The 55272-nt window shown below is 66.7% G+C and carries 58 protein-coding genes, 1 tRNA gene and 1 other RNA gene (2 of these 60 running past the window's edge); 23 read left to right on the top strand and 37 right to left on the bottom strand.

The features are described from left to right. Positions 1 to 786 carry the 3' end of a DEAD/DEAH box helicase gene (locus tag RIT73_RS11570; RefSeq protein WP_309132230.1) on the top strand. Its footprint begins 1491 nt before the window's first position, so 786 of the gene's 2277 nt are visible here — the last part of the coding sequence; its start codon lies beyond the left edge, outside the window; the stop codon is at positions 784 to 786. Positions 787 to 852: 66 nt separating this feature from the next. Here the strand turns inward: RIT73_RS11570 and RIT73_RS11565 are convergent, their stop codons facing one another. The 10 genes from RIT73_RS11565 to RIT73_RS11520 form a co-directional block, all read right to left on the bottom strand. Continuing rightward, the gene (locus RIT73_RS11565; protein ID WP_309132229.1) at positions 853 to 1170 is read right to left on the bottom strand and encodes an Rv3654c family TadE-like protein; all 318 of its coding nucleotides are present in this window, start codon (positions 1168 to 1170) and stop codon (positions 853 to 855) included. After that, positions 1167 to 1568, bottom strand: coding sequence for a pilus assembly protein (locus tag RIT73_RS11560; RefSeq protein WP_309132228.1), 402 nt, complete (start codon positions 1566 to 1568; stop codon positions 1167 to 1169). The genes RIT73_RS11565 and RIT73_RS11560 overlap by 4 nt, the downstream gene beginning before the upstream one ends. 1 nt (position 1569) lies before the next feature. Next, entirely contained in the window at positions 1570 to 1851 is a 282-nt protein-coding gene (locus tag RIT73_RS11555; protein ID WP_309132227.1) for a DUF4244 domain-containing protein, read from the bottom strand. Between the two features lie 169 nt (positions 1852 to 2020). Further along, positions 2021 to 2623, bottom strand: coding sequence for a GNAT family protein (locus RIT73_RS11550; protein ID WP_309132226.1), 603 nt, complete (start codon positions 2621 to 2623; stop codon positions 2021 to 2023). Between the two features lie 52 nt (positions 2624 to 2675). After that, a complete protein-coding gene (locus RIT73_RS11545) occupies positions 2676 to 3269 on the bottom strand; it encodes a type II secretion system F family protein (protein WP_309132225.1) in 594 nt (197 codons plus the stop codon). A gap of 58 nt (positions 3270 to 3327) precedes the next feature. Beyond that, on the bottom strand, positions 3328 to 4032 hold the full coding sequence (locus tag RIT73_RS11540) for a type II secretion system F family protein (protein WP_309132224.1): 705 nt from the start codon (positions 4030 to 4032) through the stop codon (positions 3328 to 3330). Next, positions 4029 to 5195: a TadA family conjugal transfer-associated ATPase gene (locus RIT73_RS11535; RefSeq protein WP_309132223.1), complete on the bottom strand. Its 1167-nt coding sequence runs from the start codon at positions 5193 to 5195 to the stop codon at positions 4029 to 4031. The genes RIT73_RS11540 and RIT73_RS11535 overlap by 4 nt, the downstream gene beginning before the upstream one ends. Beyond that, positions 5192 to 6193, bottom strand: a complete 1002-nt coding sequence (ssd, locus tag RIT73_RS11530) for a septum site-determining protein Ssd (protein WP_309132222.1) — start codon at positions 6191 to 6193, stop codon at positions 5192 to 5194. Before ssd ends, RIT73_RS11535 begins: the two co-directional genes overlap by 4 nt. A 136-nt stretch (positions 6194 to 6329) precedes the next feature. Beyond that, complete coding sequence (locus tag RIT73_RS11525; protein WP_309132221.1) at positions 6330 to 7175, bottom strand: Fic family protein; 846 nt, start codon at positions 7173 to 7175, stop codon at positions 6330 to 6332. Beyond that, positions 7172 to 9451, bottom strand: coding sequence for a hypothetical protein (locus RIT73_RS11520; RefSeq protein ID WP_309132220.1), 2280 nt, complete (start codon positions 9449 to 9451; stop codon positions 7172 to 7174). The genes RIT73_RS11525 and RIT73_RS11520 overlap by 4 nt, the downstream gene beginning before the upstream one ends. Before the next feature lie 312 nt (positions 9452 to 9763). Here RIT73_RS11520 and acs point away from each other — a divergent pair, with 312 nt between their 5' ends. From acs to RIT73_RS11505, 3 genes are all read left to right on the top strand, one after another. Further along, the gene (gene acs / locus RIT73_RS11515; protein ID WP_309132219.1) at positions 9764 to 11701 is read left to right on the top strand and encodes an acetate--CoA ligase; all 1938 of its coding nucleotides are present in this window, start codon (positions 9764 to 9766) and stop codon (positions 11699 to 11701) included. Positions 11702 to 11866: 165 nt separating this feature from the next. Next, the gene (locus tag RIT73_RS11510) at positions 11867 to 12274 is read left to right on the top strand and encodes a phage holin family protein (protein WP_309132218.1); all 408 of its coding nucleotides are present in this window, start codon (positions 11867 to 11869) and stop codon (positions 12272 to 12274) included. A gap of 196 nt (positions 12275 to 12470) precedes the next feature. Next, positions 12471 to 13286 carry an alpha/beta hydrolase gene (locus RIT73_RS11505; protein WP_309132217.1) on the top strand — a complete coding sequence of 272 codons (816 nt, stop codon included), beginning with the start codon at positions 12471 to 12473 and terminating at the stop codon, positions 13284 to 13286. A 238-nt stretch (positions 13287 to 13524) separates the two neighbouring features. On the opposite strand, the gene RIT73_RS11500 is transcribed toward RIT73_RS11505, so the two are convergent. The 3 genes from RIT73_RS11500 to nth all read right to left on the bottom strand — a co-directional run bounded on the left by RIT73_RS11500 (position 13525) and on the right by nth (position 16515). Continuing rightward, positions 13525 to 14934, bottom strand: a complete 1410-nt coding sequence (locus tag RIT73_RS11500) for a DUF222 domain-containing protein (protein WP_309132216.1) — start codon at positions 14932 to 14934, stop codon at positions 13525 to 13527. Between the two features lie 130 nt (positions 14935 to 15064). Beyond that, positions 15065 to 15787 carry a CoA pyrophosphatase gene (locus tag RIT73_RS11495; protein ID WP_309132215.1) on the bottom strand — a complete coding sequence of 241 codons (723 nt, stop codon included), beginning with the start codon at positions 15785 to 15787 and terminating at the stop codon, positions 15065 to 15067. Next, positions 15784 to 16515 carry an endonuclease III gene (gene nth, locus RIT73_RS11490; RefSeq protein ID WP_375295003.1) on the bottom strand — a complete coding sequence of 244 codons (732 nt, stop codon included), beginning with the start codon at positions 16513 to 16515 and terminating at the stop codon, positions 15784 to 15786. The genes RIT73_RS11495 and nth overlap by 4 nt, the downstream gene beginning before the upstream one ends. A 198-nt stretch (positions 16516 to 16713) precedes the next feature. On the opposite strand from nth, the gene RIT73_RS11485 reads away from it, so the two are divergent. Beyond that, positions 16714 to 17391 carry a Crp/Fnr family transcriptional regulator gene (locus RIT73_RS11485; RefSeq protein ID WP_309132214.1) on the top strand — a complete coding sequence of 226 codons (678 nt, stop codon included), beginning with the start codon at positions 16714 to 16716 and terminating at the stop codon, positions 17389 to 17391. 105 nt (positions 17392 to 17496) lie between these two features. Here RIT73_RS11485 and RIT73_RS11480 read toward each other — a convergent pair whose 3' ends face one another. From RIT73_RS11480 to RIT73_RS11420, 13 genes are all read right to left on the bottom strand, one after another. Then, positions 17497 to 18264, bottom strand: a complete 768-nt coding sequence (locus tag RIT73_RS11480; protein ID WP_309132213.1) for an MBL fold metallo-hydrolase — start codon at positions 18262 to 18264, stop codon at positions 17497 to 17499. Then, positions 18261 to 19238: a hypothetical protein gene (locus tag RIT73_RS11475; protein WP_309132212.1), complete on the bottom strand. Its 978-nt coding sequence runs from the start codon at positions 19236 to 19238 to the stop codon at positions 18261 to 18263. The genes RIT73_RS11480 and RIT73_RS11475 overlap by 4 nt, the downstream gene beginning before the upstream one ends. After that, complete coding sequence (locus RIT73_RS11470; protein ID WP_309132211.1) at positions 19228 to 19701, bottom strand: RidA family protein; 474 nt, start codon at positions 19699 to 19701, stop codon at positions 19228 to 19230. The genes RIT73_RS11475 and RIT73_RS11470 overlap by 11 nt, the downstream gene beginning before the upstream one ends. 85 nt (positions 19702 to 19786) lie before the next feature. Then, positions 19787 to 19942: a hypothetical protein gene (locus RIT73_RS11465; RefSeq protein ID WP_181778731.1), complete on the bottom strand. Its 156-nt coding sequence runs from the start codon at positions 19940 to 19942 to the stop codon at positions 19787 to 19789. A gap of 202 nt (positions 19943 to 20144) precedes the next feature. Then, entirely contained in the window at positions 20145 to 22460 is a 2316-nt protein-coding gene (locus tag RIT73_RS11460; protein WP_309132210.1) for a transglycosylase domain-containing protein, read from the bottom strand. A gap of 103 nt (positions 22461 to 22563) precedes the next feature. Then, the gene (locus RIT73_RS11455; protein WP_309132209.1) at positions 22564 to 23526 is read right to left on the bottom strand and encodes a metallophosphoesterase; all 963 of its coding nucleotides are present in this window, start codon (positions 23524 to 23526) and stop codon (positions 22564 to 22566) included. A 32-nt stretch (positions 23527 to 23558) separates the two neighbouring features. Continuing rightward, entirely contained in the window at positions 23559 to 24467 is a 909-nt protein-coding gene (locus RIT73_RS11450; protein ID WP_309132208.1) for a metal ABC transporter permease, read from the bottom strand. Continuing rightward, positions 24467 to 25306: an ABC transporter ATP-binding protein gene (locus tag RIT73_RS11445; RefSeq protein ID WP_309132207.1), complete on the bottom strand. Its 840-nt coding sequence runs from the start codon at positions 25304 to 25306 to the stop codon at positions 24467 to 24469. Before RIT73_RS11445 ends, RIT73_RS11450 begins: the two co-directional genes overlap by 1 nt. 2 nt (positions 25307 to 25308) lie before the next feature. Beyond that, positions 25309 to 26394, bottom strand: coding sequence for a metal ABC transporter solute-binding protein, Zn/Mn family (locus RIT73_RS11440; RefSeq protein WP_309132206.1), 1086 nt, complete (start codon positions 26392 to 26394; stop codon positions 25309 to 25311). 119 nt (positions 26395 to 26513) lie between these two features. Then, a complete protein-coding gene (locus RIT73_RS11435) occupies positions 26514 to 27566 on the bottom strand; it encodes an aspartate-semialdehyde dehydrogenase (protein ID WP_309132205.1) in 1053 nt (350 codons plus the stop codon). After that, entirely contained in the window at positions 27563 to 28888 is a 1326-nt protein-coding gene (locus RIT73_RS11430; protein ID WP_309132204.1) for an aspartate kinase, read from the bottom strand. The genes RIT73_RS11435 and RIT73_RS11430 overlap by 4 nt, the downstream gene beginning before the upstream one ends. A gap of 166 nt (positions 28889 to 29054) precedes the next feature. Continuing rightward, complete coding sequence (recR, locus tag RIT73_RS11425; protein WP_309132203.1) at positions 29055 to 29660, bottom strand: recombination mediator RecR; 606 nt, start codon at positions 29658 to 29660, stop codon at positions 29055 to 29057. Further along, positions 29657 to 32851 (bottom strand): DNA polymerase III subunit gamma and tau, encoded by a 3195-nt coding sequence (locus RIT73_RS11420; RefSeq protein ID WP_309132202.1) that lies wholly within the window; start codon positions 32849 to 32851, stop codon positions 29657 to 29659. Before RIT73_RS11420 ends, recR begins: the two co-directional genes overlap by 4 nt. 158 nt (positions 32852 to 33009) lie before the next feature. Here RIT73_RS11420 and RIT73_RS11415 point away from each other — a divergent pair, with 158 nt between their 5' ends. The 7 genes from RIT73_RS11415 (at position 33010) to RIT73_RS11385 (ending at position 38177) form a co-directional block, all read left to right on the top strand. Further along, positions 33010 to 33747: a DUF1707 domain-containing protein gene (locus tag RIT73_RS11415; RefSeq protein WP_309132201.1), complete on the top strand. Its 738-nt coding sequence runs from the start codon at positions 33010 to 33012 to the stop codon at positions 33745 to 33747. Beyond that, on the top strand, positions 33747 to 34013 hold the full coding sequence (locus tag RIT73_RS11410) for a hypothetical protein (RefSeq protein WP_309132200.1): 267 nt from the start codon (positions 33747 to 33749) through the stop codon (positions 34011 to 34013). Before RIT73_RS11415 ends, RIT73_RS11410 begins: the two co-directional genes overlap by 1 nt. Positions 34014 to 34239: 226 nt before the next feature. Beyond that, positions 34240 to 34854, top strand: coding sequence for a DUF4178 domain-containing protein (locus tag RIT73_RS11405; protein ID WP_309132199.1), 615 nt, complete (start codon positions 34240 to 34242; stop codon positions 34852 to 34854). Positions 34855 to 34889: 35 nt separating this feature from the next. Continuing rightward, positions 34890 to 35459, top strand: a complete 570-nt coding sequence (locus RIT73_RS11400; RefSeq protein ID WP_309132198.1) for a DUF2617 family protein — start codon at positions 34890 to 34892, stop codon at positions 35457 to 35459. After that, positions 35456 to 36031, top strand: coding sequence for a hypothetical protein (locus RIT73_RS11395; RefSeq protein ID WP_309132197.1), 576 nt, complete (start codon positions 35456 to 35458; stop codon positions 36029 to 36031). Before RIT73_RS11400 ends, RIT73_RS11395 begins: the two co-directional genes overlap by 4 nt. Before the next feature lie 53 nt (positions 36032 to 36084). Next, the gene (locus RIT73_RS11390; protein WP_309132196.1) at positions 36085 to 36510 is read left to right on the top strand and encodes a DUF350 domain-containing protein; all 426 of its coding nucleotides are present in this window, start codon (positions 36085 to 36087) and stop codon (positions 36508 to 36510) included. 35 nt (positions 36511 to 36545) lie between these two features. After that, positions 36546 to 38177 (top strand): polyamine aminopropyltransferase, encoded by a 1632-nt coding sequence (locus tag RIT73_RS11385; RefSeq protein ID WP_309132195.1) that lies wholly within the window; start codon positions 36546 to 36548, stop codon positions 38175 to 38177. 4 nt (positions 38178 to 38181) lie between these two features. Here the strand turns inward: RIT73_RS11385 and RIT73_RS11380 are convergent, their stop codons facing one another. From RIT73_RS11380 to RIT73_RS11370, 3 genes are all read right to left on the bottom strand, one after another. Continuing rightward, entirely contained in the window at positions 38182 to 38583 is a 402-nt protein-coding gene (locus RIT73_RS11380) for a DUF4190 domain-containing protein (protein ID WP_309132194.1), read from the bottom strand. 131 nt (positions 38584 to 38714) lie between these two features. Next, positions 38715 to 39338: a TIGR03085 family metal-binding protein gene (locus RIT73_RS11375; RefSeq protein ID WP_309132193.1), complete on the bottom strand. Its 624-nt coding sequence runs from the start codon at positions 39336 to 39338 to the stop codon at positions 38715 to 38717. Continuing rightward, positions 39335 to 40324: a Sir2 family NAD-dependent protein deacetylase gene (locus RIT73_RS11370; RefSeq protein ID WP_309132192.1), complete on the bottom strand. Its 990-nt coding sequence runs from the start codon at positions 40322 to 40324 to the stop codon at positions 39335 to 39337. The genes RIT73_RS11375 and RIT73_RS11370 overlap by 4 nt, the downstream gene beginning before the upstream one ends. Before the next feature lie 53 nt (positions 40325 to 40377). On the opposite strand from RIT73_RS11370, the gene RIT73_RS11365 reads away from it, so the two are divergent. From RIT73_RS11365 to RIT73_RS11355, 3 genes are all read left to right on the top strand, one after another. After that, positions 40378 to 40824 (top strand): NAD(P)H-dependent oxidoreductase, encoded by a 447-nt coding sequence (locus tag RIT73_RS11365; RefSeq protein WP_309132191.1) that lies wholly within the window; start codon positions 40378 to 40380, stop codon positions 40822 to 40824. A 173-nt stretch (positions 40825 to 40997) separates the two neighbouring features. After that, positions 40998 to 41417, top strand: coding sequence for a hypothetical protein (locus RIT73_RS11360; protein ID WP_309132190.1), 420 nt, complete (start codon positions 40998 to 41000; stop codon positions 41415 to 41417). A gap of 13 nt (positions 41418 to 41430) precedes the next feature. Next, positions 41431 to 41784, top strand: coding sequence for a transcriptional regulator (locus tag RIT73_RS11355; protein ID WP_309132189.1), 354 nt, complete (start codon positions 41431 to 41433; stop codon positions 41782 to 41784). Between the two features lie 35 nt (positions 41785 to 41819). Here RIT73_RS11355 and RIT73_RS11350 read toward each other — a convergent pair whose 3' ends face one another. Genes RIT73_RS11350 through RIT73_RS11340 form a run of 3 tightly spaced genes read right to left on the bottom strand, consistent with a single transcriptional unit; the run spans position 41820 to position 44139 of the window. Next, complete coding sequence (locus RIT73_RS11350; protein WP_309132188.1) at positions 41820 to 42503, bottom strand: DNA alkylation repair protein; 684 nt, start codon at positions 42501 to 42503, stop codon at positions 41820 to 41822. A 36-nt stretch (positions 42504 to 42539) separates the two neighbouring features. After that, a complete protein-coding gene (locus RIT73_RS11345) occupies positions 42540 to 43682 on the bottom strand; it encodes a DUF6596 domain-containing protein (protein WP_309132233.1) in 1143 nt (380 codons plus the stop codon). 49 nt (positions 43683 to 43731) lie between these two features. Further along, positions 43732 to 44139, bottom strand: coding sequence for a YciI family protein (locus RIT73_RS11340; RefSeq protein WP_309132187.1), 408 nt, complete (start codon positions 44137 to 44139; stop codon positions 43732 to 43734). A 310-nt stretch (positions 44140 to 44449) separates the two neighbouring features. On the opposite strand from RIT73_RS11340, the gene RIT73_RS11335 reads away from it, so the two are divergent. From RIT73_RS11335 to RIT73_RS11325, 3 genes are all read left to right on the top strand, one after another. Then, positions 44450 to 45061, top strand: coding sequence for a hypothetical protein (locus RIT73_RS11335; RefSeq protein WP_309132186.1), 612 nt, complete (start codon positions 44450 to 44452; stop codon positions 45059 to 45061). A 163-nt stretch (positions 45062 to 45224) separates the two neighbouring features. Continuing rightward, positions 45225 to 45671: a hypothetical protein gene (locus RIT73_RS11330; RefSeq protein ID WP_309132185.1), complete on the top strand. Its 447-nt coding sequence runs from the start codon at positions 45225 to 45227 to the stop codon at positions 45669 to 45671. Between the two features lie 169 nt (positions 45672 to 45840). Then, positions 45841 to 46374 (top strand): type 1 glutamine amidotransferase domain-containing protein, encoded by a 534-nt coding sequence (locus RIT73_RS11325; protein ID WP_309132184.1) that lies wholly within the window; start codon positions 45841 to 45843, stop codon positions 46372 to 46374. A gap of 482 nt (positions 46375 to 46856) precedes the next feature. Here RIT73_RS11325 and RIT73_RS11320 read toward each other — a convergent pair. After that, positions 46857 to 46944: transfer RNA gene (locus tag RIT73_RS11320), tRNA-Ser, on the bottom strand. Positions 46945 to 47036: 92 nt separating this feature from the next. Then, positions 47037 to 47969, bottom strand: coding sequence for a helix-turn-helix transcriptional regulator (locus RIT73_RS11315; protein WP_309132183.1), 933 nt, complete (start codon positions 47967 to 47969; stop codon positions 47037 to 47039). 122 nt (positions 47970 to 48091) lie between these two features. Between RIT73_RS11315 and RIT73_RS11310 the strand changes: the two genes are divergently transcribed. The 3 genes from RIT73_RS11310 to RIT73_RS11300 all read left to right on the top strand — a co-directional run bounded on the left by RIT73_RS11310 (position 48092) and on the right by RIT73_RS11300 (position 51358). After that, positions 48092 to 49543, top strand: a complete 1452-nt coding sequence (locus tag RIT73_RS11310; RefSeq protein WP_309132182.1) for an MFS transporter — start codon at positions 48092 to 48094, stop codon at positions 49541 to 49543. A 124-nt stretch (positions 49544 to 49667) separates the two neighbouring features. Then, positions 49668 to 50093: a YciI family protein gene (locus RIT73_RS11305; RefSeq protein WP_309132181.1), complete on the top strand. Its 426-nt coding sequence runs from the start codon at positions 49668 to 49670 to the stop codon at positions 50091 to 50093. Further along, positions 50060 to 51358, top strand: a complete 1299-nt coding sequence (locus tag RIT73_RS11300) for a sigma-70 family RNA polymerase sigma factor (protein WP_309132180.1) — start codon at positions 50060 to 50062, stop codon at positions 51356 to 51358. The genes RIT73_RS11305 and RIT73_RS11300 overlap by 34 nt, the downstream gene beginning before the upstream one ends. A gap of 5 nt (positions 51359 to 51363) precedes the next feature. Here the strand turns inward: RIT73_RS11300 and RIT73_RS11295 are convergent, their stop codons facing one another. The 3 genes from RIT73_RS11295 to RIT73_RS11285 are packed head-to-tail and all read right to left on the bottom strand — an operon-like array spanning position 51364 to position 54481. Further along, entirely contained in the window at positions 51364 to 52566 is a 1203-nt protein-coding gene (locus RIT73_RS11295; protein WP_309132179.1) for an ABC transporter permease, read from the bottom strand. Continuing rightward, entirely contained in the window at positions 52563 to 53363 is an 801-nt protein-coding gene (locus RIT73_RS11290) for an ABC transporter ATP-binding protein (protein ID WP_309132178.1), read from the bottom strand. Before RIT73_RS11290 ends, RIT73_RS11295 begins: the two co-directional genes overlap by 4 nt. Positions 53364 to 53365: 2 nt before the next feature. Continuing rightward, entirely contained in the window at positions 53366 to 54481 is a 1116-nt protein-coding gene (locus RIT73_RS11285) for a hypothetical protein (RefSeq protein ID WP_309132177.1), read from the bottom strand. A gap of 155 nt (positions 54482 to 54636) precedes the next feature. Between RIT73_RS11285 and ffs the strand changes: the two genes are divergently transcribed. Together ffs and RIT73_RS11275 are read left to right on the top strand one after the other, a co-directional pair. Continuing rightward, positions 54637 to 54732, top strand: an RNA gene (gene ffs / locus RIT73_RS11280) — signal recognition particle sRNA small type. A 178-nt stretch (positions 54733 to 54910) separates the two neighbouring features. Further along, positions 54911 to 55272, top strand: partial view of an Ig-like domain-containing protein gene (locus RIT73_RS11275; protein WP_309132176.1) — the 5' end (the start) only. The gene runs 1099 nt beyond the window's last position; 362 of the gene's 1461 nt are visible here — the first part of the coding sequence; the start codon lies at positions 54911 to 54913; the stop codon falls past the right edge of the window.

Below are 55272 nucleotides of genomic sequence, written 5' to 3'. Positions count from 1 at the left end.
GGTGGGCAGTTCCGACTGGTGGAGGCGAGCACTGGGACATTGCTGGGCACGGTCGACGAATCGGGGGCGCACACGGGAGCCCACCCCGGAGCCGTCTACACGCACCAGGGGACGGACTTCACCGTGCTCGAGCTCGATCTCGACGATCATGTCGTGCTCGTCGAACGGGCCGAGGTCGACTACACGACTCAGGCCAGATCGCTGACCGAGATCGAGATCGTGTCCACCGACCAGCAGCGGGTTCTGCCCTCCGGGGTCGCAGTATGCAGCGGCACCGTCGACGTCAAGGACCACGTCGTCGGCTATCGGATGCGGTCGAAGCGCGGCGGCGCGATCATCGCCGAACACGAACTCGATCTGCCGGAGATGACGCTGCAGACCACAGCCGTATGGTGGACGATCCCGCAGTCACTGCTCGATGAAGCGGAGATCCTCCGAGCGGATCTGCCCGGAGCCGTCCATGCGGCCGAGCATGCGTCGATCGGGTTGCTCCCCCTGTTCGCCGGCTGCGACCGCTGGGACATCGGCGGCGTCTCGACGGCGATGCACGCCGACACCGGGATGGCGACAGTGTTCGTCTACGACGGGCTCGCCGGTGGGGCGGGATTCGCCGAGCGCGGCAGTGAGGTCATCGAGGACTGGTTGGGAGCCACCCGGGACGCCATCGCCGCCTGCGAATGCATCGACGGATGCCCGTCCTGCGTGCAGTCGCCCAAATGCGGAAACGGCAATGAGCCGCTGGAGAAGGCGGCAGCCCTGAGGCTGCTGCGCGCAGTGCTCGACTAGCAGCGCCCGACTGGCAGCGCCCCAGCAGGGTCGGCCGCGACGCCCTGACCGGGTGCCGGGCAGCAACTACCTGCCCGCGACGGCCTTCTCCCTCACTTTCGGCAGCGGGCCGGGAATATCGACCTCCACCTCGACGAAGGCGCTCTGCTCCGACGTCGAGGCCCGGCAGTCCCGCACTGTCGCGCCGTTGCGCCCGGCCACATCCTTCGCGACTTCGCAGGGATCGCCGGTCGCGAGTCCGCGCACCGCATCGGCGGCGGCAAGCGCACCGAGGTCTGCCGCGTTCTGCGCTGTGCTGTGGGCGACGAAGGCCTGGGTCAGTCCGCCGATCGCCGTGACCAGGACGATGAGCAATGAGCACAGCCCGACGACGATGGAGGTCATGGCATCGACACTGGTGTTCGGTCGCCCTCGGTGCGGGCGATCGCCGCAGCATCGACTTCGTCCATGAAGACGATCAGCGAGGGCAGACGGATGCTCACCCGCACCGTCGAGTATCCGCCTTCCCTGCTGATCACCACGTCGGAGGCTTCGCCTGCGTGCTTCTTCGCCTCGGCGATCACCGCGGCGGGAGGTTCGCCACGGGCGATCTCACGGGCGGCCGAGCGAGCCGCGTCGAACGCCCGCAGCTGGGTGAAGCCGATCGCGGCTGCCCCTGTGAGCACGACGAGGAGGAACACGACCGCGGGCATGACGACGGCGAATTCGGCGGTCGCCGTCCCCTCGTCGTGGCCCCGGCGCCGTCCCGCTCGTCGTGGCTCACAAGGGCATCCGATGCGCATGTCAGCTTCCGAGGCCGAGCGCGGTCTGGATGACGCCGGTGACGAGTTCCCTGATCGGCTCGGATTTGAGAACGACGACGAGCAGTGCGGCGAACCCGCACGCTGCCAAGGTGGTGATCGCATACTCGGCAGTGGTCGCACCGGCGTCAGGACCCCAGGGTTCGTCGTCACGGACCATCGGCGGCCACGGGGCGGAGTACTGGTCGTCGTCGAAGGCCGTCGGTTCGTCGCCGGAACCCATGGGGTCCTCGTCGAGGTTCGGGTCGAATGTGAATGCGGTCATTGCCTGCTCCTTGTGAGACGGTCGCCCGCAGTCTGCGGACTGATTCTCAGAGTGGAGGCAGGATCGCATCGCCGTCGAGCCTCGGCTTCGGCCCTGTGGAAACAGGTCGACAGTTCACAGGGTGATCGAGCATGAGTGGAAGGTGTGTCCCCCGACGAAGAAGGACGAGTCAGCGGTTGCCGGCCCAATCGTCCCTGAGGATCGCCATCATCACCTCGTCGTGGCGACGACCGTTGAAGAACACGGCCTCCCGACGGCGCCCTTCCTCGACGAATCCGGCCTTCTTATAGGAGGCGATTCCGCGTGCGTTGAAAGCCCACGTCTGCAGTTCGATCCGGTTGAGTCCCAGTTGCAGGAAGCCGTAGCGGATCGCGAGCCGCACGGCGTCCGAGCCGTATCCGCGCCCGTGGAACTCCGGGCCGACGATGATCGCCAATGTCGCGGACTGGTTGATGGGATTGCGACCGAAGAGAGTCACATGTCCGACGAACTCCTCGGTCTCGGTCAGCTCGATGCTGAAACCGACCGAGCTGGTGTCCCTGTTCGCGCTCCACTGCTGGAACTGCTCCGACACCCCGCCCTCCGGCCAGGGCAGGACAGTGGTGTTCTGCAGGACGACGATCGATGGATCGAACCACCACTGTTCGAGGTAGGGCAGGTCGTCTTCGCGCAGTGCACGGAGGCGGACGTAGCGGCCGACGAAGAGATTCTCGGCATAGTCGACGGCTTGTTCGACGTCGGAGAGCTGGTTGAAGGGAGGGATCGGTGCCATGACCCGACCCTACCAATGCGTGCCGGCGAGACTCCTGAGACAAAGGTCCACGTCAGAAGAACACGGAAGTCAGATCGCTCAGCAGCGAGATCACGACCGGTACGACCGAGAGCAGGAGGAAGGCCGGGAGGATGCACAGTCCCAGGGGAACGACGAGCTTGACGCCCAGAGCGGCCGCCGCTTCCTGTCGTCGCCGGCGGGAGGAATCACGGAGCTCCTTGGACACTGCTTCGATCAGCGGTGCCGGGCCGACGCCGGTGCGTTCGGAGAACTCGAACACCTCGAGCACCGGAAGCAGGCGGTCATCATCGGACAGCTCCTGTCCGCCGATCGACAGGACGCGTGCCATCCTCTCGAACCCCGACCGGTCGCCCGTCGCCCCCGCGGTGAGGGTGAGTGCGACCGGGATGGGAAGTCCGGAGGTGAGGCAGATGGCGACCAGATCGAGATCGAAGGCTAACTGTTCGTCGGACACCGCGGACTCGGACGTCATCTCGATGCCCCGGCCGTTCGTTCCCGACCGGGACAACACGCCCGACCCCTTCGCCTCGGCGTCCGCGAGGAGTTTCGACAGACGCCCAGCAGAGGTGCCCGACCACAGCAGGACTGCCGCGGCCACGAATGCTCCGACGAGTATCGCAACCATCAGTGCGCCCCTCCTCCTGCATCCATCGCAGCACCTGCATTCATCGCTGCACCTGCATTCATCGCTGCGCCTGCAGCATCATCCGCTTCATCCACAGCCGTCCGAGGATGTAGAGGACGATCCCGGCGGCGACGCTCAGGCGACCTGGCAGGCCCGTGACGAGGTCGATCGGCTCCACCCCGATGAGCAGACCCAGCCCCATTCCGAGCAGCGGCAGCCAGCTGAGCACGCGAACGGTCGCCCGCGGCCCGGCCATCGCGATCCGCCGTTCACGGTCGGCGTCGAGGGCATCCCTCTGCGCGGCCGCATACCGGAGGATCATGTCGGCAGCCGGGGCTCCCGACCGTTCGGAGACCGTCCACACGGCTGCCATCCCGGCGAACACCTCGGCGGCGACTCTCGACAGTCCGTCGTGGCGGGTCGCGATCGCGCGGCCGGGGTCCTCACCCAGAGCGATCGCCCGGGAGATCGGCCGGAGCTGCATGTTCTGGCGGCTCAGCGTCGCCATCACCGCCTGCGGGGTCATCCCGACCTTGAGCAGGTGGGCGCAGTTCTCGACGGCGGAGATCGCCCACAGCCTCTCCCGTTCGGGGTCGGCCCGGCCGGCGGGGGATTTCGCTCGGCCGCGCCCGGAACCCGACCGGTCGCTCTCGTCTCCGTCACCTCGGTGCGGGAGCAGCTCCCGCAGCCGCGCCCGCGGATCGACCGGGGAGCTGAGCACAACGGCGAGCGCCACGAGCACCGCGATGGCGAGGACCATCATGCCGTCTTCTGGTCCAGCACGGCTTCCAATCGTGCGAGCGCGCGCCGATTGAATGTTCCCTCGGTCTGCGCCGAGGCTCTGCCCCACACCGGTTCCATCACCACCGTCTCGGGAGTCTCCCTGGTCGGAATCGCCAGCTCGGTCATGCCGCGGACGGCGCCCGTCCTGCGCAGGTGGATGACCAGGTCGATGGCGGTCGCCATCTGTGAGTGCACCGCCTGCGGCTTCATGTCGGCGAGGGCGCCGAGGGCGGCCAGACGACTCGGCACCGCCTCGGCGGTGTTCGCGTGGATGGTCGCGCAGCCGCCCTCGTGGCCGGTGTTGAGCGCGGTGAGCATGTCACGGACTTCGGCTCCCCGGCACTCACCGACGACGAGGCGGTCGGGTCGCATGCGCAGTGCGTTGCGGACGAGGTCGGTCAGTGTCACCTCGCCGCCGCCTTCGACATTGGACTGTCGGGCTGCCAGCTGCACCACGTGCGGGTGACCGACGATGAGCTCGCGGGAGTCCTCGACGATGACGATCCGCTGGTCCTCAGCGACCAGTCCCAGCAGTGCGCCGAGGAGGACGGTCTTGCCGGTTCCGGTGCCGCCGGAGATGAGGATGTTCGCCCGGGACCGGACCGCCTCGGTGAGGAGTTCCGCCACGTCCGCGGGAATGAAGTCCCCGCTCAGATCGTCGAACGTGAAGCCCGAGCGGCGGGGCACGCGGAAGGAGATGATCGTGTTCTCACCGGAGATGGGTGGGACGACCGCGTTCATGCGCACGCCATCGGGCAGGCGCACGTCGACGAACGGGCTGGAGTCATCAAGCCGGCGACCGCCGAGGGCGGCCAGGCGCACGGCCAAGGATCGGACATCGTCCTCCGACCCCAGGGACAGATCGAGCGGCACGGGACCGTCGCCGGTGTCGGCGAAGATCTCGCGCGGTCCGTTGACGAACACGTCGGTGGTCCCGGGCACTTCGAGCACGGACTGCAGGGGCCCCGCCCCGGACAGCTGCGCGGACAGTCGGGTGACGAGTTCGAGCAGCGCACTGGAGCCGAGCACCCGGCCGGTCCGCTGCACCGCCTCGGCGACGGCGGCCGTGGTGATGGGGCCGGGGTCGTCGAGCAGGGTCTTGCGGACCTCCGCGACCAGCGAGGCGTCGAGCCATTCGCTCATGGGGCCCACTCCCCCAGGAGCCGATCGACGAGCCGACCCAGCCTGGCACCGCCGGGGATGCCCTCCCCTCGATCGACGGCTGCGGAGAGGCCGCGGTCGTCGCGGATGCTGCCGGCCAGCCCGAGGCCGATGGAGTCGGCCAGCAGCTGGGCGTCGAGACCGCCGGGTCCGGTCTCCCTGACGACGAGACGGACGTCGGGATGGGATTGGGACAATCGCTTCGCGACCTGCGAGGCGGCCACGGCCGAACGGACTCGCGCGGGGGCGACAAGGAGGACGTGATGGCAGCGCCTGGTCCACTGCGGGGGCGCGTGGCGGGGCAGGTCGACGATGACGAGGTCGAACGCCTGTCCGGCAGCGGCGAGGAAGTCGTCGAACACGTCCGGGTCGAGGTCGAGCGTGTCTCCGCGGCCCCAGGACAGGATGGCCAGTCCCTCGTGTCGAGGCAGGGCATCGCTGAGCGTCGAAGGCCGCAACTGCCCGCGGGAGGAGCTGAGGTCCGACCATCTGGGGCCGGGCACCTGTTCCGCTCCGAGCACGAGGTCGAGCCCGCCTCCGAGGGGGTCGGCGTCGACGAGGACCGTGTTGGGTCCGGCCCGCCGGGCGAGCGCGCAGGAGAGGACCGACGCGCCGGCACCGCCGCAGCCGGCGATGACTCCCACCGTCGTCCCGGGCGCCACGGGCGGCTCGACAGCCGCGATCATCCGCTGGCTCAGCCATTCGGCCGCCGAGGGCAGCACTGCCAGCTGTTCGACGCCGAGGTGGGCCGCACGCTTCCACGCCGAGTTCGGTTCGTCTCCGTCGAGGACGACGAGGATCCGATCGGCCCGATCCGCTGCCGGCGCTTCCCTGACGTCCTCGCCGAGGAGAATGAGGGAGGAGTTCTGCCAGCCGCCGGAGTCCGGGGGCAGGACTTTCAGGGCGATGCCGATGCTCTCGGCGACTCGTGCGCATTCCTCGATGATCGCACCGAGGTCGGTGATGAGGGAGACCTGCATGCCCCCAGGGTGCATCCGGCCGGAGCCTTCCGCCAGGGGACGGGGGCGCCTGTGGACAGGCGGAGACGACAGCGGCTCCTGTGCACTCAAGTCACAGGAGCCGCCCTTCGTCTGAACGTTTCGGTGTTCACGCTGATCAGTCGGTGCGCGGGAGCCGTCCCGCCTGAACCGCCTGACAGATCATGCGGCCCTCACCGGCTCCTTTTTCCACAGCCTGCGCGCACGAGACGATGAAGCCGGGCACGTCGCGCCCGGTCGCGTAGGCGTTGCCGGCCTGACCGTAGCCGGTCGCATCGTCGAGGAACGCGGCCTCCGGGACCGCGACCCCGGTGGGGTCGACGCCGGAGGTCACCATGTGGATCCGGAAGAGCGCCCGCGCGATGAGTCCGTTGCCGATGGCGAAGGGGCGCAGCGCCAGGATCTCCCCGTGCAGCAGGGCGGCGACGACGAGTCCGGGCAGGGATTCCTCCGCCAGGATCTCCTCGAGGGCACGCAGACGCTCGAGCACCTCGGCGGGAGGCGGCGGTGCGGGAAGTCCTGCCAGGTCACCGGGCAGCTCCTCGCCGAGGCGGGGCCGACCGAGACGATCGTCGTCGACGAGCCCCGCGCCCGCCGCGACAGACATCGTGGAGAGCACGCGCAGAAGGTTCCCCCGCAGCGGGTGAGCCTGCGCACTCAGCTCCGCGGCGTGGGCGGCAACCCGCACCGCCGCGGCGAGCTGCGTTCCCGACAGGTCGTCGGGAACCGCTCGGCCGGCGATGACCTCACGCACGAAATTCGTCGGATACCTGGCGCCTTCGAGGGCGGCCGAGGACCGTGCCGACCGCACGGTCGCCTCGGCGGCGGCTTCCGGAATGCGCTTGCGCAGAGCATTGTGCCAGCGCAGATCGGTGCAGGCACTGCGGGCCCGATCCATCGACTCCTCGACCTCGCCGAGGCGGGCGAGGGCGAGAACCGCAGCGCTCAGGTCGTTCGCGCTCACCCGCGCTGGATTCCCTCGGTGTTGCGCAGCAGGCCTTCGCGACCGTCGGAGTCGCGGACCTTGAACCACGAGCCGTGATCCTCGAGACCGAGGAACCAGTCACCTGGGTAGATGGTGAACACGGGCATGCCGGTGGTTGCGTCGACGGCTTCGCGCGGTTCGGGAACGGCGAACCAGAAAGCCTGAATGATCTGCTGCCCGCCGTTGCCTCCCCGACGCGAACTCTCGCTGCGGGACTCAGGGTCGTCGGTGCGGGACTCAGGGCCGCCGGTCCGGGACTCAGGGTCGCCGGTCCGGGCGGCGGCATTCCGACTGCCGTCTCCGCTGGTGTTCGACCGGTTATCGTCCGACCGAGGGTCGCGCGGGACGGCGGGCTGGACGACGGTCTCCTGCTCGCTCGTCTGCGAGTTCCCCGGCTCCACCGAGTTCGAGTCGCTGTCGCTTCCGTAGGAACCCATCGGAACATACTGTGTGGGCTCGTCGGACTCGGGTGGCGTCGTCCGCTCCGAACGACTGTCCGCCGCCTGGCTCTGGGTCGACGATCCCTCGCCCGATCCTTCCTTCGACTCGCGGTCCTGACCGGAATCGCGGGAGTCATCGGATCCGCGGTTCTGTCCGGAATCGCGATTCACATCCGAGTCACTGTTGGGGGCCGAGAATCGGCTCTCGCCGGCGGCAGCGCCCACGGCCGGGGTGTCGACGAGAGTCTCATCCATGACCGACGCGCCGGCCGTCGGAGCAGCAGCGGAAGCTGTCGCTCCGGCTGCGGTGGCGTCGGGGTTCCCGGTGGCGTCGGGGTTGACGGAGCCGGCTTCCCCACCCGGTGCGGCATGGCGACCGCGCCGGCGTTCGGAGGCAGTGGTCGAGTCGGTCTCAGCAGCGACCGGTTCGTCTCCGCTTCGTGCGCCGAAGCCGAGGGTCTGCGTCGGTTCGCTCTGCGAATGCTGCGGGGCATCGGCGTCATGGGCGCCGAGGTAGGTCTGGCCGCCACCTGTGCTGTGCACCTGCGGAGTCGACGCAGATCCGTCCGGAGAGTGCGTCCCCTCGCTGTCATGCGGAGCGAACGAATCGTGCATCCGTTGGTCCGGCTGACCGTACTGCTGCTGCGAACCGCCTGGCTGCCCGGCCGATCCGACCTGGTGACTGTCACGCCCACCGGAGTGGCCGCCGGCCTGGTTGCCGGTTCCACCGGGGTGGCCACCGGGCTGGCTGTCAGGGCCACCGAATTGGCCGGCAGGTCCGCCCTGCTGACTGCCGAAGGCTGCGCCTGGCGCCGGTGGACCGAACCCGCCCCCGGCGGCCGCACCTGGGAGCGGAGCCCGAGGCGCCGGGGACGCAGCGTGCTTGGACACCGGGCGGGCTTTCGGATGCGCCGGAATCTCGTCACGGTTGGCGAACTCGGTCGCGAAGAACGGGAGCATGGTGAGGACGCCGGCGAAGAACGCGATGAGGGCGGCGAAGAATGCAAGGTAAGCGCCGACGTGCCAGTACGGAGCCGAAGTCACGAGCTGGAGGAAGGCGAATGCGAATGCCGCTCCGGAGAGAACGGAGATCGTCTGATCCAGGCTCAAGGATCCCACTCGCAGAGAACCGGTGCCGAACTTATTGACGAGGACCGCCGCCACGATCAGCCAGATGACCAGCACGTTGAAGAGGAATGTGCCCATCATGTCGACATTCCATGACCACAGCGACACGGATATGAGTCCGAACGACTTGAACGGCACGAAGAGCACGATCAGGGACAGCAGACCGGCGAACAGGAGCAGCAGGTCACGCAGCGTCAGCGGCCCGAGCAGTCCGGGACCGCTGCGCCGACGACGAGGCGGCTGAGCATGCGCAAAGCCCTGCGGCCCCGAACCGTGGGAGCCAGGGCCAGATCCGTAGGAGCCAGGGCCAGAACCATAAGCACCAGGTGCCGAACCGTACGCACCAGGACCCGAACCGTAGGCAACGGGCGCCGAACCATATGCGCCGGAGTTGTGGGGCGCTGACCCGTATGGACTCGCTCCCTGTGACCCGGGCCCATACGGGCCAGGTCCGCCGGGTGCATACGGTCCCGGTCCACCGGGTGCATACGGTCCCGGTCCACCGGGTGCCGAGCCGAACTGACCGGGACCGCTCTGCCACTGCTGCGGGCCGCTCACAGGGCCGGAGCCATAGGCCGATCCCTGGCCGGGGGCCGCCGGCTGATCGTTGTTCGGTCCGGGGTTCGGTGCGTGTGGATCATGCCACGGGTGTGCACCTGATCCCGTCGGATGCTGCGGCGAACTCATCGCTAACTCCAGTCCATTTCGGCTACAAGGTCTTCGAACTCTTCAGTCTGTGGTTTCATCCTGACAGATTCCCATCCCCATCCTTGCAGAACTGACCATCCATCCCCGCCATTTGGGGCATCGGCTTCCGCGAGCAGTCGACGGTCCGACGTCCCGCCGGCACAGCGGCAGATGTGGCATATACCACTCAACTGCTCGGACGGCTACCCCCAATTGGCCTCGCAGGTTCACCGGTTGGCGGTTACCCGTCCCTGTCTCCGGGTATACAGTGCAACTAGAATTTTCGATCCACCAATGAAGCCGGAGGGAACCATGACCGACGCCACAGCCGGAACAGCCGACACCTTTGCCCCACCAGAGGAGTTCGCCGCCGCTGCCAACGTCAAGGCGGACGAGTACGAGCGCGCGGATGCCGACTACCTCAGCTTCTGGGCCGAGCAGGCCCGTGAGCTCGTCGATTGGGACCAGGACTTCAATGAAGTCCTTGACTGGAGCAACCCGCCGTTCGCGAAGTGGTTCGTCGGCGGCAAGCTCAACGTGGCATACAACTGCCTCGACCGTCACGTCAGGGCCGGCAATGGTGACCGCATCGCGATCAACTTCGAGGGCGAGCCCGGCGATTCCCGCACGTACACCTATGCGGAGCTTCTCGCCGAGGTGTCGAAGGCCGCCAATACCTTGACCGACCTCGGCGTCAAGTCCGGGGACCGGGTGGCGATCTACCTGCCCATGATCCCCGAGGCGATCATCTCGATGCTCGCCTGCGCCCGCCTCGGCGCCCCGCATTCGGTCGTCTTCGGCGGCTTCTCCGCCGATGCTCTGCGCTCACGCATCATCGACGCCGAGGCGCGTGTGGTCATCACCGCCGACGGCAGCTATCGCCGCGGTAAGCCCACCAGCCTCAAGCCCGCCGTCGACGAAGCGCTTTCGCACGGTGACACGCCTATCGAAACCGTCCTCGTGGTCCGTCGCACCGGTCAGGACGTCGAGTGGACCGAGGGCCGGGATCAGTGGTGGCACGACGCTGTCGAGACCGCCAGCCCGGAGCACGAATGCGAGTTCTTCGATTCCGAGCACCCCCTCTACATCCTCTACACCTCGGGGACGACGGGGAAGCCCAAGGGCATCCTGCACACGACGGGCGGCTACCTCACCCAGGTGCTCTATTCGATGAAGGCCGTCTTCGACATCAAGCCGGAGTCCGACGTGTTCTGGTGCACGGCCGACGTCGGCTGGGTCACCGGCCACTCGTACGTCGCCTACGGCCCTCTGGGCATCGGCGCTACGGAGATCGTCTACGAAGGCACCCCCGACACCCCTCACCAGGGTCGCTGGTGGGAGATCGTCGAGAAGTACAAGGCCACCATCCTCTACGCCGCGCCGACCGCAATCCGCACGTTCATGAAGTGGGGCGAAGACGTTCCCGCCAAGTACGATCTGTCCAGCCTGCGCCTGCTCGGCAGCGTCGGCGAGCCGATCAACCCCGAGGCCTGGCGCTGGTACCACCGCGTCATCGGCGGTGAGCGCTGCCCGGTCGTCGACACGTGGTGGCAGACGGAGACCGGTGCGCACATGATCGCCCCGCTGCCCGGCGTTCTCTCCACCAAACCCGGATCGTCCCAACGTCCCATCCCCGGCATCTCCGTCGACGTCGTCGACGACACCGGCGAGAACCCGGCGGGGCCCGAGGGCGGTCTCCTCGTCATCCGGCGGCCGTGGCCGTCGATGCTGCGCGGCATCTGGAAAGACCCGGAGCGCTTCAAGGAGACGTACTGGTCCCGCTTCGAGAACACGTACTTCGCCGGGGACGGTGCGAAGCGTGACGAAGACGGCGACATCTGGTTCCTCGGCCGGGTGGACGATGTGATGAACGTATCCGGTCACCGTCTGTCGACGGCTGAGATCGAATCGGCCCTTGTCGCTCACCCCTATGTCGCCGAGGCGGCTGTGGTCGGTGCTGCCGATGAGACCTCCGGCCAGGCGGTCATCGCATTCGTCATCGTGGGCAACGACGTCGAGAACAGCGCGGACACCGCTGAGGAGCTGCGCCAGCACGTCGGCAAGGAGATCGGACCGATCGCGAAGCCGAAGAAGGTCCACATCGTCTCCGAGCTGCCGAAGACCCGTTCGGGCAAGATCATGCGTCGTCTGCTCAAGGACGTGGCCGAGCACCGCACGGTCGGCGATGCGACGACCCTGGCTGACTCGTCGGTCATGCAGTTGATCGAGGAGTCCGTGGCGAAGTCGTGATGAGTCGGTGAGAAAACCCGTCGGAGACGGCAACTGCGCTTGAGGCCAGGGAGACCGGATCCGACGGGCTTTTCTCGTCATTCAGGCGGGAAACCTTTGGTCAGCAGGCACGTTCAGACTACTCTTAGGAATGATTGTCCACGCACTCTTTCGATAGGAGCACTTATGGCCGAGAGGTCGATCAGCGAACTGATCAAAGACATCGGCGACGATTCCAAGGCGATCGTCGAAGAAGAAGTTGCACTCGCGAAAGCTGAGGCCACTGCCGGTGCGAAGAACCTGGGCATCGGCTCCGCTCTGGCGATCGTTGCTCTGTTCTTCCTGTTCCTGTCATCATTCATGGTCATCTTCGCGGGTGCCGCGGCATTCCACGAGGGTCTCGGCTGGCCCTGGTGGGGAAGCTTCCTCATGGTCTTCGGAATCCTCGCCGTCATTGCGATCATCCTGATCCTGGTGGCCGTTCCCCTGTTCAAGAAGGGCAACCCGGTGCCGGTCACCGCGATCGACCTCGGCAAGTCTCTCGTAGCGGGCGTCAAACGGGCACTGAGCAACCCTTCGGGACCGCGTTACTGACAATGCGAGACATCGTGTGCGGATGAGCGCGTGAGCAAAGTGGCGCTGGATCGGATCCAGCGCCACTTTCGCATTCATACCGGCTCCGCTGGTCATCTTCGACTGCTCCGCAGGCACGGCTCACCGGCGCAGAGCGGTGCACATGGCTCCGGCCGAACATTGACCAGGACTGTGCCCGGTGTTAGCGTTCGACGTCATGACGAGCCCGCGCACGGTGCAGGTCGCCGATGCGGTGACCGTGGACGTCCATGATCACGGCGACGGCGAACCCCTTCTGCTGATCCAGACTGCGCTTCTGACCGAGGCGCTCGTCCCTCTGTCCCACGAGTCCGAGATCGCCCGGAACTTTCGGGTGATCGACTGCCGTCGCAGGGAATACGGACCCAGCGGCACCGTGAGTGAACCCGGCTCGGTGCGTCGCGATGCCCTCGACTGCCTCGCGGTCCTGGACGCGCTCAGCGCCCGCCCCGCGCACATCCTCGGGACCAGCTACAGCGCCGCCGTCGCGCTCGAGCTTGCCGCCATCGACCCATCAGCTGTCCGAACCCTCACCCTCATCGAACCCCCACCTCGACACGGGCCACCGACCGAGGAGTTCCTCGCTGCGAACAGGCGCCTGCACGACGCGTACACCGCAGAGGGTGTGACGCAGGCGCTTGAGCAGTTCAACCGCGCCCTCGGCATCCCGAGCTGGCTCGAGGAACGGTCCACCGCCAATGAGCAGCACATAGCGCAGGTCGAGCGCGATGCCACCACGTTCTTCGCCTCCGACGTACCAGCCCTGCTCGGCTGGGTCTTCGAGCCCGCACGTACCGCCGCGATCACTTGCCCTGTTCTCTACATCGGTGGCGCAGAGAGCCATCCCTGGTTCGCCCACGTCCACAGGTGGGTCACCGAGATCTTCCCTCACTGTGAGGATCACCTCGTCGACGGGGCCGGACACACCGTGGCTTCCACCCACAGCCATGTGGTTGCCGAACTGGTCGCGAATTTCGCGGCAAAGCACCACTGAGCAGCCTTCACCGCACTCATTTCCGCGCAGCTTCGCCGTCATCCGGTGTCGACCAGGATCCGGGATCGGAACTTCTCTTCAAAGTGACCGACATCCTATGGCGCCGGCGGCAAGTGGAGGCTGGTTCCAAGGTTCGAAGAATCAAGCGAATGCGCATGAGCACGGTCGCATTCACTCCGGGTTCGCCTTTACAGGGCGCATCTCACCGCCCCGCGTCATCCCGAGTCGGCGTCTGGCGTCATCCCGAGTCGGCGATGATTCGGGACCGGAACTGGTATTCGAGGGAGCTGAAGTCCGATGGCGGCGGGTGCGGCGGCGTTTCGTCCTGGGGATCGAGGAACCCGGCCAGGGCCTGTCCCCAATCGCGCGCGCCGGCGGGAGTCAGCGGCGACCGGCGAGGAATCCGGACCCTCGTCATGAATGGCCGCGGCCCCACCTTGTACCGGCGGCCGGACGGAGTGAGCACGACCAGGTCATTCTCCGCGGCCTGATGCCGCCAGCCGGGATGCTCCTTCGCGTAGTTGCAGCTGGCGCACAGTCCGCTGGCGTTCTCCATGGTGGTGGGCCCGCCCTCCGCGGCAGCCTGGACGTGATCGGCGTGTTTGATTCGGGCATCACACCATGGCGTCCGGCACACATCGTCACGGAAGACCACCATTCGCCGCAGCAGACCCGAGAACTCTCGCCGCCTCGACTCCATTCCCACCAGCTGCTTCTCGGTCGGAGTGGTGAAGAGCCTGCGGATGAACGCTCTGGCTCTGTTCGCCGCGATCGAATCGCGCGCGGTCCGACTCGGGAGCGGACCGTACCCGGGCAGCCATGCCGGAACCCGACCACTGTCGAGAAGGGAATCGGTGTCGATGACGATGTGGACCTCCATCGGCACCGCTCCGGCTTCTGCCTGACCGGTTGTGCGCTCAACGAGAAGGTCGGCCATCATCTGGGAATGAGTGCGGCCTCCAGCGTCTCCCGCCGCCACCTTCGTGTCCGCGGCGGTTCTCAGTCCTTCGAAGACGGCCACGGCCTGGATCAGCGGCAGGGTCGCATTGACGCGTCCCATGCCGTGGCGGGTCGGGGTCATCGTCACCCGTCGGTGGCTTGCCGCTTCGGCGGCTCTCTTGGCCGTATCGTCGGCGGCGAGTTCAGCGGCCAGAGCTCGGGCCTCGTTGCGCAGGGTGCCGAGTCCGGCCTCGGGCAGGGTGTTTCGCATCCGCAGGTCGACTCTGCGGCGCTGTTCCGGAGTGAGATCACTGGTCTCATCGACGATGATCTGTGCTTTGACGTCACTGATGACCCCTGAGCTCAGTGCGGTCAACGTGCTGGGCAGATCGGCGCTCAGGGTGCGGGCAGTGGTGAGGAACTTCCGGCCGGTGCCCGGGCTGGTCTTCCTCGCCAATCCGATCTCGTCACCCGCCCGCCTGCCCTGCTTGGCGACCGGGACGCTGTTGAGAGCATCACGGGTGCGGCGCTGCTGTTCGAAGGCGACAGCCTCACGAATCTGAACTGCGGTGAGGGTGGCTTTGAGGGCCTCGAAGGCGGTGATCCGGTCCAGGCTCTCACGTTCCGTGGTCGCGGGAGTCAGAGCACGCAGGAGCGCACTGAACCGATCCGCCTCGGCGAGGGTGTCGGATGCGGGCTGTGCCTCCATGGACCCACACTAACTCGAGGCTCTGACACGAGATTTCCGGCCCGGCCCGGACTCGCGAACGCACCAGGTCCGCGTTCGCACCAGGCCCGCACCGGACTCGCGAACGCACCAGGTCCACCCTGCTCACGCCTCAGAAGTCGATGTCGATGGGCGCTCCGCGGTCCCACTCCCCCGCCCAGGCGAGATGCTCGAGTGCGAAGTCGAGGATTCCCGCGGTGAATCCCCAAACCCTGAACACGCCGACGTCGAAGGCGGGCGTCGTGATCCCCAGGTCCGGGCGCGCGAAGGTCCCTCGGTTCGCCGGTGCCACCAGGTCCGCGATCGGGACACGGTGCACGGCATAGGACTCGTCGTGGTCCATCACCTGCACGGTTCCCGACTGCGACCAGTATCCGATCACGGGGGTCACGACGAACCTGCTGACGGGGATGTAGAGCGGGTCCATCTCCCCGAACACCTCGACGCTCGATGGTGGGATGCCGGCCTCCTCCTCGGCCTCGCGCAGCGCGGCAGCAGTCAGCGAGACGTCCTCGGGGTCACGGCTGCCTCCCGGGAATGCCACCTGGCCGGGGTGATGCCGCAAGGTGCTGGCGCGCTGCAGCAGCACGATGTCGAGGTCCTCGATCCCCAGCTCGGCCAGTCGCGGCAGTTCCGCCCGTCCGGCTTCGGTGCGCGGGGCTTCTCCCCGACCGAACAGCATGAGCACTGCGGCGGAGCGGACCTCCACGTCGTCGGGAACCGTCGACCGGCGCATCCACAGCGGTGACCCCTTCGAGGAAGCCAGGCGTTCGAGCTGACGGCGCAGCTCAAAGTCGCAGACAGGGTCCTCGGACTCCTCGCAGCCCGCGCTCACGCCAAGGGAGCCATCTCGTACTTGAACATCGCCCGGGCCTTGTCGGGATCGAGCTCACCGATCCCGAAGGACGGGCACAGCGTCATCAGCGGACAGGCACCGCACGCGGGTCTGCGGGAATGGCAGATGCGGCGGCCGTGGAAGATCACCCGATGGGAGAGCAGGGTCAGCTCCTTCTTCGGGAACAGGCTCGCGATGTCCTCCTCGGCCTTGACCGGGTCGGTCTCCTGGGTCCACCAGAACCGGCGCGCCAATCGGCCCATGTGGGTGTCGACGGTGATCCCGGGTTCGTCGAAGGCGTTGCCGAGCACCACGTTCGCGGTCTTCCGCCCGACTCCGGCCAGCTTGACGAGTTTGTCCATCGAGGCGGGCACCTCGCCGTCGTAGAGGTCGACGAGGTCGTTCGCGAGTTTGACGATGTTGCGAGCCTTCGCCCGGTAGAACCCCGTCGAGTGGATGAGCTCCTCCACCTCGCCGAGGTTGGCCACCGCCAGCGCGTGCGCGTCGGGGAACGCGGCGAACAGTCCGGGGGTCACCGCGTTGACGCGGATGTCGGTCGTCTGCGCGGAGAGGACGGTCGCGATGAGGAGCTGGAACGGGGTCGCGAAGTCCAGTTCGCACTTGGCGTTGGGATACACCTCGGCGAGGATCCGATTGATCTTGCGCGCCCGTCGGGTCCTGCCCAGCGGGGTCTCACCAGCGAATTTCCGCGCACTCTTCTCAGCCACCGTCAACACGACTCACCATCCTAATCCGTGCCCCGCGATTGCGCAGTCCGGTCCCTCGCCGCGGACTCCGGCGGTGATCCGCGGACTGCACGCAGCCTCCTCGTTTTCGACGAATGCCCCCAACTCCCGCCGGTTCGGTGGTGTCACCACCGCTGACCAGGTAGATTTAATGGTGAATCTCACGACTAGGAGGACATAGTGGATATTGAAGTTGTGCGGGGTGCCACGCTTTTCGCCGGACTGGACGATGAATCGACCAGTGCACTGATGAAGTTCATGAACCCGCGGAGTCTCCGCCGGGGCACCGTGCTCTTCCATGAAGGCGACGCCGGGGACGAGCTCTACATCGTCTCCACCGGAAAGCTGAAGATCGGCCGGGAGTCCTCCGACGGCCGTGAGAACCTGCTCTCCGTCGTCGGCCCGGGCGAGATCATCGGCGAACTCAGCCTCTTCGATCCCGGCCCGCGCTCGACCACCGTCACCGCGGTGTCCCAGTCCGAGCTGCTCAGCCTCAAGCACGAAGACCTCACAACATGGCTCAAGGACCGTCCGCAGGCCGGTATGAACCTGCTCAAGGCCCTGGCTCAGCGTCTGCGCCGGACCAACGAGACCGTCGGCGACCTGGTCTTCTCCGACGTTCCCGGCCGAGTCGCCAAGGCCCTGCTCGACCTCGCCGCGCGCTTCTCGAAGCCGGCCCCGGACGGTGTCCTCGTCGCTCACGACCTCACCCAGGAGGAGCTCGCTCAGCTCGTCGGCGCCTCCCGTGAGACCGTGAACAAGGCTCTGGCCGACTTCGCCGCCCGCGGCTTCATCCGCCTCGAGGCCCGCTCGGTCGTCATCCTCGACATGGACCGGATGCGCAACCGCGCCCGCTGATTCTCCCTCGACCGCCTTTCCCCCGCCGAGGTGGTCGGACCTGATCCGACGAACGCCCAGGTATTCGTACCCGGGCGTTCGTCGCGTAGCCGGAGTGGCCGCCGGTCAGGACACATCGTCGGGGGCGAGGGCTCCCAGGTAGCTCAGCTGTGCCCGCACGATCTGCTCGGCGGCGCCGCGGACGCTCGGGTCGACGTCGTGGTAGACGATGTCGCACACCTCGGCGGCTGTCCGTGCGCCCTGCTCCAGGGCGGCCTCCACTTGGGCGATCCTCTCCCGGCGGTAGCGGCGATAGTGCTCGAGCACCTCGGCGGGGTGGGCGATCGTGGGGCCGTGGGCGGGCTCGATCCGGTCGTACTCCCCCACCTCCAGCAGGGCGATGAGACGGTCGAGTGACTCCAGGTAGTGGGCGAGGGAGCCCTCCGGATGGGTGACGATCGTCGTCCCCTCCCCCAGCACGGTGTCGCCGCTGTAGAGCACCGCGTCGTGGAGCAGGCAGATGCTGTCCATCGTGTGCCCGGGCGTCGCCACCACGCGCACGACATCGGCCTCGTCGTCGCCGAATCCGATGCGGTCACCGTCGGCCACGGGAACCGCCAGACGGGAGAACTCCGGCAGGACGGCGTGGACGGGGACGCCGGGGCCCCACTCCTCGACGCTGCCGAGAAGCTCGGAATGATCCGCATGCTGATGGGTGAGGACGATGGCGGCGAGCCTGCGGTCCCCCACCTCGGCGAGGATGGCCTCCCGGTGCTCAGCGAGGTCCGGGCCGGGATCGATGAGCACTGCCGAACGGTTGTCCCTCGAGGTCAGGACGTAGGTGTTCGTGCCGGTCAGGGTCATCGGCGAGGGATTGTTCGCGCGGATTCTCATGACTCGTCGGTCTCCTCTGCGGGTGCCGGGGGCGCGGAGTCGTCGTCGCCCAGGGACACGAAGCCGGGGCTTTCGTCGTCCTCGTCGTCGCCGACGGCCACGGCATGGTCGCGCATCGTGCCCTTGCGATACAGGTCCCTGCCCGGTTGGACGATGAGCCTCCATTCGTCGTCTTCGCGCCCCACATCGGGCCGCAGCGGATGCACATCGCGGATCTGGGCCATGGCGGCGCCGACAGTCGGCACGGTGAGGAGGCTTTCGAGGACGAGGCGGGTGCTCGCCCCGACCCGGTTGGGATCGCCGCCCGTGTCAGCGAGGACCTCCTGCGGGCGCATCCACCCACCCGAGGTCTCGTTCGGCGACAGGAAGTCGACTTCCTGTCCGTAGGGCACCGTGGCGACGAAGTAGATCGTGTCGAAACGGTGCAGCTGCATCGTCGTGTTGATCCACCGCATCCACGGTTTGCACAGGTCGGGGCGGAGCTTGAGGTCCCGTTCGCGCAGGATCTGCGACCACGAGATCTCACTCGAGAACAGCCGCGAGCGGGTGGCCCGCCAATCGGTCTGCGGCTTGTCGACGATGTCGCGGTCGATGTTCTCCGCGAGCAGGATCCCGGTCGCTGCGAAGGCGATTCTGGCGGCGGCGGAGAAATGGTGCAGGGCGCGGGACTTGTTCTCGATCTTCAGAGCCCGGGCGCAGCGGGCCGAGTTCCAGCCCGCCAGCGGCAGCCTGCGCAGGTCACCCGAACGCAGGCTGCTCACCGGAAATGCCCACCGGTTGCGGTCCTCGACTCCGCGGGCGTCGAGCTGCCGGGTCACGAAGGTCTCGAGACCGTCGAGGGAGTCCCGGATCAGCACGATCGCCGAGGACGGCCGAGGCGCCTCGGAGGCGGGGGCCCGCCCCTCGGCCTGCCAGTGGTCGAGCAGCCACTGCAGTTCCGTGGAGACGGGCAGGGTGCGTCCGCTAAGCGGCATCGGCCTCGACTTCTACCACGACCTCGACCTCGACGGGGGTGCCGAGCGGAAGGGTGTTGACACCGACGGCGCTGCGGGCATGCTGACCGCGGTCGCCGAAGATCTCACCGTAGAGTTCGGAGACACCGTTGATGACGGCAGGCTGCTGCGTGAAGTCCGAGGTCGAGTTGACGAATCCGGTGACCTTGACGACGCGCACGATCTTGTCGAGGTCCCCGATCACGCCGGCGATGGCGGCAAGTGCGTTGAGCCCTGCGGTGCGGGCAAGCTGGTAGCCGGTGTCGACGTCGACATCCTCGCCGAGGTGACCGGTGACTTCCAGCTTCCCATCGACGACCGGGAGCTGGCCGGAGGTGTGGACGTAGTTGCCCGTGCGCAGGGCGGGGACATAGACGCCGGCCGGGGTGGGGACCGACGGCAGTGTCAGTCCGAGCTCAGCGATGCGGTCGAGAGTCTTCGACATTCGTTCTCCTTTGATGCGTTGGTGCGATAGAGGTGGTCGTGCAGCGGTGGTGCCGTGACGATGTTTCTGAGGCAGTGGTGCCGGGTCAGGCCTTGGGACGCTTGAGGTAGGCGACGAGACCATTGCCATCGGGACCGGGAACGACCTGCACCAGCTCGTATCCGTCCTCACCCCACTGGTCGAGGATCTGCTTCGTCGCGTGGACGATCAATGGCACGGTGACGTATTCCCACTTGGTCATGTCTCTCCTTCTTGAGTCCGAGAGCCGGACGGGGAGGTTTCGATCCGCCTCGGCTGTTTCGCTCTCAAGACTAGCGGAGAACACCGACGTTCATCACCATCCGGCTCGGAGTCCGAGCGCCTCCCAGAGGGGCACGGACGGAAGCAGGGTGGGGCGATCAGATCGATCGTCCCACCCTGCTCAGCACGAGTGCCTGGCTGGCTCAGTTTCCGCCGAGTCCGGGGTTGCCCCCGCCGCCGTTTCCGCCGCCGCCGTTTCCGCCGCCGCCGTTTCCGCCGCCGCGGTTTCCACCGTCATTGCCTCCGCCGTTTCCGCCGCCACCGTTTCCGCCGCCACCGCCGCCGCGGTTTCCACCGTCATTGCCGCCGCCTCCGCCGCCGCCCTGGTAGTACTTCGAGCTGGGGCGGGGGAAGCCGGTGTTACCCTTGGTCTCCTTGACCGCCCGGCTCATGTAGGCCTGCCAGGTCTTACCGGAGATCGTCGCGCCATAGATGCGGCCCGTGACCTTGCCCTTGCCATTGCGGCGCCAGTCGCGGGTTCCGCTCGGGTCACCGGTCCAGACCGCGGTCGACAGCGTCTTCGTGAACCCGAGCAGCCACGAATGACCAACTTCGAAGTTCGTCGTACCGGTCTTCGCACCTGCCGGAACACCGATGCCCAGGCCCGTGGTCGTACCACCGTTGAACGTCTGCGTCAGAGCGTAGGCGACGCCCCGAGCCACGTCCTTGTCGAGGACCTTCTTGCACTCCCCACCGGGAACCTTGAGCTTCTCTCCGTTGCGGTCGCGGATCTCGAGGATCGGCTTTGGCCCGCAGAACTCACCATCATTGGCGAAGGTGGCGAAGGCCGCAGCCATCGCGATCGGCGTGGTCTCCACAGTACCGAGGATGGACGCCGGTGACAGCGCCTGGATGAAGCCGCTCTTGTCGGCCTTGTCGAGCGGCTCGCCACTTCCGTAGCGGATGCCCAGATCCGTCGCAGTATCCATGATTTTGCACATGTTGAGCTGGTTGCCCATCGCGGCATACGCGGTGTTCACAGATCCCTTGGTGGCGGCCAGCGCGGTCATCGACCCCTTGCCGTCACCATCGCCTGCGTTCCTCGGGTTCCAGTCTCCGCCCATGACCGGGCAGCCGCTGTACTTCCATGAACTGGCCGGGAAGTTACGGGGAGTCGCATTCACCGTCGCATTCAGGCTCCTGCCCGATTTGAGCCAGGTCGCGAGCACGAATGGCTTCCATGTCGAACCGACCTGGAACCCATTGCCGCCGTTGTGCTTGCGGTCGACCGTGTAGTTGATGCTGGTCTTCTTGTTCTTGTCCTTCTTCTCGATCTCGGACACCGTGTAATCACGGTTCTGAGCCATCGCGATGACCTCGCCGGTACCGGGCTCGACCGTGACGATGGCGTGGCCGGCGCCCGAGGGATCGCCCACCGGCACGCGCTTCTTCACCTGCTTGTCGGCGATCTCCTGGATCTTCGGATTAAGACTGGTCTTGATCGTCAGACCGCCGCGCTTGAGGAAGGCGATCCGGTCGTCGACGGTCTTTCCATAGGTCTCGTCGTTGAGGATGACGTTCTCCACATAGTCGCAGAAGAACTGAGCCTGGTGCTTCGCTGCCGAGCATCCGTTCGGGTTCTCGTGGATGTCGAGGTCGAGCCCCGTCTTCACGGCCTTGTCGTGTTCTTCCTGGGTGATGTGCTTGTATTTGAGCATCTGGCCCAGTACGACGTTGCGGCGTTTGAGCACCTGATCGGGGAATCGCTGTGGGTTGAACGCCGACGGGTTCTGCACGATGCCGGCGAGCATCGCCGCCTGCTGGATGTTGAGATCCTTCGCGGAGATGCCCCAGTAGCGGTAGGCGGCAGCTTCGACGCCGTAGACGTTCGGCAGGCCCGAGTAGTTGTTGATGTTCATGTACCGGTTGAGAATCTCTTCCTTGGGGTACTTGTTCTCAACCGCGACGGCCAGTTTCGCCTCGCGCAGCTTGCGGGCGTATCCGGCGGTGCCTTCGGACTCCTTGGCCGCCTCGACGCCTTCCCTGTTGTCCTCGGCATGGGCGTTCTCGGCCAGGACGTTCTTCACGTACTGCTGAGTCAGGGTCGAACCGCCCTGCGTCGTCGAGGACACCATGTTGTGCACGGCGGCACGGGCGATGCCCTCGATGTCGACACCGCCGTGTTCGAAGAAACGATAGTCCTCGACAGCGATCGTCGCATCCTGCATCGCCTCGGAGATGTCCTCGAGCGGCACTTCGACGCGGTTCTGCCAGTAGAATTCGGCGATCTCCGAGCCGTCGGCGGCCAGCATCGTCGACTTCTCGCCGAGATCCTGTTCTTCGAGGGTCGCCGGCAGCGCATTGAAGATATCGACAGCGCTGTTCGCGCTTGCCGTCGCCACCCCGACCCCGGGGATGGCAAGGCCGGCTGCAACGATTCCAGCCACCGCACTCACGGCCACGAACTGGAGGAACGCGGCCTTCTTGGTGGGATTGGGATTTGACTCAGGAGACACCATGGGTCAAGTTTAGCCAATCGGAATGGAGGGCTTTCTCAGACAACGCCGAAAGTGCCCCATTCACAGTCTCCGCGCATGGTTGTTCCCGAGCCGACGCACGGCCTCAGCTGATCCTGGGCACCAGGGTGAGCAGGCTGACTTCGGGGCGACACGCGAAGCGCACCGGCGAATAGGGTGAGAAGCCGAGTCCTGCCGAGATCTCCACGAGTGACCTCCGGTAGGGGAACACTCCCCTGGCCCGGGTCCGGTCCAGATCGCAGTTGGTCACCGGCGCACCCCAGAACGGAACCCGGATCTGGCCCCCGTGAGTGTGCCCTGTCATGATCAGATCAGCCCCCGCCGAGGCGAAAGCCTCCAGAGTGCGCGAGTACGGAGCGTGGGTGACGCCGATCCTCAGATCCGCTTCGGTTCCGAACCGGGGGAACTCACGCGCCTCGTCGGAGCGGATCCGGTCGCGATCGATATGGGCGTCGCCAAGTCCGCACAGGTCGATGCGGGTGCCGCGGATGTCCAGGGTCACCTCGGCGTTGTCGAGGAAGGTCCACCCACCGGCCGGACGTTCACCGGTGCGCGTACCGGCACGTTCACCGGTGCGGGGCCCGGCTTCGAAGCCGCGGATGAGAGCGTCGACATCGAGGTCGGGTTCGGTGCGGTGCCTGACCGACGAGTTCGAGCGCAGATATCCGGCCGGGTTCTTCGCCTTCGGCGAGAAGAAGTCGTTGGACCCGAGGACGAAGACACCGGGAACGGCGAGCAGGCCCTCGAACACGTCGAGGACCTGCTCGACGATGTCCGCCGAGAGATTGTCGCCGGTGTTGACGACCACGTCCGGCTCCAGCCGAGTCAGCGCTCTGACCCACGCGGCGCGATGCTTCTGCCAGGGCGCCAGGTGCAGATCGGAGACGTGCAGGACCCGGATGCGCTCATGGCCGGCGGGGAGGACGGGCAGCGTGTAGCGGCGGATCGCGAACAGGTGCGGCTCGATCGCCGCACCCCAGATTCCGGCGGAGATCCCCGCGGCCGCCGGCAGCGCAACGGCGGCCGCGGCAAGGGCACGTTTCTTCATGCGCTCCACTCTATCCGCCCGCCCGCAGGCGTTCAGACGGACGCGATGCGGCTCTCGTGGAGTTCGGCCTCGCGGACCGCCCGGCGACGATGCAGCGACTTCAGCCGTCTCTGACCGGCGAGCCTGCAGACCAGGTAGATGAGGAATGAGATCGTCGTGACGAAGGGGCTGATCGGCACCACCGGCGAGGCCAGCGCGATGAGGATGCCGCCGACGGAGGCAGTGACGGCGAAGATCACGCTGAGCACCGGCACCCACACCGGCGACGCCGAGATCTGAGTGGCGGCCGCCGCCGGGGTGATGAGCAGGGCCAGGACGAGGAGCACCCCGACGACCTGCACGCTCAGGGCCACGGCCAAACCGAGCACGAGCATGAACACGATGGTCAGAACGCCCACCGGCACGCCCTTCGCGCGCGCCACCTCGGGGTCGAGGCTGGCGAACAGGAGGGGGCGCCAGACGATCGCGAGCACGATGAGCACGAGGATCGAGCACACGACGAGGGTCAGGATCTGGCCTGGGCTGATCGCGACGATCTGCCCCGTGAGCAGGCCGAACTTACTGGCCGAACGCCCGTCGTAGAGGGCGAGGAAGAGGATGGCCAGACCCAGGCCGAAGGGCATGAGCACACCGATGATGGCGTTCTTCTCCGAGGCCCGAGCCCCGCCGATGCCGATGAGCAGGGCAGCCAGGAGCGACCCGATGATCGACCCGTTGACGACGTCGAAGCCGACGAGCAGGGCGAAGGCAGCTCCGGCGAAGGACAGTTCGGAGACCCCGTGCACGGCGAACGGGATGTCCCGGGCCATGACGAAGACGCTGATCAGCCCCCCGACGACACCGAGGAGTCCGGCCGCGATGAGGGAGTTCGCGAGCAGCGCGACGAGTTCGCCGTAGTCCTCGAAGGTGAACAGGGTTCCCCAGATCTCCTGCATCGACATCAGATGGCCCCCCGGTCCGGAATCAGTTCGTCTTCGTGCACATGGTGGTCGACGCATTCCGCCTCGCCGCCGACGACGACGAGGCGTCCACCCACCTCCACGACCTCGACCCGCGAGCCGTAGAGGCGGCTGAGCGATTCGGTGGTCATCACCTCGGCGGGGGTGCCGACGAGGAAATGACCGCCGACGATGTAGAGGACCCGGTCGACGTAGGGCAGGATCGGATTGATCTCGTGGGTGACGAAGACGACTGCGGTGTTGCGGGTGACCCGCTGCTCGTTGAGGAGCGCGGCGACGATCCTCTGATGATGGATGTCAAGCGAGAGCAGAGGCTCGTCGCACAGGAGGACGGACGGATCGTTCGCCAGTGCCTGTGCCACGCGCAGCCGCTGGAGCTCGCCGCCGGAGAGAGTCCCGGCGGGAGCATCGGCATAGCTGCCGGCTCCCACCGCGTCGAGCAGGGCATCGACCTTCTGCCTCCGGCTCCGGGACGGCCTGCCTGTTCCCCACCGGTGCCCGTCGATGCCCATCCGCACGAGGTCGCGGCCCCGCATCGGCGTGTGTTGGTCGATCCCGCGCTGCTGCGGAATGTATCCGATCGCCGGGTTGCCGGCGTGGACGTTCTTCCCGTTGATCTCGGCCGTGCCGCGGTAGAGCGTGTGCTGACCGAGGAGCACCTTGAGCAGCGAGGTCTTGCCGGTGCCGTTGGGGCCGAGGACGGCGAGGAACTCTCCGGGCTCGACATCGAGGTCGAGCCCATGCCAGAGCACCCGCTCCCCGAACCGCAGCTGGGCGTCGCGCAGGCTGAGCACCGGCGTATGTCTGTCCTCTGTCGCCATTCTCAGTGTTCGTGCCCTTCGAGTGCTTCCGAGATCGCGGTGATGTAGGTGCCCATCCAGTCCGCATAGTGCGTGTCGGCGGGCATGGTCTCGGCAAGGTCGACGATGGGGATCTCCGACTTCTCGGCCGCGGCCTTGAGCTCCTCCGCCTGCGGTCCTGCCGCCTGCGTATTGTATCCGAGCAGGACGACGTCACCGTCGGACAACTGCTCCTCAGCCTTCCTCAGCACGAGCGGCGGGACGTCATTGCCGTCTTCGACGGCGGAGAGGAATTCGGTGGAGACGACGTTCTCCAGTCCCATGTCCTCGAACAGCCACAGCGGCACCGGTTCCGTCGCCGCCACCTTCTCCCCGCCATGGGTCGTCTTCGCAGCGTCGATCGACGACTGCAGCTTGCCCAGGGTCTTCTTGTAGTTCGCCGCGTTCGCCGTGAAGTCGTCCTTGTGCGCAGGTTCGGCCTCGCCGAGGTGGACCGCGACCTCGTCGACGAGCTTCGTCATCGTCGGGACCGAGTACCAGAGGTGCTCGTTGAACGAACCGTGGTCGTGGCCTTCGGCTTCGTGGGCGTGGCCTTCGGCTTCGTGGGCGTGGCCTTCCGCTTCGTGGGCGTGGCCTTCCGCTTCGTGCGCGTGGCCTTCGTGGCCCTCCGCTTCGGCCTCGTGGGCGTGGCCATCGGCACCTTCTTCGCCGTGCGCATGCGGCTCATTGGTCAGCTCTTCAGAGCCGGGCAGACCGGAGATCGACACCACGTCGAGGACGTCGGCCTTCGCATCGGAGGCCTCGAGCATGGTTGTCATGAACGAGTCGTAGCCGCCGCCGTTCTGGACGACGAGGTCGGCTTTCGACAGCTTGAGACGGTCCCGGGTCGTCGCCTCGTAGGAATGAGGATCCTGGTTCGGGTCCTCGATGATCGGGGAGACCTCAGCGAAGTCGCCTGCCACCTGGGACACGATGTCAGCGTAGACGTTCGTCGAGGTGACGACGGACAGCTCGGTCGACCCCGACGCCTGTCCCCCGCACCCGCTGAGAGCGAGAACAGAAGCGGCGGCGGAGACTGCGGCGGTGAGTCCGACGCGGGAAGTGAACATGATGGGGCCCTTCAGGCTGAGTTGTGATCGTCAGAAGTGCTTTCGCGCATCGATCACGATACTCAGCCAGAGGGCCCATCACTAATATAAATATTTATATATAGCAACCTGTTTATGCTTCAGGCCGCCCGCGACTCGAGCTTCGCTGCCAGCAGCGCCGCGATCTGCACGGTGTTCAGCGCTGCGCCCTTGCGCAGATTGTCGTTCGAGACGAAGAGGACGAGACCCTTCCCCTCCGGCGCCGACTGATCGGCACGGATCCGACCCACGTAGCTCGGGTCCTGACCAGCGGCCTTCAACGGCGTGGGAACCTCGTCGAGCACGACTCCGGGCGCCTCGGCCAGCACCTCGGCGGCGCGCTGCGGAGTGATCTCCGAGTCGAACTCCGCATGGATGCTCAGCGAGTGGCCGGTGAACACGGGCACGCGCACGCAGGTGCCGGCGACCAGGAGGTCGGGCAGGCCGAGGATCTTCCGACTCTCGTTGCGCAGCTTCTTCTCCTCATCCGTCTCCAGCTCACCGTCGTCGACGATGCTTCCGGCCATCGGGAGCACGTTGAACGCGATCGGTTCCACGTACTTCTGCGGCTCCGGCAACTCGACGGCACTGCCGTCAGTGGCAAGCTTCCGGGCCTCCGGGATTCCGGCTTCGAGCTGTCCGGCGAGCTCTTCGACGCCGCCGAGTCCGGAACCGGACACCGCCTGGTAGGTGCTGACGATGAGGCGTTTGAGCCCCGCCTCGGCGTGGAGGGCCTTGAGGACCGGCATCGCCGCCATCGTCGTGCAGTTCGGGTTGGCGATGATGCCCTTGGGCAGCGAGTCGAGCGCATCGGGGTTGACCTCGCTGACGACCAGCGGGACCTCGGGATCGGAGCGCCAGGCCGACGAGTTGTCGACCACGATGACCCCGGCCGCAGCGAATCGCTCTGCCTGTGCCCGAGAGGTGGCCCCGCCCGCGGAGAACAGGGCGATGTCGAGTCCGGTGGGATCCGCCTCGGCGGCGTCCTCGACCACGATCTCCTGGCCCTTGAACTCCACCGTCTTGCCTGCGGAGCGCGCCGAGGCGAAGAGGCGCAGGGTGTTGATCTCGAACCCGGGATCAGCGGCCAACAGGTCGAGCATGACGCCGCCCACCTGGCCAGTGGCTCCGACTACTCCGATATTGACGCTCATCGTCCGGTTCCTCCATAAACTACGGCTTCGTCCTGATCACTGTCGAGCCCGTACGCCGCGTGTGCAGCACGGACGGCGTCGTCGAGGAGATCGACTCGCGTGACGACGCTGATGCGGATCTCCGAGGTGGAGATCATGTCGATGTTGACCTGAGCGTTGCTCAGGGCTTCGAAGAGTGTGGCGGTGACACCCGGGTGGGAGCGCATTCCGGCGCCGACGACCGAGAGCTTGCCGATCTGATCGTCATAGCGAACCTGGTCGAATCCGATCGATTCCTTCGCCGAGTCGAGCGCCTCGAGGGCTTTCGCGCCGTCGGTCATCGGCAGGGTGAAGGAGATGTCGGTCTTGCCCGGTTCCCGCGTGGAGATGTTCTGCACGATCATGTCGATGTCGATCTCCTGCGCGGCCACGGTCTTGAAGATCTCGGCAGCTTTGCCGGGGACGTCGGGAACACCGACGATCGTGACCTTGGCCTCCGAGCGGTCGTGCGCGACCCCGGAGATGATTGCCTGTTCCATGGTGGACTCCGTTTCTGTTTCCGCTGCAGAGGCCTTCGAGCTCTGTGCCGGCCGGAAGGCTTCGGGGATGGGTGAGTCGGTCACCCAGGTGCCTTGTTTGCGTGAGAATGACGACCGCACGTGCACCGGCACGTTGTATCGCCGCGCGTATTCGACGCACCGGAGCATGAGGACTTTGGCACCCGAGGCGGCCATCTCCATCATCTCTTCGTAGCCGATCTCGTCGATCTTGCGGGCGCTGGCGACGATGCGGGGATCGGCGGTGAAGACCCCGTCCACATCAGTGTAGATCTCGCAGACATCGGCGTTGAGCGCGGCTGCCAGCGCCACCGCGGTGGTGTCGGAGCCGCCGCGACCGAGGGTCGTGATGTTCTTCGCGGTCTGGCTGACTCCCTGGAAACCGGCCACGATGGCGATGTTTCCGTCGTCGAGCGCCGAGCGGATGCGGCCGGGGGTGACGTCGATGATCCGAGCTTTGCCGAACTGCTCGTCGGTGATCACTCCGGCCTGCGACCCGGTGAAGGACTGTGCTTCGAAGCCGAGATTGGCGATCGCCATGGCGAGAACCGCCATGGAGATGCGCTCACCTGCAGTCAGCAGCATGTCGAGTTCGCGGGCCGGAGGAAGAGGTGAGACCTGCTGCGCGAGGTCGATGAGATCGTCGGTGCTGTCGCCCATCGCTGACACGACGACGACGACTTCATGACCGGCCTGCCGGTATTCGACGATTCTCTGAGCGACGCGCTTGACCGATTCTGCATCGGCCACCGAGGATCCGCCGAACTTCTGGACGACTATGCTCACTGCAGTCTCTTCCCTTTCGCTTATGCGTTCCGTGCTGGGCCGCAGCTGCACCCGTCCAGGCAGCTGCCGCGTCCCGGGCACCCCCACCATTGTAGGAGGTGGACCACACGCGGACTCCACCTGCCCGTCATTCAGACACCTCTGTGACGGATGCTCGGCCGGAGACTCAGTCCATCTCGCGGCGTCCGGAGAAGGCGCGGCCCAGGGTGACCTCGTCGGCGTACTCCAAGTCTCCGCCCACGGGAAGGCCCGAGGCCAGCCTCGTGACGGTGACACCGAGGGAACTGAGCAGGCGCACCAGGTACGTGGCCGTCGCTTCACCCTCGAGATTCGGGTCAGTGGCGATCACACACTCCTTGACCTCACTGTCCTGAAGCCGGGGCATCAGTTCTCTGATCCGCAGGTTGTCAGGTCCGACACCGGCCATCGGATCGATCGCTCCCCCGAGCACATGGTAGAGGCCCCGGTACTCTCGAGTGCGTTCGATCGCGACGACATCCTTGGGCTCTTCGACCACACAGATGATCGACCGGTCGCGGCGCGGATCCTGACAGACCGTGCACTCGGACTCCTCCGACACGTTGCCGCAGATGTCGCAGAAACGCACACGCTTCTTGACGTCGGTCAGCGCTTGAGCGAGGGCATTCACATCGTTCGCATCCGACTGGAGGATGTGGAACGCGAGCCGCTGGGCCGATTTCGGGCCGATCCCCGGAAGCTTGCCGAACTCCTCGACCAGGTCCTGCAGGGCACCTTCATAAACCGCGCTCATACTTCTCTTTCATCGATGATTTCTCCGCCGAGGACCCGGGCGATGACTGCGACCCCCATCTGCGGCGCCTCGGAGACGTCCAGATCCGTCTCCGGATCGTACTCGTCCTCGTCGCTGCCCGTCGCCGGCGTCTGGGTTCGATCAGCAGTCGCGACTGAAGCCGCTCCCATCGAGCTGTGCTCATTGCCGTAGGACTGTGGGGGCGGTTCCGGCGCTTCGGCGCCGTATCTCTGCGCAATAGCCGCGAAACGGGACGTGAACGCCTTGCCGTTCGCGGGCGTGGCGGGGGTAGGAGCCGACTGCGGAGAGGACGGAACGTCTCTGCCCGGACCGTTGTGGTTTGCATGACCGTTGCTGCCTGCAGGACCGCTGCCGGTCGGACTCTCGCCCTCAGCCATGAAGTCGACATCCGGATCGCCGTAGGCCCCGAGGTAGTCGAGATCGTCATCCTCGGGCGGCGGCACGACGAGGGCACCGACTTCCACGGCGCCGGCCCCGGCACTGGTGGGGTCACTGGGACCGGGCGACTGCGGGGCGTCGTTCCAAGCGGGCTCTTCCCACCGAGGCTGCACGTACTCCACGGGCGTTTCGAAGTCCTGGTCCGCGTCTCCCCGCCGCGCTGCAAAGGTGGAGCGATCCGTGTCGGCGGCGCGGCCGGACATCGAGCGACCCGTCTCTGCGGACGATGAGTACTCCGACGGCGCTATGAAGTCGTCGTCGGACAGATCAGGAACAACGATCTCCGGTTCGTCGAGGTCAGTGACGTCGCGCTCATCGCCGACAGAGTCGTGCTCATCGCTCGCAGCCTCGTGCTGCGACATCACTCCTGCAGGACCGAAGTCCGGAACCGAGTCGGTATGGCTGTCCGCAGCTTCGGCATGGTTGCCTGCAGCTGAGGCAGAGCGGTCATCCGGGTCGGTTGCCGGACGGCTGCTTTCTGCAGACGATTCGCCGTCGGCATCACGCCCGGGCGACGCCTGAGCTGAGCGACTATCGGGTGTTGCCTGAGGGGAAGGCTGCTCCCCCGCCGGTTCGCCCTCCTCGTCGTCGGTGGACCAAGGGCCCTGCGCTGAATCGTTCGTCTCCCAGAACTTCTCGTGGTCGACCTGCGGCTTGTCGACCTCCCGAGGACCGACGACCGCCGCGATCTCCTGTGGGCTCGGCCGACGTGAGTTGGACTCGGGACCTCGATTGCCGATGAAGTCGTCGGGCGCGGTGTTCGGACTGCCTGAGACCGAATGACCTCCGCCGCCGAACTCCCCCTGCCCGGAACTGCCAGTCAGGCGACCGACGTCGCCGATGTCGATTCCGGCCTGAATGCCGAGCACATCGTTGATCGCCAGCGCCAGCTTCGCGGCATGATCGCGCTGCTGGAAGCCCTGGACGGATCCCGCGTTGTTGAAGCCCAGATAGAGGACGCCGTTCGTGAACGTCTGAGGAATCGCATTCGCGGCGATGATCGCCCGGGTGAGACGGCTGCGCTTCTCGACAGCAGCGAGAATGCTCGGCCAAGCTCGACGGATCGCTTCGATCTCCCCGCCAACGCCTCCTGCGCCGGGACCGGCGGGACCGGCCTGCTGCGAGTGATCGTCTCCTGCAGATTGAGACGGAGCCTGAGACGCAACCTGGCTCGACTGCGGAGGCTGGGGCGCCGGTCGCGATTGCGGCTGGGGCGCCTGCTCTGCCGGTCGCGGCTGCGGCGGCGATTGCTGCGGCTGACTCTGTGCCTGCTGCTGATGGCGGGGCTCTTCCCTCGCCTCCGGCGATTGCGTCTGCCGAGCCGCCGGAGGCTGAGTCGGTTCCTGCAGCATCGACTCGGCGGCCGCGGCCATTGCCGTCAGCTCATCGATGTCGTCAGTGCTCGGGCCGCCCTGTGCCGTCGGCGGTTGCTGAGCAGCGCCCTGAGCCGCGGGCGACGACTGCGGCTGAGTCTGCTGGGAACCACCGGAATCAGAGCCCCCCGATGCAGGCTCCGCCGAATCGGTTCCGGATGCGACAGCGGGAACACTGGTGGTCACTCCCGTCGGCGACATTCCGATCCGGCGCTCCATCCGCTCGACCCGGCTGAGCACGGCGTCACGACCGCGTCCCGAGCCCGGCAGGAGGATGCGCGCGCAGATCAGCTCCAGCTGCAGCCTCGGCGAAGTCGCCCCGGACATCTCGGTCAATCCCTGGTTGAGCAGATCGGCAGCGCGTGAGAGCTCTGCCTGACCGAAGCCGCGTGCCTGCAACGTCAACCGTTCGAGACGGTCCGGCGGCACTTCTGGCAGGAAGGCATGGGCAGCCTCGGGGGCGGCGTGGATGACGATGAGGTCGCGCATCCGCTCGAGCAGATCTTCGACGAATCGCCGCGGATCCTGACCGGACTCGATGACCCGCTCGACGGCACGGTAGACGCCACCACCGTCGCCGGCGGAGAACGCGTCGACGATGTCGCTGAGCAGGGAATCCGGAGTGTAGCCGAGCAGCGCGATCGCGGTCGCATAGTCGACGCCGTTGGGTCCCGAGCCCGCGATCAGCTGGTCGAGGACCGACAGTGTGTCACGCACGGAACCACCGCCCGCGCGCACGACCAAAGGCAGCACGCCCTTGGCCACCTGCACGTTCTCTCGTCGGCAGAGCTCGTCGAGGTAGTTGCCCAGGGCCTCGGGCGGGACGAGGCGGAACGGATAGTGGTGGGTGCGCGACCGGATGGTGCCGATGACCTTCTCCGGCTCGGTCGTCGCGAAGATGAACTTGATGTGGGGAGGCGGCTCCTCGACGATCTTGAGCAGGGCGTTGAAGCCCTGCGAGGTGACCATGTGCGCCTCATCGAGGATGAAGACCTTGAAACGGTCCCGGGCAGGCGCATAGACCGCGCGCTCACGCAGATCACGCGCATCGTCGACGCCGTTGTGGCTGGCCGCATCGATCTCCACGACGTCCAGGGAGCCGGGACCGCCATTGGCCAGGTCCCGACAGCTCGGGCACTCGCCGCAGGGAACAGGGGTCGGCCCCTTCTCGCAGTTGAGGCACCGCGCCAGGATCCGCGCCGAGGTGGTCTTTCCGCAGCCTCGCGGTCCGGAGAAGAGGTAGGCATGGTTGATGCGACCACGCTCGATGGCGGCCTTCAGCGGATCGGTCACATGCTCTTGGCCGATGACCTCGTCGAAGGTCTCTGGACGGTATCTTCTGTACAGTGCGGTGGACACGGGACTAGCCTACTGCCACGCCCTGACGCGGCGCATCGGCCAGACCACCATTGGAACCGCTGCGTCCTCGCCGCTGCCTGGGATCCAGTTCGCCTCCGCATCCGGACTGAGGCACCTGCCATTGTGGCTGGTCCTTGTGATCAGGCACGATAGATGTCATGAGCGAACCCGTCCCCGATCCCGCTGCCAATGATCCTGCCAGGACCTTTCGGATCGGTCACGCAGAGCGTGACGAAACGATCGAGATCCTGCGACAGGCGGCGGGCGACGGACGAATAACCGTCGAGGAGTTGGACGAGAGGATGGAGAAGGTCCAGACCGCGAAGTATCCCATCGACCTCGACGAGGTCCTCGCCGACCTCACCACAGACCTGCCGTCACATCGCTTCCGCCGGGACGCTCGCGGCCCGGCCCAGGGATTCCCTCCGAGCCCCGGTCCCCGGCTCGGTCTCGGCGTCGGGCCGGGCGCGGCTCTCTCCCCTCGGCATCCTCACAATCCGCCCGTTCGCGAGGACGGTTGGGATCAGCACTACCCACTCGTCTTCCGCGCCACCTGGGAGAGTTTCAACCGCAGAGGGAAATGGCGGGTTCCACCCTTCATCCGATGCGAACCCTCGGCGTCGAACATCGAGCTCAACTTCCTCGAGGTCAGCACCGACCTGAGGGAGATCTTCGTCGAGATCGTCGCCGGAATGGGATCTGTCACCGTCGTCGTCCCCGCCGGTTGGGGAGTCAACGTCGAACATCTGTCGAAGTCCTGGGGTTCGGTGAAGTCGGTGGTCGACGCAATTCCGGAGGGACCGAACCCGACGATGTTCGTCACCGGGTCCATCGGGATGGGAACCTTCAAGGCGCGTTTCGCCAACTACTTCGACCGCCGTCGCCTGGAGAAGTGATGGAACCCGGGCTCGGCGCAGTCATCTTCCTGACGTTCTGCATCATCGGGATCTTCAGCCTCGGCTTCTTCCTCGTCTACCGGGTGATGACCAAACCGGGCTCGCACATCGGGGCCCGCCTGCCCCGCGAGGACGCCATCGACGCCCACGATCCCGACTCCGGTCCCGGCGCCGACGGTGGCCCCGGGACAGGGCCCGATTCCGACCGACCTGGCGACGACCCCACCCGCAATGACCCCACCGGCGACGACCCCGAACACCGCTGAGGCGAACAACACCGCTGAGGCGAAGAAGCCGGAACAGAGCCGGAAGGCTCCGGAATGCAACGACTCCTACGACCGCGTCAGGGTTCGAACCGCGCACCGCGAACACCCCAGGCGTCACAGAACGGTCGCAATGCCGACGCACAGCCGGTGTTCAGCAGAATTCCGACGAAATTGCAGATAGGGTGAGAACTGCATGTGACCGGCAGTCAAAGCGAAGAAGGCAGACGTGTTCGACAACATCCTCATCCTGATCGCAGTGTTCGCGATCGTTGTCCTCGTGACGGTGCTCATCATGCGCATGCGGGCCAAGAAGAAGCAGGAGGCCGCGCAGACCGAGGCGCCTCGTCGCCCGCAGGACCCTTTCGCCCCTGAGCAGAACACCGGCGGCGACCCGATGCAGATCAAGGCCGGAGACCTCCTGGAGTTCGGCAATGAGAAGTTCTTCGTCCGCGGCACCCTCCGCATCTCGGAAGGCGGCTACGACTGGGCCGAGCACTTCTACCAGGCCGATCAGTCCGCCGAACGCCAATGGCTGACCGTCGAGAAGGATCCCGACGTGCAGGTCTCGCGCTGGCGCGACCGCCCCGAGCTCGACATCGAACCGAACTCCAAGACCATCACCCTTGATGGCACCGAGTACAAGCTCGTCGAGCACGGCACCGCCTCCTACCGGTCCGAAGGCACCACCGGACTCAACGAGCACGGCGGCGTCGACTACGTCGACTACGAATCCGACGACCACAAGCTGCTGGCCTTCGAACGCTTCGACCACGGGCGCTGGGAAGTGAGCACCGGCGAGACCATCCCCGTCGGCTCCTTCACCATCTACTCCGGCAGCTGATGCGCGAGTTCCCGCTCTCTCCTCCACTACCCGAGGTGCCAGCCCTGAGCATCGGGTTCGCCGACACCTCGGCCGAGCAGCTGCGCTTCTCTCTCGGCCACCCCCGCATCGCTCCCCTGGCCTCGAAGAGGCTCGACATCGCCGAGGCGGTGGACGCCGTGCTCGAGCTCCACGTCATCGGCAGCTCCCACCAGGTGGCGCTGAGCGTCGACGGAACGGACGCGTTCATCGAGACGTTCGCCTGCCTCGGCGAGGGTGCGGGACCGCAGCGTCCGGCCTGGGGCAGGACACGGACCACGAGCGGCGGCTGGGCGGGGTTCACTCGGCATGAGTTCCGCTGCGATCTGCAGCAGGTGCCCGGAGATTTCGGGTCGGCCGTCGCCGAGGTGCTCGACCGTGCACGTGCCGCCGACCATCACGTCATGGTCGCCTTCCCCGGGAATCCTCATGCGGTCACTGCGCTGGCCGCGACGCAGGAGGAGCCGGGCCATGTGTCCTGGCAGACCTGGCACTGCTATCCGCAGCACCGGCAGATCGTCCACAGCGCAAGTCGACTGGGCGCTGCCCGGTCCGCAGACATCGAAACGGATGGCGAGCGATCATGAGCCACGGACCGAACGTCTCCATGGGTGGAGGCTCCTTCAACTTCGACGAAGAGAACGGCAGAGGTCGCCGCCCCGGTGGCTCCGGTCCGGAAGCCGGCGGCCCCGGCGACTTCGGTCCGGGTGGCCCGGGTGATCCGGGCAGGTCCGGTGGTCCGGCAGGTCCGGGCGGTCCCGGTGGCGGCGGTTGGGGCGGCTTCGGCTCGGGCTCTGGCGCGAACCGCGGCGGGAAGCCGCGCAAGAAGCTCGGGTGCGGCCCGATCGTCGGCATCGTCGTCGTGCTCCTCGTCCTGGCATTCCTCATCCAGAGCTGCGCCGGCAGCTCCTCGTCCGCGCGCAACTGCGGCGACTACAACCTCGTCGACGGGAAGTACGTCTCCGCCCCGGACCGAGGCGACTACGAACGCAAAGGCGATGGCTACGAGTACGTCGGCTGCAACACCTCACGCTCGGGGGGAGGCGGTTTCTTCTTCCTCCCGTTCTTCTTCGGCGGCGGTGGATCCGGAGGGTCCAGCGGCTCGAACTACGGCGACGGCTCCGGCTTCCGCGGCGGCGGCCCGGGCAGCGGGAAGTGACCGCCCCACCTCATGATCGCGCATCCATCACAACGGCACCTTGAAAGGCAGTCATGCTGATCTCACTTCTCATCGAATCGGGAATCGTCCTCTCCTACGCCCTCAGCGGCCTCGTCCTGATGCTCATCGGGTACTTCGTCGTCGACCTCCTCACCCCCGGCAAGCTCCACGTCATCCTGTGGGAGCAGCGGTCGAAGAACGCCGCCGTCCTCGTCGCCTCTGACCTCCTGGCGGTGGCGATCATCGTCATCGCCGCGATCCGCGCCAGCGCCGACGACCTGGCCCTCGGGATCATCTCCACCCTGGTCTTCGGACTCATCGGCATCATCCTGATGGGACTGAGCTTCCTGCTCATCAACGCCCTGACCCCGGGCAGCAGCGACAACCTCGTCAACTCCGAACGGCTCCACCCCGAGGTCTGGGTCAACGCGTCCGCCCACCTCGGCATCGCAGGCATCATGGCCGCCGCTCTCCTTTGAGCCACCATCCACCGCATCACCCGAGTCGTACGGATTTGAGCTCCAGCCCCTCCACCGCGGCCGGCGACGGCACCCCTGCCGACCTCCACGCCACCAAGCACCTGAGCCTGCCGATGTCCGCCGGCCCCGCCCGGTTCTTCGTGCTTCTGGCCGTGTTCATCTGCGCCAGCTGCGGAATGGTCTACGAGCTGGCGCTCGTCGCCCTGGGTTCCTACCTCCTCGGCGACACCATCGTCCAAGCCTCCATCGTCCTCGCGGTCATGGTCTTCGCGATGGGCGTGGGATCGCTGGCGACGAAGCGCCTGACCGAGTTCGCCGCCTTCGCCTTCGCCCTCATCGAGGCGGCATTGGGCATCATCGGCGGGCTGTCCGTCATCCTCCTCTACCTCGCCTTCGCGTTCGCCGACGTCTACACGGTGGCAATGGTCGCCCTGGCCTTCGTCATCGGCGCCCTCATCGGCGCGGAGATCCCCCTGCTCATGGAGCTCGTGCAGAGGATCCGCGCCCAGAAGGCCTCGAGCGCCGTCGCCGACCTCTTCGCCGCCGACTATGTCGGCGGACTGGTCGGCGGGCTCGCGTTCCCCTTCGTCCTGCTCCCCCTCTTCGGGCTGCCCGGCGGCGCCTTGGCCGTGGGCATCACCAACACCGTCGTCGGCATCCTCATCGTCCTCTGGCTCTTCCGCGCGGAGCTGCGCCGCCGCACTCAGGTGCTGCTCGCGGCCCTCCTCGTGCTCATCGTGGGTCTGCTCACCGCTGTCTGGGTCTACATCGACGACATCGAGATGACCACCAGGCAGCGCCTCTATCGCGACCCGATCGTGCTCAGTCAGCGCACCGACTACCAGGAGATCGTGCTCACCCGGCAGCCGAAGACGCACGACACGCGGCTCTACCTCAACGGTGACCTGCAGTTCGCCTCGGCGGATGAGTACCGGTACCACGAATCCCTCGTCCACCCGCTGATGAACGGGGACCGGGCGAACGTCCTCGTCCTCGGCGGCGGGGACGGACTGGCCGTGCGCGAGATCCTCAAGTACCCCGACGTCGAATCGGTGACGTTGGTCGACCTCGATCCGCGGGTGCTCGAGCTGGCGCGGACCTCGGAGCACTTCACCGAATTCAACGAGAACTCGCTCGCGGACCCGCGGGTCACGACGATCGCCGCCGATGCGTTCACATGGCTGCGCGAGACCGAACACGCGACCGCCTTCGACGCGATCATCGCCGACCTCCCCGACCCCGACGACGTCGCCACCTCGAAGCTGTACAGCATCGAGTTCTACGGCCTGATCAGTCAGGTCATGGCCCCGCAGGCCCGGCTCGTGGTCCAGGCCGGATCGCCGTACTTCGCCCCGCAGGCGTACTGGGGCATCGGAGAAGCCGTCGCCGAGGCGGGTCTGGCGACCACTCCCTATCACGTCGACGTCCCCAGCTTCGGCGACTGGGGATACTTCCTCGCCGCCGATCCGAACACGGTCGGCAGGCCGAGAGTCTCACTCCCGGCGGATGCGCCCGAGGACCTCCAATACGCCACCGCCGAGGTGCTCGCCGCCTCCACGACGTTCCCTCCCGATCGCGATCGGGAGTCCGTGGGCGACCCTCAGGCGTCGACCCTGCTCCATCCCCGCGTCCTCGAGCAGGAACGCGGAGCCTGGGTGGGGTACTGAGCGCTCAGGCTCCGAGCATTCCGGCCAGACCGGCGAAAGCGCCGAGCGAGAGCCCGAGCAGACCGCCGAGAGCGGCGAGCGAGATGAACACGATACCGAGGATGAAGCCCCACTTGCCCATCTCGTTGTCAGCGAAGCCGGCCTGCCGCGAGTTGTTCCGCGCCATGTGGCCAGTGATGATGCCGATGATCGGGCCGATGAAGTTGAAGCCGAGGAAGGTTGAGAGGGTCGCGACGAGGGAGATGATGCCGAGCACCTTGCCCGGGTCGTCCTGAGTCCGACCCGGCTGCTGGTAGGGCTGGTGGTACGACTGCGGGTGCGGGGACTGCTGCGGATGAGGATGATCCGAATACCGGCTCTGGCTTGAGCTCAGATTCGGGCTCTGATGCTGGTCGTAGTCGTTCATGTTCGTCCCTTTCGGCTGGTGCCCGCGAGTCCGCGCGAGCGGTTGTCTTCAGCCTAGGGACGCAGGAGCGGGCGGGGAATGGAACAAACCCTCCGCCCCGCTCGGGTTTTCCCCACGTTCAGGGAGCTCCCTCACCCCGTTCTGACGTCGACCAGAGCGTGGGACTCGCGACCCATCAGATAGAGGAGGATCTCCACCGGCTCGCCGGTGATGACCGTTGTCGGTGCGTCGGGCTCGGACGCTCTTCGACCCCGCCCTCCCCCGGCCCGACCTGCGCTCTGGCTGCCGAAGCCCGAGCTGACGATCTCCACGCGGGATTCGGACTTCGTCGCGTACGGAATCAGAGCGAGCCGACACTGCGCCCAGACCTCATCGTTCTCGGACCGGGACAGGCGCCGGGGGAACCATTCGAACTCGGCCCGGCGGATGTCTTCGTGATGGACGAGGAATTCGGTCGTGTTCACCAGCTTGTCCGCACCCGGCCAGGCAGCCGGGTTCCAGCGCGGCGGTGCGGCGACGAGGCCGAGCAGCTGGGCATACGGCATCGTCGCGTAGGCCTGCTCCTGGCTCTCACGCCGGTCGCCGAATCCGGGCAGGAAGATTCCCAGGGCGGCGACGGGGTGCCGTTCGCGGATGACCAGATGCGTGGCCAGATCGCGAGTGCTCCACCCTTCGCACAAAGTGGGAGCGTCCTCACCTGCTCGTCGGGCCGCGGACACCAGTCTCAATCGTTCGGTTCGTGCCAGTCTGCTCATACCCGAAGCATTTCATCGTCGCCTTGAATTCGCCTGAGTGCACCGATCGCGGCCGCGCGCTGAGTCCAGTCATCGAGGAAGTCGGCGACCCGGGAGATGGACCGGTAGTCGGCGAGCTCGTCGCCCCTCGTCGGCCCGTCGGTGACGATGACGACCGGTCTGCCCGCTCTCACCGCCGAGCGAACGAACCGCAGCCCCGAGAGCACCGCGAGGGAACTCCCAAGGACGACGAGTCCCCCGGCTGTCTCACAGATCCGGTTCGCCTCCTCGACTCGGGCCGCAGGCACCGAATCGCCGAAGTACACGACATCCGGTTTGAGGATGCCGCCGCACCGCGGGCAGTCGACGACCCTGAAGTGCGCCGTCTCCTCGAGTTCGACGTCCCCGTCGGGAGCGGTCTCGGGGTCGATCGTGTCGAGGCCCGCGGTCTCGACGAAATCGGGGTTCTCCTCCGTCAGTCGGTCCTGAACCCAGTTGCGGTCGTAGAGTCGTCCGCACCCGAGGCAGATGACCCGATCCAAGCTCCCGTGCAGGTCGACGACGGGAGCGGCACCGTCGACCACCTCGGCGGCGGCCTGATGGAGGCCGTCGACGTTCTGCGTGATGATCCCGATGACGGGCAGGCGCGCGAGCGCCAGGTGGCCGGGGTTGGGGCGGGAGCGGAGCATTCGCGGCCACCCGACCCACGACCGGGCCCAGTAGCGGGCGCGCTGGGCGGGGTGGGAGAGGAACGTCTGGATCGTCATCGGCTTGCGCGGCTCGGCATCCGGGCCGCGGTAGTCGGGGATCCCGGAGTCCGTGCTCATCCCCGCCCCGGTCAGCACCGCCCAATCGGTGACGGGGACGTTGCTGACCTTCGGTTTCGCCCCGGGACCGGCGGTGCTCCGCGCGGGGGCCAGGCCGGTGAGGACGTCGATGATCTCCGCGTCCGAGTGACTCGGTCCGGGCCGCGTCCGGCCTCTGAGCGGATCGACGATGACTGCCACGATCTCCCCTTTCTCGACTCTCCACACAACTGTAATCGCGTTATCGTGGAGGAATGGTCAGCGTTCTGCTCGTTCATCATTCGCCGACGACGGCGACGTCCCGGATCGCCGAGGCGGCTCTGCGCGGACTGCACATGCCCGAGCTCGCGGACGTCGACGTCATCGTCCGCTCCGCCCTCGAGGCGACAGCCGAGGACGTGCTCTCCGCCGACGCCTACGTCCTCGGCACCACGGTGAACTTCGGCTACATCTCGGGGGCGCTCAAGCACTTCTTCGACACGACGTACTACGAGGTGCGGGAGCCGACGGCAGGACGGCCGTTCTCGTACTGGATCCATGGAGGCTACGACACCACCGGCGCCGACCGCGCGATGGAGCAGATCACGACGGGACTGGGATGGAAGCTCGCGTTCCCACCCCTGGTGTTCACCGGAGAGGTCACCCCCGAGCACCTCGATGCCGCCACGGAACTTGCTGCGACGGTCGCGGCCAGCGCCTGAAGGGCGTGTGCAGCGCCCGAGTGCGCATGAAGTGCCGGGCGTGCCTGGAGTGCGCATGAAGTGCCGGCCTGCCTGGAGTGCGCATGAAGTGCCGGGAGAATCTGTGTGAAAGTACTTTCCGTTATGGAAAGTACTTGATAGTCTGATGTCACTTCCGCATCGAAGGAGCTGACATGACCTCGCCCTCCCCGCAGCAAGCCGACCGACTTCTCTCCCAGGTCGCATCGGCCCAGTCCCAGGCCAGGACCCACGACGCGTGGCCGCTCGTGACGATGCTCTTCATCCTCAGCACGGCTCTGTCCGTCGGACTCGTCGCCATCGGGGTCATCGACGACACGAACACCGGACTTCTCGTCCTGGGTGCGAGCCTGGCGTGGCTGCTCCCCGCTCTGGTCGTCTACCTGGTCAAGGCACTGAGCTGGAGCACCCGGTCGACCTTCCTGCTCTCGACTTGGCTGCCCGCCGTCTTCCTCGCCTTCATCGCCGGCGTCCTCGGCGACACGTACGCACCGGGGTCATGGATTCCCTTCGGAGCAGCCGTCCTCATCTGGATCGCGGCACCCGTCCTCGCGCTCGTCGGACTGCGCCGCTGACGAGAGCCATCCCATGGACACACGAAACGACACCCCCGGCTCCGACGAGCAGCCGTCCGAACCGATCCCCCACCTCGGCGAGTCCCTGGCGCGCCTCGAACCGGACCTCGGCAATCCCACCCGGCTCGGGATCGTGGCGAGTCTGAAGAATCGCGACCGGGCCGAGTTCAAGCTCCTGCGGGACTCACTCGGCGTCTCCGACTCCGTGCTCTCGCGGCATATCTCCGCGCTCGAGACCAGCGGCCTGATCTCCGTGCGGAAGGGGTACGTGGGCAAGCGTCCGCGGACCTGGGTCTCGATCACCGCCGACGGCCGGACCCGGCTCGAGCGACACGTGCAGGCCCTGCGCGACCTGGCCGGAGGCTGAGGCCTCGCCCTCCAGTCACGTCTCGGCGTGGCGGCTCACTTCTCGGCGTTGCGGCGCACGATCTCCGTGATCCAGGTCGGGGCGAAGGGAGACGTGCAGCCGGGCGGTGTCGGATAGTCCTTGAGCACCTGCAGCCGCTCCCCGATTGCCAGGGCTCGATCGCGCAGATCCGGGTTTTCGATGCCGATGTAGGCCAGTGTCTCGTTCATCGCCCATTGCAGGCGCTGCGGGGCCTCCTTCATCTCCGCCTCGATCACATCGAGCAGTCCGGGCAGGTCGAGGCCGGCCGGGCTCTTGTTCACCCGTTCGCTCGTCAGGGTCCAGCCGGCCGAGGCGACCACGGGGTCCTTGTCGTCGAGCCATCTCAGTCGCAGCTCCTCGGCGTGAGGCGACTTCTTGACGATGTAGTTGACCAGCCACGCCTGGGCCTTCGGTCCCCGGGCTGCCCGGAGCATGGCATCGAGCCTGTCGGCGTCGTGGCTGCGCGGGCGCATGACGAGGGTCGCGAGGAGCTGGGCAGCGGTGTCGCCCGTGCCCCACAGGTCGAGGGCGAGCTCGTCGTTCTTCTTCAGCTCCTTCGCCAGCGCCCGCAGCTTGGTGAGATTCACACCGTGGGCGTCGCCGTGCCTCTCGTTGATCGCACGAGCCTTGGGATCCTCGAGTGCGGCGAGCGCTGTCATCACCTCGGCGACGGGATCGTTCGCGGTGGTCGATGCCATGTGGGCCTCCTGAGCGCTGCGGGTAGTGAGACGATTCTACGATCGCGACGAGTTCAGGCGAGCGGCCTGCAGTGTGAGGTGGTCGCGTTCGGCGGTGTTCGTGGCCGCGGCGGCGGCCCGCGAATAGAGCGCAGCCGCGGCATCGACCTCTCCTGCACGTTCGCGCAGGTGGGCCTCGACAGCGAAGTACCGGGGCAGGTTCTCATCGAGGTGGGCGAGTTCGGCCAGTCCGGCCAGGGGACCGTCGGCCTCCCCCACCGCAACCGCGCGGTTGAGTCTGACCACCGGGCTGTCGGTGATGCGCGCGAGCTCGTCGTACCAGTCCACGATCTGCGTCCAGTCGGTCTCCTCGACGCAGAGCGCATCGGCATGCAGGGCGGCGATCGCGGCCTGGGCCTGGAACTCGCCCACGTCGTCGCGGGCCAGTGCCGTCTGCAGGATCTCGACGCCTTCGGCGATGGCCACAGTGTCCCACATCGATCGGTCCTGGTCGGCCAGTGGAACCAGACTCCCGTCGGCTGCGAACCGGGCGGGCCGACGCGCATGATGGAGCAGCATGAGTGCGAGAAGTCCGGCCACCTCGGCGTGGTTCGACATCACCCGCAGCTGACGGGTGAGTCGGATGGCTTCGGCGGCGAGGTCGACATCTCCGGAGTAGCCCTCGTTGAACACGAGGTAGAGGACTCGGAGGACGGAGGCGAGGTCGCCGTTGCGGTTGAGCCGCTTGCCTGCGAGGCTGCGTTTGGCCCGGGTGATGCGCTGCGCCATCGTCGCCTCGGGGACGAGGTAGGCCGCGGCAATCTGCCGGGTGGTCAGACCTCCCACGGCGCGCAGCGTGAGCGCGACCGCCGAGGACGGGCTCAGCGCCGGATGGGCGCAGAGGAAGTAGAGCTCGAGGGAGTCCTCGGCGGCGGGAACAGCACCGCTCTCGGCCAGGCTCTCGCTGCGCTCCTCACGCCTGGCCCGCGCGGCTTCGGACCGGACCAGGTCGAGGAACTTGCGCCAGGCGACGGTGACGAGCCATCCCTTGGGGTCCCGGGGCGGATCGTTCGCCCAGGCGGTGATCGACTCGACCAAGGCCTCCTGGACAGCGTCCTCCGCCGCCGCGAAGTCGGCTCCGCGGCGGCAGAGGACGCTGATGACTGCGGGGACGAGTTCGCGCAGCGCCTCGTCGGTGATCACCTACTGTCCGTCCATTCGCAACTCTCCGGCGGCCCGTGACTCTCGCTCAGTCCGTGACGGTCGGAGGGGCCTCGAGGAAGGGACGCAGCTCGAGCCATTCGTGGATCGGCTTCCCGCCCTTGCCGGGGGCGGCGGACAGTTCTCCGGCGAGTTCGACCGCCCGCTCATAGGAATCGACGTCAATGGCCATCCAGCCGGCGATGAGGTCCTTCGTCTCGGGGAACGGCCCATCCGTGACGGGCGGCTTGCCCTCTCCCCCATAGGCGACGAAGGTGCCCTCCGGGGAGAGCGCCTGAGCGTCGACGAATTCGCCGGTCTCCTGGAGCTTGGCGGCGAAGTCGCTCATGTACTGCATGTGGGCGCTGATCTCCTCGGGGGTCCACTGGTCCATCGGGACGAAGCCCTCGGGGACGGGGGCACCGCGGTAGTGCTTGAGCATCAGGTACTTGGCCATGATCTTCTCCTCTGACGTGGCCGGATTCGGCCTTGGTTGTCGCTGGCACCCCTGGGACGGATCCGATGCGACGGTTTCGACATCCTCGGCGAAACTTTCTCCCAGAGTATTCCGCGCCTCTCCGCCTGAGGATGGGGGCGAGCGCTTCCACGGTGAACACACAAGAAATCTCGGCGAGCACGTGGCCAGGCGAAGCGATGTGGCCGAACGGACACATCCGTCACGGAATGCGCACACGTTCGGCGGGTGGGCCTCGGGTTCTGCTGGCAATCTTGGTCTGTAGGCACAAACCCCGAGCAGGAGATTCCGAATGCGCATCAGCACCATCGTCAGAAGCACCTCGGCAGTCGTTGGAATCGCGGCGGCATTCGCGCTCGCCGGATGCGGGTCACTGCCCGGGCAGTCCAGCGGTGAGGATGCCTCGGACGCTCGCGTCGAAGAGACCACAGCTTCCGAAACCCCCGCCACGGAGGCGGCGACCTCCCCCACGGAGTCCGCGGGGGCGGAGGAGGCCGCGGAGCCGACGGAAACTGGCGAACCGGAGGGAGCGAGCACCGCGGCGGGCGAATCCGGCAGCGACACCGACGACCTGTGGGCGGACAAGGCGAGGACCCGTTCGTGGGCGAGTGACGATTCGATCGAGGTCGACAAGAACGGCAACGGCACGATCCCCGCTGAATCGCTCGAGGCCGATCTCGTCGACCTGTTCACGAACAAGTTCGGCCTCGAGATCAAGGAGACGAAGTGCGATGACGACATGAAGGTCGAGAACTGGCAGGGCTTCATCGTCTCGTGCGACGTCATCGCCAAGGACACGACGTACTTCGGCACCGTGGAACTCGTCGACCACAAGGACACCATGATCCAGTACGAAGTCCTGTTCCCCGGAATCGACGAGAAGGACCTCGACCTCAAGGGGTGAGGCCGGCTTGGTGGGGTGGCCGACCTCGCCTGCGCGATCGCAGTCCGAGGCAGGTTCTCCGCGGCAATCGAGCAGGAATCGAGAAGTCTTCGCGGCCCGACCCTCGTAGTCTGGATCCTGACAACAGCGGCAACGACCCACCGGACTTGCGAGGAGCAGGACAATGACCGACACAACCAGCACGAAGAGCGGATTCACCGACGAGGAACGCGCCGCGATGAAGCAGCGGGCAGAGGAGCTGCGGTCGACGAAAGGCCTGAAAGGGGCTGCGAAGCTGGCCCGCGAGATGGAAGCCTGCGTGAAGGCGATCGACGCCTTGACCGGCACCGACAAGGCTGTCGCGACAGTGCTGCACAAAATCGTCGCCGAAGAGGCCCCCGACCTCAATCCGAAGACCTTCTACGGCTTCCCCGCCTACGCACGTGACGGCAAGGTCGTCGTCTTCTACCAGCCTGCGGCGAAGTTCAAGACCCGGTATGGCACCGTGAACTTCGATGACACGGCGAGCCTCGACGACGGCGAGATGTGGCCGGTGTCGTTCGCGGTGACCGAAGTGACCGACGCCGTCACCGAGCGGATCCGCGAGCTCGTGCGGAAAGCCGTGGGCTGAACGACGGCCGGTTGGGCATCGGTGGGTTGGGCATCGGTGGGTTGGGCATCGGCTTTCCGCCGCCGAGGTGGTGATTGGTGATGCAACGGGTGCGAAGGTCACCCGGAATAATCGCCGGCCCCCTTGTGCTGTGCGGAGGGCAAGCCCCATCCGCACAGAAGGAGGAAACATGGCAGTCACGGACAAGAAGGTCGCACTTCTGCTCACTCGCGGCGTCGAGCAGGTCGAACTGACCAAGCCCCGCGAAGCACTGGAGAAGGCCGGAGCCTCCACCACTCTGATCTCACCCTCCGAGGGCACGCTGCAGGCGATGAACGGCGACTGGGAGCATGCCGACACCTTCGACGTCGATCTTCCCGTCAGCGAAGCCAAGGCCGACGACTTCGACGCTCTCGTCCTGCCGGGCGGAACGCTCAACGCGGACTCCCTGCGCACCGATGAGAACGCCGTCGCACTGGTCAAAGCCTTCTTCGACGCGAACAAGCCGGTCGCCGCAATCTGCCACGGCCCCTGGATCCTCGCCGAGGCGGACGTGCTCAAGGGACGGAAGATGACCTCCTATCAGTCCCTGCAGACTGATCTCCGCAACGCCGGCGCCGACTGGGTCGACTCGGAGGTCGTCGTCGATGGCAATCTCATCACCTCGCGCAACCCCGGCGACCTCGATGCCTTCAGCAAGACCCTGATCGACGCACTCAGCTGAGTTCAATGCTCTGCCCGGGTCAGCCGCGAGCTGTTCCCTGTGCTGAGCAGAGCGCCATCCGGTGCCGGAACGTCGCCCCTCGCGGCCGCAATCAGCAGTCGGGAGGGGCTTTTCCTATGCGGTCCCAAGGGACTCGATCCGTGCAGCATGCGGCTGAGCTCTTGAAAAGTAGTTGAAAGCGCGCACGACACCGACTAGTGCTCGAAACGGCGGGCGATTTCGATCCCAATCCGGTGTTGTGCGCGCTTTCAACTACGCGGCGGAGCGGGTTCGCCCTGCAGTGGCCGCGTTCCGAGCATCGCCTCCGCAGAAGCGGGCAGTCCCACGGCACGATATGTGCCGCCGGCGCGGCACGCGCCGCTGAGCGTGACGCCGGTCGACAGGGAGGAGTGCCGCCGGCGTGAAGATCCGGAGGCGGGAAACCCCGCCTCAAAAGCCGCAGCATGCGAAAGAGCCCCCGGTTTCCCGAGGGCTCTTTCGCGTGGCGGAGGATAGGGGATTCGAACCCCTGAGGGCGTTAACCCAACCCGCGTTCCAGGCGAGCGCCATAGGCCACTAGGCGAATCCTCCGCAGATCAGCCTACCTGGACTGCGACCGCAATGCGAAATCGACGAACCGAAGTGTGAACCATCCCACTCCTGCTCGTCTCGGCAGCACGGATTCACTCCCCCACGGCACGCAGCCTCCTCACGGTGGAGCGTTCCGCGTCGTCGGTTTCGTCAACGGCCAGGCAGGCGAGCACCTCGGCGCGCCTCCTCTCGATGCTGCCGTCGGCGATCCACCCGGCCAACGTCTCCAGACGCGACCGAGTGATCGAATCGACCGGCTGATAGACGGAGAATGTCAGTCGTTGATTCTCCTGGGCGATCATCGTCGTCATCCGCAGCTTCAGGGTCCCCACGTAGGGATTCTCGATCGACTTCACCTGTCCGGGCGCCCGCCCGACATCTCCCGATTCCCACAGCTTCCGGAACTCCGGGTACCGGTTGAGACGGTCGAGAAGCAGGTTCCACTCCGGATCCTCGAGCGACTCGGCGTAGGCAGCCCGCAGCTTCGCCACCAGCATCCGCTTGTGATCGTCGATCGCGGAGAACGCTCGTGTCCATTCCGCGTTCTCGAAGGCCTGGATCGCACAGTTCCGGTCGCCGGGCACCAGCTCGTCCAGATCGGTCAGCAGGTACCTCTCCACGGGGTTGTAGGCGAGGACCGTGTACCGCGGGTCGGTGATCATCGCCGGCAGCGGCATCACCTCGTCGAGGAGGAGCCGCAGCTGCTCGTCGACTGCCGAGATCCCCGGGCGGGTCACTCGGTCGGGGTAGCCACCCAGCAGGAACAGATGAGCCCGTTCCTCTCGGTCGAGCAGCAGCGCCTCGGCGATGGCTTCGAGCACACTCTCCGACGGCTGCACGTCCCGCCCCTGTTCGAGCCAGGTGTACCAGCTCGTGCCGATGTTCGCGAGAACGGCCACTTCCTCCCGGCGCAGTCCGGGAACGCGCCGCCGCGTCCCGGCGGGCAGACCGACATCGCAGGGTCTGACCCTGTTGCGTCGCGAACGCAGGAATCGGCCGAGTTCCGAGGTTCTCACGTGTGCCATGACATCATTCTCGGCACATATCGTGGAGATCTTCCAGCGCCGTGCTGCTCTCATCCGAGTGGTGCCACCAACACCATGCACACGCCCTCCCGTCCCCTCCTGTACTCGCTCAGACTGGGTGCATGCGAATTTCCCCCGAACAGTCGATCCCCGCATCCGCACCCGCAGCCACCTCTGGAGTCAGCGCCGAGGCTGATCCGACTTCCCCGCCCACACTGTGGCCCCTGCACGTCGGAGCGTTCCTCGCCACCTACATGTTCTCCGTCTCCAACGTCGCCATTCCGGCGGTGAATGCGGCCCTGCGCATTGACGATTCGACATCAGCACTGGTGGTGGGGCTGTTCTCCGCGGCTTTCGGGGCCGGTCTGATCCTCTGCGGACGGATCGGCGACCGTTTCGGCCGCCGCCGGCTGTTCGTCGTCGGAACCGCGGCCCTGGTCGTCATCTCGACCTGTGTCGGTCTGGCCCCCGGACCGCTGGCCCTCCTCCTCGCCCGCACATTGCAGGGTCTCGCTGCCGCTGTGATGATGCCGCAGATCCTCGCAAGCTTCCAGCACGCCCTCTCGGGGCATGCCCGGCTGCGGGCCATCAGCCTCTTCGGCGCCTTCTCCGGGGTCGGGACCGTCGGCGGGCAGATCGTCGGTGGAGCCCTGATCTCCGCCTTCGGCGAAACCTGGGGGTGGCGGGCGGCTTTCCTCAGCTGCGGCGCGGTCGCCCTGGCCGCATTCCTCGGCTCGCTCAGGCTCACGGAATCGCGCAGCACTCATGCCAGCCCTCTCGACGTTCCGGGCGCTGTGCTCCTCGGAGTGGGCATGGTCGGCCTTGTCATCGGTCTGGCACTGGGACCGGTTTCCGGGTGGCTGCCGCTGCCGCTCGCACTGCTGATCGTGGCCGTCCTCGCCCTGATCGCGTTCGCGGTCTGGCAGAAGGTCGCCGAGGCGAGGGGACGTCATCCTCTCATCCCGCCGCAGGTCGTGCGGGTCCCCGCAGCATGGATCGGCATGCTCATGTCCTTCATGTTCTTCGGCGGGTTCGGGGCGTTCCTCTACAACTTCGCCCTCACCACGCAGGTCGGCCATGGGGATCCGGCGATCGTCTCCGGGCTGACCCTCGGTGCCTTCGCCGCATCCTTCCTTGTCGCGTCTCTCCTCGTTCCGCGCCTGAGCAGACGGTTCACGGGCCCGGGCACGATGCTGCTGGGCACCGGGCTGCAGATCCTCGGGCTGATCGGAACCGCCTCGGTGGCTCAGTTCGCCGATGCCGGCTGGAACGTCTGGTTCCAGCTTCCCGGAGTCATCCTCGGAGCGGGGCAGGCCCTGCAGTTCGGCCCATTGGTGGGAACCGTCGTCGGTGCGGTCCCGAACAGAGTCGCCGGGTTGAGCGGCGGTCTGATCTCCACGATGCAGCAGGCCGGCATCGCGGTCGGCGTGGCGCTCCTGGGCGCCCTGTTCCACATCTTCACCGTCCGCTTCGGCTTCGACACCGCGTTCTCCCTGGCCTGCCTGATCCAGATTCTGCTCGCCCTCGGCTTCGGTGCGGGGGCGGCTCGGCTCCTGCGGCTGACCCGACTCTGAGAGTTTCGAGAACTCTGTCGAACTTCTTCTGCCGACCTGTCGATCCGTCATAGTGTTGTTCGATGTAGTGCATGAGAGGGTCTCGACCGAGCCCTTCGCACACCGATATGACACGGGAGTCATCATGAAGTTCATGCTCATCATGCGCGCAGTCGACCAGGCCGCCGTGGACGCATTCGAGAAGACCGACTTCGAAGAGATCATCGCCGCCATGGGCAAGTACAACGAATCGATGATCAACGCCGGGGTCCTCGCCGACGGCGCCGGGCTCTCCGACGCCTCCGAGGGAGCCGTCGTCGACTTCAGCGAAGACGATCCGGTCGTCACCGACGGTCCGTACGGAGAGCTGCGTGAGCTGTTCAACGGGTTCTGGATCGTCGACGTGTCCTCGCAGGAGGAGGCGATCGAATGGGCGAAGCGCGCACCGCTCGGCGCGGGTTCACAGATCGAGGTCCGCAGGGTCACCGGCCCCGAGGACTTCCCCCAGGACAACGAATGGATCCAGAAGGAGCAGGAATGGGTCGCCGAGGGGAAGCTCGCCGGCAATTGACCCGATCCGCCGAGGCGGTCAGCCGCACGGTGGAGGCGACCTGGCGGATCGAGGCGGCGAAGATCATCGCCGCCCTGAGCCGCTATGTCGGCGACTTCGGCCTGGCCGAGGACCTGGCGCAGGAGGCCGTCGCCGAGGCGCTTCGCCAGTGGCCGGAGTCCGGAGTGCCGTCCAATCCGGCAGCCTGGGTGACCACCGTCGCCAAGCGCCGGGCGATCGACAACTGGCGGCGCCGGGACCGCCTCGACGACCGGGTGGCGATGATCGCGAGCGAGATGGAGATCGCTCAGAACGCCGCCGTGGACGAGCCGCCCTGGGATCCGGACACCATCGACGACGATGTCCTGCGCCTCATCTTCATCTCCTGCCACCCGGTGCTGGGGCGCGAGGCCCAGCTCGCCCTCACGCTGCGAGTCGTCGGCGGACTCACCAGCGAGCAGGTCGCTCGGGCGTTCCTCGTCCCCGTCTCCACCATCCAGCAGCGCATCGTGCGGGCGAAGAAGAAGCTGGCCGCTGCGCAGGTTCCCTTCGAACTTCCTCCGGCCGAGGATCGCGCCGAGCGCCTGAGCTCAGTCCTCGGCGTCCTCTACCTGATGTTCTCCGAGGGGCACGTGGCGGCATCGGGCCCCGATTGGATGCGCCCGGAGCTCGCCATGGACGCGCTGCGGCTGACGCGCGTCACCGCTGGGCTGCTGCCCGGAGAACCCGAGGTCCACGGGCTCGTCGCCCTGATGGCGTCGACCGCCGCCCGCTTCCCCGCCCGGGTCCGGCCGGACGGTCGCCCCATCCTCCTTGCCGATCAGAACAGGGCGCGGTGGGACCGGTCGCTCATCCACCTCGGCGAGCGCTCCCTGCGCACCGCACTGGCGCTGCGGGAGGCTCGCGGCGCGTATACCGTGCAGGCGCAGATCGCGGCGGTCCACGCCGAGGCGACCGACGTCGCCTCCACCGACTGGACCCGGATCGCGGTACTCTACTCCGATCTCAATCGCGCCGCGCCCTCGCCCGTGACGGAGCTCAACCGCGCAATCGCGATCGCCGAGGCGGACGGCCCCCTGGCGGGACTGCGCGTCGTGGACGAGCTCGCCGCCTCCGGCGCACTGGCGACGTTCCACCTCATTCCCAGCGTGCGCGGAGAGCTGCTGTCTCGCCTCGGCCGTGCCGAGGAGGCTCGTGCCGAGTTCGAGCGGGCTGCGGACCTGGCGACGAACGAGCGCGAACGCGAGGTCCTCCGGGCGAAGGCCCGGCGACCGGCCGGACCCTGACCGTGCTACGCCCGGATGGCATCGATGATCCTGACCCGGGTGGCGACGATCGCGGGCACCAGCCCGGCCAGTGCCCCGACGCCGATCGACACCAGCAGGCCGACGGCCACCGCGATGAACGGCACCTGCGGCGGAGTCGTCATTCCCTCGAACACGACGTTCATGACGAATGGAGCCTTGAGGATGAGGACGGCCCCGAGCACTCCCACCGCACCCGCCACGGTGGTGGCGACGACGCTCTCCATCATCACCGAGAAGAAGATCCGCACACTCGTCGCCCCGAACGACCGGCGGATGCCGATCTCCCGGATCCGCTGCTGAATCGTCACCAACGAGATGTTGAGCAGCCCGAGCATGCCCATGAACAGAATGAGGATGCTGATGACGAGCAGGACGTTCTTCACCGGTCCCAGGCTGTCGGCCATATCGGCGGCGAAATCCGACCGGTAGGACTGGACATCCGCGTCGGGCAGCTGCCGCTTGAGATCGGTCGTCACCTGTTCGCCCAGTTCCGCCGCCGCTTCCGGCGGGAACCACATCTCGAATTCGGTGGGGCTCGTGATCCCCTCCCCGAACCGAGAGGAATGTTCACTGAGCGCGTACAGGCTGCCGATCTCGGCGTACGCCGGTGATTCGACTGCGCCGATGACCGTGGCCTTGAGCCCTCCCTGCCCGGGCAGGTCGATCGTGGCGGGAAGCTGAGCGGGGTCGATTCCGTACTCGTCGAGGAAGAACGTGTCCGCGACCACCGGCGGCGACATGTTCTCCCTGTCGTCTTGCGTGAACCAGCGCCCGTATTCGGGCTCGAGCCGACGCATCACGTTGAAGCTGGGGTCGACGACGTACAGCGTGGCATCGACCGAGCCCGACGGACCGGGAATGGACGCCTCGCTCTGCCCGTAGGCCGAGTAGTAGGAGATTCCGAAGCGCTCGGCCGAATTGTCGAGCGCCGCCCTGACCTTCGCGGCGTCGGACTCGGTGGTCGCCTCGGACGGATCGTAGATGGAGAAGGTGTACGTGGTGTCGCGCCCGGCCTGCTTCTCGTACTCGTCGGCCAGGCCCTTCTGCATCATGTCGCCGAATCCGACGACGAGAGTCAGCGCACAGACGGCGACCCCGACGCCGATGAGCGACATGAGGACGCGCACCTTGTGCACGCGCAGTTCCTGCCAGGCCTCGACGACGGAGGCGAAGAAGCTCGTGATCATGGTCGCTCACCTGCGACCGCCTCGGCGGGTGGGGCGAGGGCCGCGAGCGCCTCGGGGGCGACGTCCGCGGTCACGGGGTGCAGCTGTCCCCGGTGGAGGGAGAACCGCCGGGAGGCCATGGCGGCGACGCTGAGATCGTGGGTGATCGTGATCAGCGCGCTTCCCGATTCTCGGGTGATGCCGTCGAGGATGCCCATCACCTGCTGCCCCGTCTCGACGTCGAGGGCGCCCGTGGGCTCGTCGGCGAGCACCAGCCGCGGCTGGCGGACCAGGGCTCGCGCGATCGCCACCCGCTGCTGCTCGCCGCCGGAGAGACGGTTCGGCTTCATATCCAGCCGGTCACCGAGGCCGAGACGGCCGAGCATCTCGGTCGCGATCTGCCTCCGGTTGCGGAACTCCCGACCTGAGCCGTACATGAGAGGAGCTTCGACATTCTCCAGCGCCGTGCGTCCGGGCAGGAGGTTGAATTGCTGGAACACGAACCCGATCTGCCGTCCGCGGATCCGTGCCGCCGTGCTGCGCGGGATCTGCTGCACGGGTGTGCCGTCGAAGTCCATCTCTCCGGTCGTCGGCGCATCGAGGAGCCCGAGGATATTGAGCAGAGTCGATTTGCCGGTGCCGGAGCGGCCGACGACGCCGATGTGCTCTCCGGCGCCGACCTCGAGGTTGATGTCGGCGAGGATCGTGAGGATCCGCCCCTCGCCGATCGGCACGGAGCGGGAGACATGGCGCAGTGACAGGAGCGACGGCAGGGGCTCCTGCTGAGGTGAGAGTTCCTGAGATGAGTGCGGCCGCATGCTCAGAACCCGCCGCCTTCCCCGTATTCGACGCCCATGTCGCCGATATCCCCCTGGCCGTCCATCTCTGCGGCGTCGGGCTCGGTGCCGGGAACGAACTCCTCGATCTGCTCGCCCTCCTCCAGGCCCTTCTTCACCTCGACCATCGCGCCGTCGTTGAGTCCGACTTCGATCTCGCGCTCCTGGGAGGCACCGGTCTCGTCGACGACCCACACGGTGCCGGCGTCGGTGAGACCGCGCACCGCGGTGACCGGGACGACGATTGCATCCTCGACAGATCCGGCTTCGACCACCATGGTCAGGGCAAGATTGTTGTAGACCGTCACCGTCGAAGGGATCGTGCAGGTCAGCTGCGGCCCCTCAGAGGAGTCGCCGGAACCCGAGCCCTCGGGGGCTGGCGACTCGCCATCTGCACCGCCGGGTGTCCCGGCAGCGCTGCCGCGCACCGTGCCGTCGCCCTGGTCGAGCCGCAGCTTCTCGCAGTCGAAGGGCTTCGGTCCGTCGGTGATCGTGATCGCAGCGGTCTCCGGCAGCTGGGGGATCCGGTAGAGATCGGCGGGCTCGATGGCCGCCCTGGCCGTGAACGACCGCTTCCGCAGCTCGGTGACCTCGGTATCCGCGGACACGGAGTCGCCCAGTTCGATCTGGAAGTCACCGACGGTTCCATCGTCGGGCGCCACGACCGTGTGATAGCGGAGCCGGGAAGGTTCCGGGCTGCCGGCGCTCGCCTCCTCCTCGCCCGAACCGCCCTCCTCCGTCGCGGTTCCGCTGGGTTCGGCAGGTGCCTCGGCGGCGCCCTCGGTGACGACCTGGAAGAGCTCGGCGCCTTCGAGTACCTCGTCGCCGGGTTCGACGAAGAGGTGATTGACCTTGCCGTCGTGCTTCGCCTTCACCGCGGTCGGCGCGTCGACGGCGATCGTGCCTTTGAGCTCCAAGGTGTTCGAGATGCTTCCGCGCTCGGCGGTCACCACCGACGCTTCGGGTGTTCCGGTCGCATCGAGGTCATCGAAGGAGTCCCCTGCGGTCGGTTTGAACGCGATCCAGGCAAGCAGCGCGGCGATGACGACGAGAACGAAGAGGAAGGCGAGGGGCAGGATGATGCGACGAAAGACGGTCATGGTTCCTCGTGGGGAGCGGGGATGAGTCAGACCCACCCTATACAGGCGTTGTCGGGAACCGAGGCAGGAGACAGTCACGACCCCATAACGGTCCCCGCCGAGGCGTCCGGGCAGTCTCGTTTTGTGTCCCGCCGAGGGTCTCGACTAGACTGATCGACGGCTCCCCGTGCGGCGTCATCTTGTGAACTCCCCCAGGGCCGGAAGGCAGCAAGGGTAAGCGAGCTCTGGCGGGTGCACGGGGAGTCCTCTATTCCCAGATCACAATTCCACAACATCACCCGCGCACTTCCTCCCAGGTCAGCCGTGGTCCGTTCTGGAGTTACCGAAGAGTTGCGCCGTCATTCCTCACTTTTCTGACTACCAGCGTGATCGACGATCATTACCATGGAATGCAGTCTGCATTTCCCTGTTCGAACGAGGATCCCGGTATTGTCACCCACGAAATTCCGCGGGACCGTCGCTGCTCTCGCAGCAGTGGCGCTTCTCGCCGCATGCACGCCGTCGGACTCCGACCCTGACTCCACCCGCAAGGAAGCGGCAACCTCTCAGGCCTCCCCCCACCCGGTCTTCCGGATCGCCGATGTCGACGACGCGGACCCGGCGGACTCAGCGGCTTCGGGCTCGACCGCCGAAGCGACTTCGTCTCCCTCGAGCACGGCCACTGCCCAGCCGATCGGTGAGGTCGTGAAGACCGGCGCCGAGGTCGACCTCGAACCCGGCAGACGCATCAGCTTCAGCGTCGAAGGCGCCGAGCTGACCGGTATCAGCTTCAGCGATGCCGACCATCCCCG

It is taken from the genome of Brevibacterium sp. (genome assembly GCF_031179145.1).
Lineage (GTDB): Bacteria > Actinomycetota > Actinomycetes > Actinomycetales > Brevibacteriaceae > Brevibacterium.
This window is presented reverse-complemented; position numbering and strand designations above follow the sequence as displayed.

Excerpts from the sequence above, each read along its gene's own strand:
- RIT73_RS11565 (WP_309132229.1), bottom strand. The coding sequence starts at position 1,170 with ATGACCTCCATCGTCGTCGGGCTGTGCTCATTGCTCATCGTCCTGGTC.
- RIT73_RS11560 (WP_309132228.1), bottom strand. The coding sequence starts at position 1,568 with ATGCGCATCGGATGCCCTTGTGAGCCACGACGAGCGGGACGGCGCCGG.
- RIT73_RS11555 (WP_309132227.1), bottom strand. The coding sequence starts at position 1,851 with ATGACCGCATTCACATTCGACCCGAACCTCGACGAGGACCCCATGGGT.
- RIT73_RS11550 (WP_309132226.1), bottom strand. The coding sequence starts at position 2,623 with ATGGCACCGATCCCTCCCTTCAACCAGCTCTCCGACGTCGAACAAGCC.
- RIT73_RS11545 (WP_309132225.1), bottom strand. The coding sequence starts at position 3,269 with ATGGTTGCGATACTCGTCGGAGCATTCGTGGCCGCGGCAGTCCTGCTG.
- RIT73_RS11540 (WP_309132224.1), bottom strand. The coding sequence starts at position 4,032 with ATGATGGTCCTCGCCATCGCGGTGCTCGTGGCGCTCGCCGTTGTGCTC.
- RIT73_RS11535 (WP_309132223.1), bottom strand. The coding sequence starts at position 5,195 with ATGAGCGAATGGCTCGACGCCTCGCTGGTCGCGGAGGTCCGCAAGACC.
- ssd (WP_309132222.1), bottom strand. The coding sequence starts at position 6,193 with ATGCAGGTCTCCCTCATCACCGACCTCGGTGCGATCATCGAGGAATGC.
- RIT73_RS11520 (WP_309132220.1), bottom strand. The coding sequence starts at position 9,451 with ATGAGTTCGCCGCAGCATCCGACGGGATCAGGTGCACACCCGTGGCAT.
- acs (WP_309132219.1), top strand. The coding sequence starts at position 9,764 with ATGACCGACGCCACAGCCGGAACAGCCGACACCTTTGCCCCACCAGAG.
- RIT73_RS11510 (WP_309132218.1), top strand. The coding sequence starts at position 11,867 with ATGGCCGAGAGGTCGATCAGCGAACTGATCAAAGACATCGGCGACGAT.
- RIT73_RS11505 (WP_309132217.1), top strand. The coding sequence starts at position 12,471 with ATGACGAGCCCGCGCACGGTGCAGGTCGCCGATGCGGTGACCGTGGAC.
- RIT73_RS11500 (WP_309132216.1), bottom strand. The coding sequence starts at position 14,934 with ATGGAGGCACAGCCCGCATCCGACACCCTCGCCGAGGCGGATCGGTTC.
- RIT73_RS11480 (WP_309132213.1), bottom strand. The coding sequence starts at position 18,264 with ATGAGAATCCGCGCGAACAATCCCTCGCCGATGACCCTGACCGGCACG.
- RIT73_RS11475 (WP_309132212.1), bottom strand. The coding sequence starts at position 19,238 with ATGCCGCTTAGCGGACGCACCCTGCCCGTCTCCACGGAACTGCAGTGG.
- RIT73_RS11470 (WP_309132211.1), bottom strand. The coding sequence starts at position 19,701 with ATGTCGAAGACTCTCGACCGCATCGCTGAGCTCGGACTGACACTGCCG.
- RIT73_RS11465 (WP_181778731.1), bottom strand. The coding sequence starts at position 19,942 with ATGACCAAGTGGGAATACGTCACCGTGCCATTGATCGTCCACGCGACG.
- RIT73_RS11460 (WP_309132210.1), bottom strand. The coding sequence starts at position 22,460 with ATGGTGTCTCCTGAGTCAAATCCCAATCCCACCAAGAAGGCCGCGTTC.
- RIT73_RS11455 (WP_309132209.1), bottom strand. The coding sequence starts at position 23,526 with ATGAAGAAACGTGCCCTTGCCGCGGCCGCCGTTGCGCTGCCGGCGGCC.
- RIT73_RS11450 (WP_309132208.1), bottom strand. The coding sequence starts at position 24,467 with ATGTCGATGCAGGAGATCTGGGGAACCCTGTTCACCTTCGAGGACTAC.
- RIT73_RS11445 (WP_309132207.1), bottom strand. The coding sequence starts at position 25,306 with ATGGCGACAGAGGACAGACATACGCCGGTGCTCAGCCTGCGCGACGCC.
- RIT73_RS11440 (WP_309132206.1), bottom strand. The coding sequence starts at position 26,394 with ATGTTCACTTCCCGCGTCGGACTCACCGCCGCAGTCTCCGCCGCCGCT.
- RIT73_RS11435 (WP_309132205.1), bottom strand. The coding sequence starts at position 27,566 with ATGAGCGTCAATATCGGAGTAGTCGGAGCCACTGGCCAGGTGGGCGGC.
- recR (WP_309132203.1), bottom strand. The coding sequence starts at position 29,660 with ATGAGCGCGGTTTATGAAGGTGCCCTGCAGGACCTGGTCGAGGAGTTC.
- RIT73_RS11415 (WP_309132201.1), top strand. The coding sequence starts at position 33,010 with ATGAGCGAACCCGTCCCCGATCCCGCTGCCAATGATCCTGCCAGGACC.
- RIT73_RS11410 (WP_309132200.1), top strand. The coding sequence starts at position 33,747 with ATGGAACCCGGGCTCGGCGCAGTCATCTTCCTGACGTTCTGCATCATC.
- RIT73_RS11395 (WP_309132197.1), top strand. The coding sequence starts at position 35,456 with ATGAGCCACGGACCGAACGTCTCCATGGGTGGAGGCTCCTTCAACTTC.
- RIT73_RS11390 (WP_309132196.1), top strand. The coding sequence starts at position 36,085 with ATGCTGATCTCACTTCTCATCGAATCGGGAATCGTCCTCTCCTACGCC.
- RIT73_RS11380 (WP_309132194.1), bottom strand. The coding sequence starts at position 38,583 with ATGAACGACTACGACCAGCATCAGAGCCCGAATCTGAGCTCAAGCCAG.
- RIT73_RS11375 (WP_309132193.1), bottom strand. The coding sequence starts at position 39,338 with ATGAGCAGACTGGCACGAACCGAACGATTGAGACTGGTGTCCGCGGCC.
- RIT73_RS11365 (WP_309132191.1), top strand. The coding sequence starts at position 40,378 with ATGGTCAGCGTTCTGCTCGTTCATCATTCGCCGACGACGGCGACGTCC.
- RIT73_RS11360 (WP_309132190.1), top strand. The coding sequence starts at position 40,998 with ATGACCTCGCCCTCCCCGCAGCAAGCCGACCGACTTCTCTCCCAGGTC.
- RIT73_RS11355 (WP_309132189.1), top strand. The coding sequence starts at position 41,431 with ATGGACACACGAAACGACACCCCCGGCTCCGACGAGCAGCCGTCCGAA.
- RIT73_RS11350 (WP_309132188.1), bottom strand. The coding sequence starts at position 42,503 with ATGGCATCGACCACCGCGAACGATCCCGTCGCCGAGGTGATGACAGCG.
- RIT73_RS11340 (WP_309132187.1), bottom strand. The coding sequence starts at position 44,139 with ATGGCCAAGTACCTGATGCTCAAGCACTACCGCGGTGCCCCCGTCCCC.
- RIT73_RS11335 (WP_309132186.1), top strand. The coding sequence starts at position 44,450 with ATGCGCATCAGCACCATCGTCAGAAGCACCTCGGCAGTCGTTGGAATC.
- RIT73_RS11330 (WP_309132185.1), top strand. The coding sequence starts at position 45,225 with ATGACCGACACAACCAGCACGAAGAGCGGATTCACCGACGAGGAACGC.
- RIT73_RS11325 (WP_309132184.1), top strand. The coding sequence starts at position 45,841 with ATGGCAGTCACGGACAAGAAGGTCGCACTTCTGCTCACTCGCGGCGTC.
- RIT73_RS11315 (WP_309132183.1), bottom strand. The coding sequence starts at position 47,969 with ATGGCACACGTGAGAACCTCGGAACTCGGCCGATTCCTGCGTTCGCGA.
- RIT73_RS11310 (WP_309132182.1), top strand. The coding sequence starts at position 48,092 with ATGCGAATTTCCCCCGAACAGTCGATCCCCGCATCCGCACCCGCAGCC.
- RIT73_RS11305 (WP_309132181.1), top strand. The coding sequence starts at position 49,668 with ATGAAGTTCATGCTCATCATGCGCGCAGTCGACCAGGCCGCCGTGGAC.
- RIT73_RS11300 (WP_309132180.1), top strand. The coding sequence starts at position 50,060 with ATGGGTCGCCGAGGGGAAGCTCGCCGGCAATTGACCCGATCCGCCGAG.
- RIT73_RS11295 (WP_309132179.1), bottom strand. The coding sequence starts at position 52,566 with ATGATCACGAGCTTCTTCGCCTCCGTCGTCGAGGCCTGGCAGGAACTG.
- RIT73_RS11290 (WP_309132178.1), bottom strand. The coding sequence starts at position 53,363 with ATGCGGCCGCACTCATCTCAGGAACTCTCACCTCAGCAGGAGCCCCTG.
- RIT73_RS11285 (WP_309132177.1), bottom strand. The coding sequence starts at position 54,481 with ATGACCGTCTTTCGTCGCATCATCCTGCCCCTCGCCTTCCTCTTCGTT.